This is a genomic window from Gluconobacter wancherniae NBRC 103581, assembly GCF_007988885.1.
GTDB classification, from domain to species: Bacteria; Pseudomonadota; Alphaproteobacteria; order Acetobacterales; family Acetobacteraceae; genus Gluconobacter; species Gluconobacter wancherniae.
In genome coordinates, this window is the sequence record NZ_BJUZ01000002.1 from 172,719 (window position 1) to 229,942 (window position 57,224).

53 protein-coding genes (1 of these 53 only partly in view) are annotated in these 57,224 nt (G+C 56.6%); 31 read left to right on the forward strand and 22 right to left on the reverse strand.

Going from position 1 to position 57,224, the window contains the following annotated elements:
- Together GWA01_RS07860 and GWA01_RS07865 are read left to right on the forward strand one after the other, a co-directional pair.
- On the forward strand, positions 1-80 hold the final stretch of the coding sequence (locus tag GWA01_RS07860; RefSeq protein ID WP_146795989.1) for an NADPH-dependent F420 reductase. 643 nt of this gene lie to the left of the window's left edge; 80 of the gene's 723 nt are visible here — the last part of the coding sequence; its start codon lies off the left edge, out of view; it ends in the stop codon at positions 78-80.
- A 42-nt stretch (positions 81-122) separates the two neighbouring features.
- Positions 123-2,339 carry a ComEC/Rec2 family competence protein gene (locus GWA01_RS07865; protein WP_306416069.1) on the forward strand — a complete coding sequence of 739 codons (2,217 nt, stop codon included), beginning with the start codon at positions 123-125 and terminating at the stop codon, positions 2,337-2,339.
- Between the two features lie 9 nt (positions 2,340-2,348).
- Here GWA01_RS07865 and nth read toward each other — a convergent pair whose 3' ends face one another.
- Positions 2,349-3,026 (reverse strand): endonuclease III, encoded by a 678-nt coding sequence (nth, locus tag GWA01_RS07870; RefSeq protein WP_186819511.1) that lies wholly within the window; start codon positions 3,024-3,026, stop codon positions 2,349-2,351.
- Between the two features lie 117 nt (positions 3,027-3,143).
- On the opposite strand from nth, the gene GWA01_RS07875 reads away from it, so the two are divergent.
- Both GWA01_RS07875 and GWA01_RS07880 read left to right on the forward strand, forming a co-directional pair.
- Complete coding sequence (locus tag GWA01_RS07875; RefSeq protein WP_146795992.1) at positions 3,144-4,982, forward strand: ABC transporter ATP-binding protein; 1,839 nt, start codon at positions 3,144-3,146, stop codon at positions 4,980-4,982.
- 69 nt (positions 4,983-5,051) lie between these two features.
- Positions 5,052-6,425, forward strand: a complete 1,374-nt coding sequence (locus tag GWA01_RS07880) for an amidohydrolase family protein (RefSeq protein ID WP_146797643.1) — start codon at positions 5,052-5,054, stop codon at positions 6,423-6,425.
- A 22-nt stretch (positions 6,426-6,447) separates the two neighbouring features.
- Here GWA01_RS07880 and GWA01_RS07885 read toward each other — a convergent pair whose 3' ends face one another.
- The 4 genes from GWA01_RS07885 to rph form a co-directional block, all read right to left on the reverse strand.
- On the reverse strand, positions 6,448-7,665 hold the full coding sequence (locus tag GWA01_RS07885) for a cation:proton antiporter (protein WP_146795995.1): 1,218 nt from the start codon (positions 7,663-7,665) through the stop codon (positions 6,448-6,450).
- Positions 7,666-7,824: 159 nt separating this feature from the next.
- On the reverse strand, positions 7,825-9,483 hold the full coding sequence (locus tag GWA01_RS07890) for an alginate export family protein (RefSeq protein WP_146795998.1): 1,659 nt from the start codon (positions 9,481-9,483) through the stop codon (positions 7,825-7,827).
- 121 nt (positions 9,484-9,604) lie between these two features.
- The gene (gene rdgB, locus GWA01_RS07895; RefSeq protein ID WP_146796001.1) at positions 9,605-10,204 is read right to left on the reverse strand and encodes an RdgB/HAM1 family non-canonical purine NTP pyrophosphatase; all 600 of its coding nucleotides are present in this window, start codon (positions 10,202-10,204) and stop codon (positions 9,605-9,607) included.
- The gene (gene rph / locus GWA01_RS07900; protein WP_146796004.1) at positions 10,204-10,914 is read right to left on the reverse strand and encodes a ribonuclease PH; all 711 of its coding nucleotides are present in this window, start codon (positions 10,912-10,914) and stop codon (positions 10,204-10,206) included. Before rph ends, rdgB begins: the two co-directional genes overlap by 1 nt.
- An 83-nt stretch (positions 10,915-10,997) precedes the next feature.
- Between rph and hrcA the strand changes: the two genes are divergently transcribed.
- From hrcA to GWA01_RS07945, 9 genes are all read left to right on the forward strand, one after another.
- Positions 10,998-12,068 (forward strand): heat-inducible transcriptional repressor HrcA, encoded by a 1,071-nt coding sequence (gene hrcA / locus GWA01_RS07905; protein WP_186819512.1) that lies wholly within the window; start codon positions 10,998-11,000, stop codon positions 12,066-12,068.
- Positions 12,069-12,131: 63 nt separating this feature from the next.
- Positions 12,132-13,016: an aldo/keto reductase gene (locus GWA01_RS07910; RefSeq protein ID WP_146796007.1), complete on the forward strand. Its 885-nt coding sequence runs from the start codon at positions 12,132-12,134 to the stop codon at positions 13,014-13,016.
- A 54-nt stretch (positions 13,017-13,070) separates the two neighbouring features.
- Positions 13,071-15,680, forward strand: a complete 2,610-nt coding sequence (locus tag GWA01_RS07915; RefSeq protein ID WP_146796010.1) for a penicillin-binding protein 1A — start codon at positions 13,071-13,073, stop codon at positions 15,678-15,680.
- A 35-nt stretch (positions 15,681-15,715) separates the two neighbouring features.
- Positions 15,716-16,847, forward strand: a protein-coding gene (gene prfB / locus GWA01_RS07920; RefSeq protein WP_146796013.1) for a peptide chain release factor 2 whose coding sequence is annotated in 2 segments (ribosomal slippage) — positions 15,716-15,784 and positions 15,786-16,847 — 1,131 coding nt in all. Because the reading frame shifts where the segments join, the coding sequence is not laid out codon by codon here.
- 400 nt (positions 16,848-17,247) lie between these two features.
- The gene (locus GWA01_RS07925; RefSeq protein ID WP_146796016.1) at positions 17,248-17,916 is read left to right on the forward strand and encodes an energy transducer TonB; all 669 of its coding nucleotides are present in this window, start codon (positions 17,248-17,250) and stop codon (positions 17,914-17,916) included.
- Between the two features lie 148 nt (positions 17,917-18,064).
- Positions 18,065-19,126 carry a MotA/TolQ/ExbB proton channel family protein gene (locus GWA01_RS07930; RefSeq protein ID WP_146796020.1) on the forward strand — a complete coding sequence of 354 codons (1,062 nt, stop codon included), beginning with the start codon at positions 18,065-18,067 and terminating at the stop codon, positions 19,124-19,126.
- A 4-nt stretch (positions 19,127-19,130) separates the two neighbouring features.
- Complete coding sequence (locus GWA01_RS07935) at positions 19,131-19,556, forward strand: ExbD/TolR family protein (protein WP_146796024.1); 426 nt, start codon at positions 19,131-19,133, stop codon at positions 19,554-19,556.
- 75 nt (positions 19,557-19,631) lie between these two features.
- Complete coding sequence (locus GWA01_RS07940; RefSeq protein WP_146796027.1) at positions 19,632-20,066, forward strand: ExbD/TolR family protein; 435 nt, start codon at positions 19,632-19,634, stop codon at positions 20,064-20,066.
- Between the two features lie 3 nt (positions 20,067-20,069).
- Positions 20,070-21,308 carry a hypothetical protein gene (locus GWA01_RS07945; protein ID WP_146796030.1) on the forward strand — a complete coding sequence of 413 codons (1,239 nt, stop codon included), beginning with the start codon at positions 20,070-20,072 and terminating at the stop codon, positions 21,306-21,308.
- 70 nt (positions 21,309-21,378) lie between these two features.
- Here the strand turns inward: GWA01_RS07945 and flgH are convergent, their stop codons facing one another.
- Positions 21,379-22,077, reverse strand: coding sequence for a flagellar basal body L-ring protein FlgH (gene flgH, locus GWA01_RS07950; protein WP_229316069.1), 699 nt, complete (start codon positions 22,075-22,077; stop codon positions 21,379-21,381).
- Positions 22,078-22,372: 295 nt separating this feature from the next.
- On the opposite strand from flgH, the gene GWA01_RS07955 reads away from it, so the two are divergent.
- From GWA01_RS07955 to GWA01_RS07960, 3 genes are all read left to right on the forward strand, one after another.
- A complete protein-coding gene (locus GWA01_RS07955; RefSeq protein WP_146796036.1) occupies positions 22,373-25,051 on the forward strand; it encodes a mechanosensitive ion channel family protein in 2,679 nt (892 codons plus the stop codon).
- 105 nt (positions 25,052-25,156) lie between these two features.
- Entirely contained in the window at positions 25,157-25,324 is a 168-nt protein-coding gene (locus GWA01_RS13035; protein ID WP_186819513.1) for a hypothetical protein, read from the forward strand.
- A gap of 178 nt (positions 25,325-25,502) precedes the next feature.
- The gene (locus GWA01_RS07960) at positions 25,503-26,441 is read left to right on the forward strand and encodes a GDP-mannose 4,6-dehydratase (RefSeq protein WP_228118517.1); all 939 of its coding nucleotides are present in this window, start codon (positions 25,503-25,505) and stop codon (positions 26,439-26,441) included.
- Positions 26,442-26,448: 7 nt separating this feature from the next.
- Here the strand turns inward: GWA01_RS07960 and GWA01_RS07965 are convergent, their stop codons facing one another.
- Entirely contained in the window at positions 26,449-27,093 is a 645-nt protein-coding gene (locus tag GWA01_RS07965; RefSeq protein ID WP_146796038.1) for a D-sedoheptulose 7-phosphate isomerase, read from the reverse strand.
- 217 nt (positions 27,094-27,310) lie between these two features.
- Here GWA01_RS07965 and GWA01_RS07970 point away from each other — a divergent pair, with 217 nt between their 5' ends.
- On the forward strand, positions 27,311-28,108 hold the full coding sequence (locus tag GWA01_RS07970) for an MOSC domain-containing protein (protein ID WP_229316058.1): 798 nt from the start codon (positions 27,311-27,313) through the stop codon (positions 28,106-28,108).
- A gap of 5 nt (positions 28,109-28,113) precedes the next feature.
- Here the strand turns inward: GWA01_RS07970 and nagB are convergent, their stop codons facing one another.
- Genes nagB through GWA01_RS07995 form a run of 5 tightly spaced genes read right to left on the reverse strand, consistent with a single transcriptional unit; the run spans position 28,114 to position 33,265 of the window.
- On the reverse strand, positions 28,114-28,875 hold the full coding sequence (gene nagB, locus GWA01_RS07975) for a glucosamine-6-phosphate deaminase (protein WP_146796041.1): 762 nt from the start codon (positions 28,873-28,875) through the stop codon (positions 28,114-28,116).
- A 32-nt stretch (positions 28,876-28,907) separates the two neighbouring features.
- Positions 28,908-30,014, reverse strand: coding sequence for an N-acetylglucosamine-6-phosphate deacetylase (gene nagA, locus GWA01_RS07980; protein ID WP_186819514.1), 1,107 nt, complete (start codon positions 30,012-30,014; stop codon positions 28,908-28,910).
- Positions 30,014-31,291, reverse strand: coding sequence for a glucose/galactose MFS transporter (gluP, locus tag GWA01_RS07985; RefSeq protein ID WP_146796047.1), 1,278 nt, complete (start codon positions 31,289-31,291; stop codon positions 30,014-30,016). Before gluP ends, nagA begins: the two co-directional genes overlap by 1 nt.
- 50 nt (positions 31,292-31,341) lie before the next feature.
- Positions 31,342-32,295 (reverse strand): SIS domain-containing protein, encoded by a 954-nt coding sequence (locus GWA01_RS07990; RefSeq protein ID WP_146796051.1) that lies wholly within the window; start codon positions 32,293-32,295, stop codon positions 31,342-31,344.
- Between the two features lie 13 nt (positions 32,296-32,308).
- Complete coding sequence (locus GWA01_RS07995) at positions 32,309-33,265, reverse strand: N-acetylglucosamine kinase (RefSeq protein ID WP_229316057.1); 957 nt, start codon at positions 33,263-33,265, stop codon at positions 32,309-32,311.
- A gap of 173 nt (positions 33,266-33,438) precedes the next feature.
- On the opposite strand from GWA01_RS07995, the gene GWA01_RS08000 reads away from it, so the two are divergent.
- The 7 genes from GWA01_RS08000 (at position 33,439) to GWA01_RS08030 (ending at position 38,430) form a co-directional block, all read left to right on the forward strand.
- Positions 33,439-34,200 carry a DeoR/GlpR family DNA-binding transcription regulator gene (locus tag GWA01_RS08000; protein WP_146796054.1) on the forward strand — a complete coding sequence of 254 codons (762 nt, stop codon included), beginning with the start codon at positions 33,439-33,441 and terminating at the stop codon, positions 34,198-34,200.
- Positions 34,201-34,216: 16 nt separating this feature from the next.
- Positions 34,217-34,597 (forward strand): oxalurate catabolism protein HpxZ, encoded by a 381-nt coding sequence (gene hpxZ, locus GWA01_RS08005; RefSeq protein WP_371858431.1) that lies wholly within the window; start codon positions 34,217-34,219, stop codon positions 34,595-34,597.
- Between the two features lie 45 nt (positions 34,598-34,642).
- Positions 34,643-34,819 carry a DUF4089 domain-containing protein gene (locus GWA01_RS08010; RefSeq protein WP_146796060.1) on the forward strand — a complete coding sequence of 59 codons (177 nt, stop codon included), beginning with the start codon at positions 34,643-34,645 and terminating at the stop codon, positions 34,817-34,819.
- Entirely contained in the window at positions 34,816-36,153 is a 1,338-nt protein-coding gene (locus GWA01_RS08015) for an AtzE family amidohydrolase (RefSeq protein WP_146796063.1), read from the forward strand. The genes GWA01_RS08010 and GWA01_RS08015 overlap by 4 nt, the downstream gene beginning before the upstream one ends.
- Before the next feature lie 188 nt (positions 36,154-36,341).
- The gene (locus tag GWA01_RS08020) at positions 36,342-36,608 is read left to right on the forward strand and encodes a hypothetical protein (protein ID WP_146796066.1); all 267 of its coding nucleotides are present in this window, start codon (positions 36,342-36,344) and stop codon (positions 36,606-36,608) included.
- Entirely contained in the window at positions 36,608-38,101 is a 1,494-nt protein-coding gene (locus tag GWA01_RS08025) for a PepSY-associated TM helix domain-containing protein (RefSeq protein WP_146796069.1), read from the forward strand. The genes GWA01_RS08020 and GWA01_RS08025 overlap by 1 nt, the downstream gene beginning before the upstream one ends.
- A complete protein-coding gene (locus GWA01_RS08030) occupies positions 38,101-38,430 on the forward strand; it encodes a hypothetical protein (RefSeq protein ID WP_146796072.1) in 330 nt (109 codons plus the stop codon). The genes GWA01_RS08025 and GWA01_RS08030 overlap by 1 nt, the downstream gene beginning before the upstream one ends.
- A gap of 6 nt (positions 38,431-38,436) precedes the next feature.
- On the opposite strand, the gene GWA01_RS08035 is transcribed toward GWA01_RS08030, so the two are convergent.
- Both GWA01_RS08035 and GWA01_RS08040 read right to left on the reverse strand, forming a co-directional pair.
- Entirely contained in the window at positions 38,437-40,035 is a 1,599-nt protein-coding gene (locus GWA01_RS08035) for a gamma-glutamyltransferase family protein (protein WP_228118516.1), read from the reverse strand.
- 11 nt (positions 40,036-40,046) lie between these two features.
- Positions 40,047-40,928, reverse strand: a complete 882-nt coding sequence (locus GWA01_RS08040) for a LysR family transcriptional regulator (protein ID WP_146796075.1) — start codon at positions 40,926-40,928, stop codon at positions 40,047-40,049.
- Positions 40,929-41,033: 105 nt separating this feature from the next.
- Between GWA01_RS08040 and GWA01_RS08045 the strand changes: the two genes are divergently transcribed.
- Both GWA01_RS08045 and GWA01_RS08050 read left to right on the forward strand, forming a co-directional pair.
- Entirely contained in the window at positions 41,034-42,272 is a 1,239-nt protein-coding gene (locus GWA01_RS08045; protein WP_146796078.1) for an allantoate amidohydrolase, read from the forward strand.
- Between the two features lie 41 nt (positions 42,273-42,313).
- Complete coding sequence (locus tag GWA01_RS08050; protein ID WP_228118570.1) at positions 42,314-43,489, forward strand: pyridoxal-phosphate-dependent aminotransferase family protein; 1,176 nt, start codon at positions 42,314-42,316, stop codon at positions 43,487-43,489.
- A 109-nt stretch (positions 43,490-43,598) separates the two neighbouring features.
- Here the strand turns inward: GWA01_RS08050 and GWA01_RS08055 are convergent, their stop codons facing one another.
- The gene (locus tag GWA01_RS08055) at positions 43,599-45,110 is read right to left on the reverse strand and encodes a replicative DNA helicase (RefSeq protein WP_146797661.1); all 1,512 of its coding nucleotides are present in this window, start codon (positions 45,108-45,110) and stop codon (positions 43,599-43,601) included.
- Positions 45,111-45,242: 132 nt separating this feature from the next.
- On the opposite strand from GWA01_RS08055, the gene GWA01_RS08060 reads away from it, so the two are divergent.
- Positions 45,243-45,536 (forward strand): hypothetical protein, encoded by a 294-nt coding sequence (locus tag GWA01_RS08060; RefSeq protein ID WP_146796084.1) that lies wholly within the window; start codon positions 45,243-45,245, stop codon positions 45,534-45,536.
- A gap of 68 nt (positions 45,537-45,604) precedes the next feature.
- Positions 45,605-46,453: a PhzF family phenazine biosynthesis protein gene (locus GWA01_RS08065; protein ID WP_146796087.1), complete on the forward strand. Its 849-nt coding sequence runs from the start codon at positions 45,605-45,607 to the stop codon at positions 46,451-46,453.
- A 57-nt stretch (positions 46,454-46,510) separates the two neighbouring features.
- Here GWA01_RS08065 and GWA01_RS08070 read toward each other — a convergent pair whose 3' ends face one another.
- Together GWA01_RS08070 and accD are read right to left on the reverse strand one after the other, a co-directional pair.
- Complete coding sequence (locus GWA01_RS08070) at positions 46,511-47,836, reverse strand: bifunctional folylpolyglutamate synthase/dihydrofolate synthase (protein ID WP_146796093.1); 1,326 nt, start codon at positions 47,834-47,836, stop codon at positions 46,511-46,513.
- A complete protein-coding gene (gene accD, locus GWA01_RS08075; RefSeq protein WP_146796096.1) occupies positions 47,836-48,702 on the reverse strand; it encodes an acetyl-CoA carboxylase, carboxyltransferase subunit beta in 867 nt (288 codons plus the stop codon). The genes GWA01_RS08070 and accD overlap by 1 nt, the downstream gene beginning before the upstream one ends.
- A gap of 246 nt (positions 48,703-48,948) precedes the next feature.
- On the opposite strand from accD, the gene GWA01_RS08080 reads away from it, so the two are divergent.
- Complete coding sequence (locus GWA01_RS08080; protein ID WP_146796099.1) at positions 48,949-49,515, forward strand: HdeD family acid-resistance protein; 567 nt, start codon at positions 48,949-48,951, stop codon at positions 49,513-49,515.
- Between the two features lie 17 nt (positions 49,516-49,532).
- Here the strand turns inward: GWA01_RS08080 and trpA are convergent, their stop codons facing one another.
- Both trpA and trpB read right to left on the reverse strand, forming a co-directional pair.
- Positions 49,533-50,345: a tryptophan synthase subunit alpha gene (gene trpA / locus GWA01_RS08085; protein ID WP_146796102.1), complete on the reverse strand. Its 813-nt coding sequence runs from the start codon at positions 50,343-50,345 to the stop codon at positions 49,533-49,535.
- Entirely contained in the window at positions 50,342-51,568 is a 1,227-nt protein-coding gene (gene trpB / locus GWA01_RS08090) for a tryptophan synthase subunit beta (RefSeq protein WP_146796107.1), read from the reverse strand. The genes trpA and trpB overlap by 4 nt, the downstream gene beginning before the upstream one ends.
- Before the next feature lie 171 nt (positions 51,569-51,739).
- Between trpB and GWA01_RS08095 the strand changes: the two genes are divergently transcribed.
- Complete coding sequence (locus GWA01_RS08095) at positions 51,740-52,717, forward strand: magnesium transporter CorA family protein (RefSeq protein ID WP_146796110.1); 978 nt, start codon at positions 51,740-51,742, stop codon at positions 52,715-52,717.
- A 12-nt stretch (positions 52,718-52,729) separates the two neighbouring features.
- Here GWA01_RS08095 and GWA01_RS08100 read toward each other — a convergent pair whose 3' ends face one another.
- From GWA01_RS08100 to GWA01_RS08110, 3 genes are all read right to left on the reverse strand, one after another.
- Complete coding sequence (locus GWA01_RS08100) at positions 52,730-52,984, reverse strand: TM2 domain-containing protein (RefSeq protein WP_146796113.1); 255 nt, start codon at positions 52,982-52,984, stop codon at positions 52,730-52,732.
- 38 nt (positions 52,985-53,022) lie between these two features.
- A complete protein-coding gene (locus tag GWA01_RS08105; RefSeq protein ID WP_146796116.1) occupies positions 53,023-55,668 on the reverse strand; it encodes a 2-oxoglutarate dehydrogenase E1 component in 2,646 nt (881 codons plus the stop codon).
- 80 nt (positions 55,669-55,748) lie between these two features.
- Complete coding sequence (locus GWA01_RS08110; protein WP_146796119.1) at positions 55,749-56,714, reverse strand: alpha/beta hydrolase; 966 nt, start codon at positions 56,712-56,714, stop codon at positions 55,749-55,751.
- A gap of 176 nt (positions 56,715-56,890) precedes the next feature.
- Between GWA01_RS08110 and GWA01_RS08115 the strand changes: the two genes are divergently transcribed.
- Entirely contained in the window at positions 56,891-57,205 is a 315-nt protein-coding gene (locus tag GWA01_RS08115) for a hypothetical protein (RefSeq protein ID WP_146796122.1), read from the forward strand.
- Positions 57,206-57,224 lie beyond the last annotated feature (19 nt).

Genomic DNA, 57,224 nt, shown 5'->3' on the forward strand with positions numbered 1-57,224 from the left:
TTTTCCAGCCCGGTAGTGACGGCTTTGAACTTGAACGTGATGCTGCAGGGCTAAAACAGGCCCTTCATCTTCCAAACTAAACCAAGGCGCGACACGGCGGGAAATAGGTTAATATCCTGCATGTGTCGCGCAGTCAGTCATTTCCCTTCCCACAGCTGAAGCAACTTCCGTCAGATGATCTGAACACGGAGGAGCTGGAGGACCCGCGCGTTCCGCCTGCGTCTCAGGTGCGTGCGTCCTGGATTGACCTGATTTTCCAGGAGCAGGGGCGGAGGCTGATCTGCTGGCTTCCGGTAGGATTCGCCCTCGGCGCAGTTCTTTTCTTCAGTCTGCGGGTTGAACTCTGTGCCGCATGGGGGGCGATGGTCGCGGCGTCGGGTGTCGTTCTGCTTTGGGCAGGTTGGTATCGTGGATGGTGCAGGCTTGTTGGGTTTGGATTGCTTGTTCTGGGGCTTGGTTTTGCGCTGGCGGCTCTGGAAACACGCAGGCAGCCACTCATGCCTGTCCTGCCAACGCGCGCAACCATTCTCACCGGCCGTGTCCTGGCGATAGAAAATCTTCCTCCCCGTCAGGATGATGATGAGCCAGCGCGCCGCCTCACCTTGGCCGACGTCACTTTTGACACGGCGCTGGACGCTGGAATGCGCCCATTGAAGCGTTTTTTGCATGTTCGCCTCAAAGCAGGAGATCCGTTGTCTCCCCTCCCGGGCAGCTATGTATCCGTCCGTGCGCTGTTAAAGCCCCCAGCCCCCCCGGCTTTGCCGGGGGGGCGTGATATGCAGCGTGAAAGCTGGTTTTCAGGAAATGCGGGAAACGGGTATGCTCTTGGCTATGTAACTCTTGAAGCTGATGCCGCCCACACGCCTTTTCTGGAGCAACTTCGCGAAGCTGTGGCCCGCAGGATTGAAAGGGTACTACCCGGCCAGACCGGAGCAATCGCCGCCACTTTGCTGGCGGGCGAGGGGAGCGGAATTAACCGCCAAACACGCGAGGCATTCTCCGCTTCGGGTCTGGCGCATCTGCTCGCGGTTGCGGGCCTTCATCTCGGGCTGATGATGGCTGCCGTGATCGTTTCTGTCAGGGCAATTCTCGTCCTGTCGGAAAAAGCTGCGCTCTACTGGCCTTGCCGTGAAATATCTGCGCTGGCGGGCCTCGTGGCGGGCGGAGGTTATGTGCTGCTGACGGGCGCACATCTGCCAAGCGTCCGCGCGTTTGGAATGGCCTGTATCGTGACGCTCGCTTTGCTGACCGGACGCAGGACACTCTCGATGCGGGCGCTGTCGATGGTGGCCCTGTTGCTTCTTGTGGTGTCGCCATCCTCGGTTGGTGATGTGTCTTTCCAGATGTCCTTTGCCGCCGTCATGGGTCTGATTGCAGGCTATGAGGTCCTACGCGAACCTCTTATTCGTCTTCGGGGCGAGGGAGGCTGGCAGCGCGCTACGTGTTCACATCTCGTGGCCCTGGCCTTGACCAGTTTGCTCGCAGGGCTTGCAACACTGCCAGTGAGCATGGCGCATTTTGGCGCCTTTCAACCCTGGTTCGTGCTTGCAAACCTGATTGCGGTCCCTCTGGCTGCAATATGGATCATGCCTGCGGGCCTCATCTCCATTCTGCTCATGCCGTTTCATGCAGAAGCATTCCCCCTACGTATCATGGGCAAAGGGGTTCAAATCGTTCAGATCCTCGCGGATAAAGTGGCGGCTTTCCCGATGGCACATCATGATGTGCCATCAATGCCGGGATGGGGATTACTGGCTTTTATGCTTGGCCTTGCCATTCTCTGCCTGTGGGTCGGGCGGGGAAGACTGGCCGGCTTGCCATTGATCGCTCTGGCTGTTGTTTCGATCTGGTTTCAGTCCCGGCCTGTTCTGCTGCTGTCGCCAGATGCTGGCTTGATAGCTGTTGTTGATCGGGGTGTACTGAAAATGGGTCCGCATAGTAGTCTTGAAAATATCGTTCTGGACGATTGGCAGAAGGATCTGGCTCTTCCTGTCGAGGCTCTCCCACCCGCCTGTAATGCAGGGCTTTGCCGGGTCAGGGTGCAGGGGCACACATTTCTCCTGCGCCCGCATGATCCCTCGGATGGAGAAAATCTGCCTACCCTGGAAGACTGCAAGGACATCGAACTGTTTGTCAGCGCTTCGCCTGCGCGCGGAGGATGCCCCGGTGTACCAACGCTGGACCGGTTTTCAGCATGGCGTGATGGAGCATGGGCTGTTTATCTGTCACGTGGAAAAATCTCTCTGGTGTCAGATAGAAGCTGGCGTGGAAGTCGCACATGGGTGCCCGCAATAGGATCTCACGGCATGCCGAACCTGCCATTGGCCAGATCAGAGTGAACGGTGTTCTCAGGCGGCTTTGGATTTCGGGTCCACAAGTCTTTTGTCTGGATACAGGCACCATTTAGTCGCCGGGCAACGCCAGCATTCAGGTGTCCGCGCCTTACAAACATAGCGCCCATGCAGGATCAGCCAGTGATGTGATGGGCGGAGCATATCTTTTGGAATGCGCGCAACGAGCCCATCTTCGACCTGACGCACGTTTTTGCCAGGAGCGAGCCCCGTCCTGTTACCAATACGGAAAATATGCGTATCCACGGCCATCGCATCGGACCCGAAGGCAACATTCATGACAACGCTGGCCGTTTTGCGTCCCACACCGGCAAGGGCTTCGAGGGATTTGCGGTCCGAAGGGACCTGTCCGTCATGCCGGGCCAAAAGCTGTTCGCACAGTAATGCCACATTATGAGCTTTGGCCCGCCACAGGCCTATGGTCTTGATATATTGAGCAATGCCGGCTTCACCGAGTTCGGCCATGGATTGCGGGTCTGGTGCCCGCTCGAACATGTCTTTTGTCGCTTTGTTGACGGATTTGTCCGTGGCTTGTGCAGAGAGCACAACACTCACCAGAAGTTCGAACGGATTCCTGAAAACCAGCTCGCTTTCCGCATTCGGATATTCATTGGCCAATGCCGTGATGAAGGCTTTTGCTGCTGCCTTGCTCATGGGTTTGGGGGCATCGGTCATGGCATAGGCTCCACAGGCTGTTGCGTCCGGTCGGGACAATCCGCAGAATAAGACAAAGATCGAAATTTTCCATGCCATTGCACCATCGGCCTTCGCGCCGCATGGCGGAGCGCCCCTGTGTCCGAGACTGTCCCCCTACAAACCTCCCAGCAGCAGGAAGGTCAGAAGATTAGTATTTCCTTCACGGAAGTCCTTGTCTTCGTGCTTCGCCGGTGGCTGGAGCATCCGTCTCTTCTGGCGCGCACGCTTGGGGGCGTGGGTCTCGCCACGCTGGCCGACATCTGTACTCCCCTGCTTGCTGGTCGCCTTGTGGATGACGTGTCCCGTCATGCGGCGGGGCCAAATGTTCCGCGTACACCCGATTTGATGCATTTGCGCGAAGATGCGTTTCTGATGGTGAGTGGGTTGATTGTGCTTGGTCTGGTGGGGCTTTATGGTCGCCGTGCGTCCTTTATCGGTATCACGCACCTGACTCTGGCGATCATGCGCCGCACAGTCACACAGGCCTTCGCTCGCGTTCAGCGCTTTTCCACAGACTGGCATGCCAATACCTTCGCAGGCTCGACGGTGCGTCGCCTGACGCGTGGCGTTTGGGCAATTGATTCTCTGGATGACACACTCCTGCTCATGATCGCGCCAGAGGTTCTCGTTCTCGGCGGAACGACCTTTGTTCTGATGATTCGCTCACCGCTGATGGGGCTGGTTCTGGCGGTTTCCGTCGTGTTGTTTGCTTGGCTCTCCATCGCGCTTACCCTGCGCTATGTGGCGCCAAGTGCGCGCACCTCCAATGAGTGGGACACCCGCATGGGTGCAGCCATGGCGGATTCCGTAACCTGCAACGCCGTGGTCAAGGCGTTTGGGGCGGAGGGACGCGAAGAGGCGCGGCTTGGTCGGGTGGTAAAAGGCTGGAGCGGTCGTACGGCGCGGACGTGGATCCGGGGAACCAATAGCGGCAATCTACAGGCACTCGCTTCCCTCGTTATGCGTATGCTGCTCATCGGCATGGCCGTCATGATGTGGTGGATGGGGCATGCAGGGCCAGGAGACGTGGCCTATGTCCTGACGATGATGTTTCTTGTGCAGGGCTATCTGCGAGATCTGGGGCAGCAGGTCAGCCAGGTTCAGCGCTCGGTCAATGAAATGGAAGAACTGGTTGCGATCTTTCGCCGTGAGCCAGCCATTCAGGACCATGAAGGCGCTCAGGAAGCAGCCTTCACAAAAGGCGAAATTCATTTCGAACACGTGGACTTCCAGTACCCGGGGCAAAGTAGAGCACTTTATAATGATCTGGACCTCACTATTGCGCCGGGCTCTCGGGTGGCGCTTGTCGGTCCCAGTGGTTCGGGAAAAACAACCCTGACGAAGCTTCTTCAACGGCTTTATGATGTCAGTGGTGGAAGAATCGTCGTGGATGGTCAGGACATCGCGCATGTCACGCAGGATTCTCTGCGCGCCCATATCGCGATTGTCCCGCAGGAGCCGATCCTGTTTCATCGGACGCTGGCCGAAAATATTGCCTATGCCCGTCCGGGTGCCAGCCTTGCGGAAGTTCAGGAGGCTGCAAGATTGGCCAATGCTGCCACTTTCATTGAGCGCCTTCCGGAAGGCTACGATACAATGGTGGGCGAGCGCGGTGTGAAACTGTCTGGTGGAGAGCGCCAGCGTGTGGCCATTGCACGTGCATTCCTTGCGGATGCCCCGATTCTGATTTTCGATGAAGCGACCTCCAGCCTTGATTCCGAGTCAGAAGCCTTGGTGCAGGAGGCTATGCGTCGCCTGATGCAGAACCGCACAGTGATCGTTGTCGCGCATCGTCTGTCCACCGTGATGGAGTTGGACCGTATCCTTGTTTTCCGCCGTGGCGAACTTATCGAAGACGGAACTCACCTTGAACTTGTGGGGCAGGAGGGGGGCATTTACCGTCGTCTGTTCGAACTCCAGTCTCTGGAGGGCTGATCAGCCTCGCATCCATGATCTTCCTGTGGCGTTGAGGTTTAGAGATGTCATGTGATGAGGGTCTGTCCGATGGGTGTGCGTCGTGTTTTCGCCAGTTTTCTACTTGCTTCCGTAGCGACTGTATTTTCGTGGCCAGCGCTGGCTGTACCTGTGGCTTTCGACCATGCGAGGCTGATCGATGGTACGGGCGGTATAGTAAAGGAAAACATAACTGTTGTGATCGACAACGGTCTGATCCGTTCTGTCGGTAGTACCGCACCTTCTGATGCACAGCACATTGATCTGCGTGGCAAGACTCTTTTACCAGCTCTCATCAGCGATCACAGTCATGTCGGGCTGGTGCAGGGAACGCAGGGTTCCAGCGACAATTACACACGCGCCAACATCCTTGCGGCCCTTCAGCAATATACCCGATATGGCGTCCTGACAGTTACGGCGCTTGGGCTTAACAAATCACCGCTCTTCGACGACCTTCGCCGTGAACAGCACGCGGGTAAAAATCCGGGTGCGGATCTTTTTGGTGTGGATCAGGGGATCAGTGCGCCAAATGGCGTCCCGCCTGACAGCCTTGTCAAAGGGCTTGGGCCAGATCAGGTTTATCGTCCGGCTAGCCCCGAAGAGGCCCGTCAGGATGTAGACAAAATGGTGTCGGAAGGGACGGATCTCGTGAAGGTCTGGGTCGATGATTTCCGTAACGACGTTCCCAATGGAAAGACCTACCCAAAGCTCTCCCCGACGATCTACGCAGCGGCGATTGATGAAGCCCACAAGCATGGCACGCGCGTGGCCGTGCACATCCATGATCTGGATGTTGCGAAATCGGTTGTGGCCGCAAAAGCTGATATTATTGCGCATGGCGTGCGTGACAGGCCCGTTGATGCCGCTCTTGTTAGCGCAATGAAAAGGCAGGGCACCTGGTACATCGCGACGCTGGATCTGGATGAGGCAAACTATATTTTTGCCGAGCATCCGGAATGGCTGAACGATCCTTTTCTGAGTGCGGGGCTGGATCCCGCGCTACGGGCTCAGTTTTCAGATCCTACCTGGCGAATGCAGACATTGTCCAAGCCACTGACCCCAGCCTCACGATACGCTTTAGAGATCAACCAGCGTAATTTGATGACACTTTATCGCGCTGGAGTGCATATCGGCTTTGGAACAGATTCCGGGGCCGCAGCCACGCGTATTCCGGGCTTTGCCGAGCATCGTGAACTTGCCCTGACTGTGGGTGCGGGGCTCACCCCGGTTGAAGCCATCACGCTTGCAACGGGCAATGCGGCCGCGCTCCTGCACCTGACGGACAGGGGTGTGATTGCGGCGGGTAAAAGGGCGGACATCCTGATCGTGGATGGTGCGCCGGATATGAATATCGCGGCGCTCGATCATATCGATCAGGTCTGGCAGCGGGGTGTTCTGATCAATCATGGGCTGACTGCAAAATGAGCCAGCCTTGATTGAGAGATTATCAGGCGGTCTGTTTGCGCCGCCAGGTGATCATGCGGAACATTGGGCCGGTGAGCGTGGTTGAAATGACCGCCAGCACCATGAGCGATGCAAATGCGAATTCCGAGATCATGCCTTGCGCATGGAGGATCGTTGCCGCAACAATTTCCATCAAGCCCTTGCACTGAAGCAGCGACCCGATGCTGAGTGCCTGTCGATGTGTCAGGCCCGGCGCCGGTGGGTAGGCCCATACAGCCAGCAATTTGGTTGCGATGGAAATAACGACCAAAAGGATGGAGGCGAAAACGGAAGGCCAGGTCAGCGCGTCGCCATTGATATGCAGGCCGCTATGCCCGAAGAACATGGGTGCAAGCCAGATCAGGGAAAATGTTCCTACTTTCTCTATTGGTAGACGGCGGACCCAGCGTGGCGGCATCAAGGCGCCTGCAAAATATGCACCGATTAGTTCATGAAGCCCAAGTTGCTTGCTTGCCCACGAGCCTGCGGCCAAAAACACCGGGACTGCGATCCAGATGACCCACAGGGGTGGGTTGCGAAGATTGCGGGTTGCCCAACTGCTGCTCAACGCGAGGCCTACGAGTAGTGCGACGGCCAGAAATTCAAGCCCGCTCCATCCATGAAGGGCGTCTGATCCACGCGCGGCGAACTGCAGAATGGCCAAGCCAATCCACAATGCTGCATCATCCACAACAGCAAGCTTGAGAGCAATCTGGCCGACTGGTTTATGTGCGGGTTCCAGCTCCCGAACCAGGCCAATCAGGACCGGCAACGCGCTAACGGCGATACAAAGCCCAACAGACATTGCGCCGATCCATCCATTCCCATGTGGCGCATGCCATCCATGCAGCGGCAGGAAAAACTGTTTGACCAGCATTGTGCCAACGATGAACGGGAGCCCAAGTGCTATGAGAGCAGCGCCCAGCACGCGGCTGATCGAAGAAGGGGGGAGCGGTTCCGCTCCTGCCGTATTCTCGGGGTGTTGCCACATTTCCAGGCCAGCCGTGAAAGCAAGGACGAGGACGGCAAGCCATCCGATATAGTCACCATAGAGCGAAGGTATGCCCAAACGGGCGACGGGAAAATGCGTAACAGCAAGTACAATTCCGACGAGAATTGGAAGAATGGCAACCGGAATTGAACGCCTGAGGACCCGCCATAAAATCCATGGAATAAATACAAATACGAAAACGTCGGATATCAGTGCTGTCATATTTCCCATAGATAATACCTCACATAGTTTATCTTATATAAGCATAAATGTTTGTTATGTGGAATTTTTTATTGTTTCGACAATTTTTATTGTGTTTTTTTGGTCGTTTTGAATGTCGATTTCTACCAAATTTTCTCGTTCTGAAGAACAGAATTTTCGTTTATGAAATTAGAACCGGAAAACTAGATTGGACTGAGCATAGCTTCCACTTTTTGCGCCTGCTTCACGAAGATTATGTGAAACAATGAAACGCGCACCATACATCTGCCAGCTCAGATGCTGGTTGAGCTGGATGAGAAGAGAAGCTTGCGGAACAATTCCCACATATCGTCCATTCAAGCCCGTCGAAAAGGCGTAGCGTGCAGATGAACTATACACCGCGTCCGAGGTGTTTTCGCGCCATAAAACCGGGGCCTTCAGGCGTAAGGAAATATAATGACGCGGGGTAATGCTCAGGATCGGAGACATGCTGATGAGGTTCGCAGGAGCAATGTATGTTGTCGTGTCGAGATAATTCGTCTGCGGGCTGAAGGGCGTGGCGAATGTTCCTACGCTGCCGGTGGTTTTGTGGCTGTTTCCACCAGAATAAATATCTGTCTGGATACCAATAAAGGGGTGGAGAAAAGAGGCGGGCTTACGATATCCAAACGTGGCGTTGATGGCGTAAGCATCAACTGAACGTTTCTGGTCCGTTTTTGCGTAGTTGAATGTTCCGCCCTGATAATCTGCGCCAATCGAATATTCGAAAGATGGTGCGGAACCATACCACCGGAAACCGAAATTATTTCTGGTCTGGAAGCCGGATTTGGTTCCGGTCGCGGTAGAAATGGCTGCTGCTGAGCCAGCATATTTGTAGCCGATATAAAACAGATCCAGAAATGAATGGACCTGCTGTTTCCCGATATGAAAAGCTGGAACGGCAACCGTTGTGTTGAAGCCGTATAGTCGTGTTCCATAGTCTTCAGTGTCATGGAACATTTTCGTTTGGTTTATATTGGTCTGGACGAAGTCATAAGCATCAATACGGATGTTGTCCCAGATGGCGTAATATCGAAAACCATTCCATGAAATGGGGACGTTGGGCGTTTCCCGATTATACAGCAGATATGATGGTGCATCGAGAAACTGCTGTCTGCCGAAAAGAAAGCCTGTCTTGGCTCCGAACATGTTTTCGGTAATTTCGATAAAGGCCTGTTGTGCGTCCAGCTTCTTACGATAGGTCGTGCCGTAGCCATATCCGTTCCAGCCTGCCGCATCGCCGTTGATGAGTTGTCCGAACAGCCGGATATGCGATCCAAGATGTAGGTCGGCGCCGTAGAGATTCCTTGCAGTGAAACGCCCGGAACCCGGATGTCCACTCGCGCCCAGACCCGGATGTTCCTCGTACCAGTTGCGCAGGCGCGTTTCTCCCGAGAAAGAGAGCCAGATTGTTTTTTGGTCGTTGAGTGGAATGAATTTGAGGATATCGAGGGGGTCGTTGCGAAGCTTTGGATCGCGCAGATAGCTCCAGTCTTCGGCCCAGGGGGCAACGCCGTAGCGGCCGACAGGGCCAAATCCTGCAGATTCTCCGTTACCGCGTGTAAAGTTTCCCCATCTGCCCTGATGACCGTTTGGAGCTACGTTCTGAAGAGGATAGACCCGTCTCGGCTGACCCACGACGCCTGCATGTGGATAATTCTGTATCGAGGGGCGGGGCTCGTCATGAACCTTGATTGTTTCTGGTGCAGTAACTGGCTGGACAATGGTGCTCTGGGCGTGCGCCGCGCTGTATATTATCAGCGCGGACATCGCGGTTGTCATGGAAAATACAGGCAATCGGATCGTCATTTGCAGCGCTCGCCGGGAGTTCTGAAAATGACGATATCCAAAAAGTTTTTTATTAAAATAACTAAAAATATTCGTTATTAATTTTTCCTGTTTCCGATCGTTTAAAAGTTAGGCAGAATTCTCAATTTTCCACACATTCAGAAAGAAACAGCGCCAGAGCGCGTCCGCGATGGCTGACAGAATTTTTTTCTGCATCCGTCATTTCTGCAAAAGTGCGGTTTTCGCCTTCAGGGATGAACATCGGATCATAACCATGCCCTAGCTCCCCGCGTGGCGGCCAGACGGTATGACCATGGCATTGTCCCTCGACGGCGCGTGTTTCCCCGTCCGGCCATGCAAGGCAGAGGGCTGCGACAAATGACGCCCTGCGATCCGGATTATCTCCGGTTTCAGCATGTACGCGCTCCATTGCGATCGTCATGTCCTTGGTCGGTCCGCCCCATCGCGCAGAATAAACGCCGGGCTGACCATTTAGGGCAGCAACGCAAAAGCCGGAATCATCAGCTAGAGCTGGGAGGCCCGAAGCTCTGGCAGCGGCAAGCGCCTTGATGGCGGCATTTCCCGCAAACGTTTCTTCAGTTTCTTCCGGTTCTGGAAGATCAAGCTCTCCCGCGGAAATGACCGTAATGCCGCTGGTGGCGAGAAGGGCCGAGAATTCACGAAGCTTTCCAGCATTGTGGCTGGCCAGAACTATTTTTGATCCGCGAGGAAGGCGACGCATTACAGGCTCTCCAGAATTCTGTTTTGAGCTTCGAATAGGTTTGCTGTTCCGAGTTTGGCTAAGCGTAGGAGTTCAAGAAACTCGCTTTCTTCGAAAGGAGCTTCCTCTGCCGTACCCTGAATTTCGACGATGCCACCAGTGGATGTCAGAACAAAGTTACTGTCCGCCTGGGCGTTGCTGTCTTCGATATAGTCGAGATCCAGAACGGCGCCTGCTTTTGTAAGGCCACACGAGACAGCGGCAATCTGGGAGGTCAGGGCTGAGCCCGCATTGATTTTTCTCAGTGCGATGGCAAGGGCAACCCAGGCCCCTGTAATGGACGCGCAACGCGTGCCGCCATCCGCGTTCAATACGTCACAATCCAGCGTGATGGTTTTTTCGCCAAGTTTACGAAGGTTCACGCATGCGCGCAGCGATCTGCCAATCAGTCTTTGGATTTCCTGCGTTCGGCCAGACTGCTTACCCTTGGTGGCTTCCCGGTTGCCCCGAATATGCGTGGCACGAGGAAGCATTCCATATTCTGCGGTAATCCAGCCCTGCCCTTTGTTGCGCAGGAAAGGCGGTACGCGGTTTTCGATGGATGCCGTGCACAGCACTTCCGTTCCACCAACGCGGATCAGGGCAGAGCCTTCTGCGTGACGGGCCGTCCCGAGTTCGATCGAAACGGGGCGTCCTTCATCTGCGGCACGGCCTGATGGGCGCTGAGACATGCAAGAAAATCCTTCATTCAAGATGCGACAAGCGTTTAACGCGTTTGACGAGAATGCATCCAGCCCCGACATAGGGTTTTGATATGATGAGACCTGACCCGCACACGTTTCGCACCACAACGTCTTTCCCTCACGGTCTTGGGGACAGGGAAGCGGCGATCCTGCGCGAAATCGTCGAGGAATATGTTGAAACCGGGGAGCCGATTGGCAGCCGGACACTCTCGCAACGGCTTCAGCCTTCGCTGTCTCCTGCCACGATCCGCAACGTGATGGCAGATCTGGCGCAGGCGGGGCTGCTTTTTAGTCCCCATACGTCAGCCGGGCGGCTTCCAACGGAAAAAGGTGTTCGTCTGTTCGTTGACGGGTTGGTCCAGTTTGGTGCGCTGGGAGACGAAGAGCGGGCGAATATAGACAGCCGACTGGAAATACGTGGGCGTTCATATCAGGAGACACTGGCAGAAGCGTCTTTGCTGCTGTCGGGGCTATCCTCTGCGGCGGGGCTGGTACTGGCACCAAAATCAGATGCGGCCCTGAAGCATATTGAATTTGTGGCACTCGGGCCGGGGCGTGTGCTGGTCATTCTGGTGGGGGCGGATGGGCAGGTTGAGAACCGGGTGATCGAGACACCACCGGGCCTGCCGGTTTCGGCGCTGGTCGAGGCTGGGAATTATCTTAATGCCCGTCTGGGTGACCTGACACTGACGAACCTTCGGCAGCGTGTGCTGTCGGAAATGGATGCAAGCAGACATGAACTGGACGCCTTGACTGCTGCCGTAATCGAAAGTGGTCTTGCCACGTGGGGCGCTGATGGCGGAACACTTTTTGTCCGTGGGCAGGGCAAGCTTTTGGCAGACATTACTGAAATCGAGCGCCTTACTACGATCCGAATGCTGTTTGATCGTCTGGAAACACAGGAGACGATGTTGCAGCTTCTTCAACTGGCTGATGCGTCTGAGGGGGTGCGGATCTATATCGGCAGCGATAGTGGCATGTTCGGAATGTCTGGAGTGTCCATGATCGTTGCGCCTGCCCGTAACGAAGTGCAGAAGATTGTGGGAGCTATTGGTGTCATTGGTCCTACACGGCTGAATTACGGAAGGATTGTGCCGGTCGTTGACTATACGGCGCGTATGATCGGGCGTTTGCTGGGTTAACGAACGCAACCCTGTGCCGGGTCGGGCTGTTGAGAGTGTATCGCTCTCAGGGAGATCGCGAAAATGAGTAAACCTGACGCTAGCAAATCCGGCACATTCAGCATCGGCGGGGACCTGAAAATCCATCGTCTGGGTTTTGGTGCGATGCGCATTACGGGCAAGGGCATCTGGGGCGAACCACCAGATCATGAGCAGGCGGTCAGAACGCTGGAAAGTCTGCATGAATATGGTGTGGACTTCATCGATACCGCAGATTCATACGGGCCATTTGTTTCCGAAGACCTGATCCGCGAGGTTCTTCATCCATACACCAAGATGGTAGTCGCCACGAAGGGTGGCCTGACCCGGCACGGCCCGGATATCTGGCGGCCCGTCGGAAATCCGGACTATCTGCGCCAGTGTGTGCTTATGTCATTGCGCAGATTGGGTGTGGAGCGGATTGACCTGTGGCAGCTCCATCGCGTGGCGCCCGATTGTGCGCCTGAAAAACAGTTCGAGGCGATCGCGAAGTTCCGTGAGGAAGGGCTGATCCGTCATGTTGGCCTTTCTGAAGTGACGGTTGATCAGATCAGGCTCGCGCAGAAATTCTTTCCGGTTTCGACCGTGCAGAATCGGTTCAATCTCGTTGACCGCCATTCCGAGGATGTTCTGGATTATTGCACGAAGGAGAATATCGGATTTATCCCGTGGGCCCCTCTTGCTGCTGGTGATCTGGCAAAACCGGGTACGGATCTGGATAAAATTGCGCATCGGCATCGTGCCTCTGGAGGGCAGATCGCTTTAGCATGGCTGCTCCGTCGATCGCCGGTCATCCTGCCGATTCCGGGCACGGGAAGCCCTGAACATCTGGCTTCAAATGTCCACAGTGCTTCTTTTCATCTTAATGATGAGGAGTTTGAGCTTCTGGATCGCCAGGGGCGGGAAAACTGGGAAAAATCGCGGGCTTGACCTACCTGCTCGTCAGGGGCGACGAATGACGCGTTTCGATGCTATGCAGGCCGTATGACGCGACCCAATTTTCGCCCCCGTAATCCGCAGGATCCCAAGGCCGGGCCTCTGCGTGGTCCCCGTTACCGGCGTTTCCGCCAGTCCCTCGCCATTATTCTGGGCGTGGGCGTGGTGGGTCTCACCGGTGCCGGTGTGATTGGCTGGACCACCTATGCCAAGCTCGTTGCTGATTTGCCGAGTGTAGACAGCCTGCGTGCCTACAAGCCGCCGACGGTCAGCCGCATTTATGCGTCCGATGATCGTTTGATGGCGGAATTGGTTAATGAACGGCGCATCTTTGTGCCGATCAGTGCGGTTCCAGATCGGGTAAAAAACGCATTCATCGCAGTTGAGGATCAGAATTTTTACACGCATGGCGGTGTGGATTTTCTGGCGATCGCGCGGGCTGGCGTAACGGATCTGGTGGCCCGTCATGGACGTCGCCCTCTCGGGGCTTCGACGATCACCCAGCAGGTCGCCAAGGTGATGCTGCTCAATAGCAATGTCCTAACCCTTGATCGCAAGATCAAGGAAGCGATGCTCGCGATGAAAATCGAGCAGACGCTGCCTAAAGACAAGATTCTGGAGATCTATCTCAACGGAATCTATCTTGGGAACGGTGCTTACGGTGTGGCCGCTGCGTCCCAAACCTATTTCAACAAGCCTCTTGATCAGTTGAACGATGCCGAGGCCGCGTCTCTTGCGGCGCTTCCGAAATCACCGACAAACTACAATCCGTTCCTGCACCCTCAGGCTGCCCTTGAACGTCGCAACTTTGTGCTCTCGCGTATGGAGGCAGTCGGTTTCATTTCCGCCGATCTGGAACAGCAGGAAAAGCAGGAGCCTCTGGTTCCGCAAAAGAAAGAGCGCTTTGGTCCGCTGCCGGAATCCGAGTGGTTCGGGTCTGAGGTCCGTCGGCAGCTTATTGCACAATATGGCAATGACCGGGCATTGCAGGGTGGTCTTGAGGTTCATACGAGCCTTGATCAGAACCTTCAGCTCGCGTCCACCCGGATTCTGCGTGAAGGCCTCATGGCCTATGATCGCGCACATGGTGGCTGGCGTGGCCCGGTTACGCACCTGAACGATATCCAGAATGACGGTTGGGAAGCTGCGCTTCAGGGTACCAAGGCACCGGGTGGTATGCTGCGGAGCTGGCGTCTAGCAGTGGTTCTCCCCGGGGCAACTCATGTCGGCTGGATGGAAGAGGATAGCACTCACACCTCCGCGCTCATTGGTGCGGATCTGGCCTGGGCCAGACGCATGCACCCGCTGCGAGCCGGAGATGTTGTGATGATCGAACCACAGGAAGGTGGTTCGGCTGCATTGCGTCAGGTGCCGCGTGTTGAAGGTGCTGCAGTAACGATGGATGTGCGAACCGGGCGTGTTCTTTCGCTCGTCGGTGGCTGGTCTTTCCATGACAGCCAGTTCAACCGTGCCACACAGGCTCTGCGTCAGCCGGGCTCATCGTTCAAGCCGTTCGTTTATCTGGCGGCCATGGAAGCGGGCATTTCCCCTTCCGAAAAGTTTGACGATTCGCCTGTCTCATACGGGGACTGGCATCCGCGTAATTATGAACACGACAACTGGGGCCCTACCACGCTGCATGATGCGCTGCGTGAAAGTCGCAATCTCGTGACAATTCGCGTTGCTGCCCATCTGGGTATGAAGGCCGTTGCTGACACCGCAATCAGGGCTGGGCTTGTGGATCAGATGCCACATGTTCTGCCTGCGGCTCTGGGTGCCGTTGAAACCACGGTTCTCAGGGAAGCGGGTGCCTATGCAGCAATTGCAAATGGGGGGCACATCGTCACACCAAGTCTGGTTGACGATGTTCAGGATCCCGATGGCACGGTGATTTGGCAATCCAAAAACTACACACTGGGCACGGTCATGCAGGCTCCGCCTGCCAGTTCTTCTGCTGTGCCATCACCTACGATAGCGCCTGCTTCAGGTGCACCCGCAGTTCCGCCGGTGACTGCGTTGCCTGTTCCGGGAAGCGTGCAGGTGCCCTTGCTGACCGATGGACGTCCAACTCTGGCGAGCGAAGACAGTGCGTTTCAGATCGTCACCATGATGCGTGATGTGATTGCGAATGGAACTGGCCGTATGGCTGGCAGCGGGATTGATAGCCCCATTGCTGGAAAGACGGGCACCAGTCAGGATTTTCATGATGCGTGGTTTGCAGGCTTTTCCCCCGATATCGTGACGGTGGTCTGGGTTGGCTTCGACACCCCCGAGACATTGGGAAAAAACGAAGATGGTGGGCGTATTGCTGGCCCGATCTGGAACAGGATCATGAAGGTGGCTCTCGCAGATCGCCCGAAGCTGGATTTCAGAGTGCCCGCAGACATCACTCTTGCTCGTTATGACACGGGGCGTATCTCTGCCGTGGACGGGTTCAAGCCAGACCAGATTCCAGGTGCCTCTGTTGCTCTTCATGGTTTTGGCGCGGGTACAGAAGCCCTTACAGCAGCAGACACTGGTGCTGATACGATTTCAGATTCTGAAGCTGATATGGCGCAGGCTGCCCCTTCCGCGAGTGGTGTGGCGCCGACAAACGGGCAATCTGCGCAGAAACCTGCTGTTTCGGATGGTGACATCGGTGTGGGTGGGCTGTACTGAGATCGGCCCAACCCACCCTCTAGTGGAGAAAGACCATGTCGGCTGAGACCGAATCCCTCTCCGAGCAGATTAAGCAGTCGATCGCGCTGCTGAGGAGGCATCTTTGACTGGGATGTCGCCAAAACACGCCTCGCGGAACTGAATCACCGCGTAGAAGATCCAGAACTCTGGAACGACGCTGAAGCCGCACAGAAGCTGATGCGCGAGCGTACGACGCTTGCCAATCAGATTGAAGGCGTCGAACAGCTCGAAGTTGACGTGCAGAACACGCTCGAACTCGTTGAGCTTGCCGAAATGGAGCAGGATCAGGGCATGGTGGAAGACGCCATAGCCACCCTGCGTGAGTTCGCGCAGCAGGTTCACAAGCGCGAAATCGAGAGCCTCCTCTCGGGTGAAGCTGACGCCAACGACTGCTACATCGAAGTTAACGCCGGTGCGGGCGGCACGGAGGCTCAGGACTGGGCCGAAATGCTGCTTCGCATGTACACCCGTTGGGCCGAGCAGCATGGCTATAAGGTCACGCTGATGGAAAGCAGTGAGGGTGAGCAGGCTGGCATCAAGTCTGCCACCATGCAGATCACAGGCCCCAACGCCTATGGCTGGCTGAAGACCGAGGCTGGTGTTCATCGTCTGGTGCGTATTTCGCCGTTCGATGCCGCCGCCCGCCGCCAGACATCGTTCGCGTCGGTCTGGGTTTATCCCGTGGTTGATGACTCGATCGAAATCGAGGTTCTCGATTCAGATCTGCGCGTGGATACTTTTCGTGCATCGGGTGCTGGTGGACAGCACGTCAACAAGACGGATTCTGCCATCCGCATCACACATATCCCCACGGGTATCGTGGTGGCCTGTCAGACTGATCGTTCCCAGCACCGCAACCGTGCTACGGCCATGGAAATGCTTAAGGCTCGCATGTACGAAGCGGAGCTGCAGCGTCGTGAAGCCGCTGCTGCGCAGACTGAGGCTGCCAAGACGGACATTGGATGGGGGCATCAGATTCGCTCCTATGTTCTGGCGCCTTACCAGTTGGTCAAAGATCTGCGCACGGGCGTCGAGAAGGGCAATCCGGATGCTGTTCTGGACGGTGCACTGGATGATTTCATGTCGGCATCGCTTGCACAGCGTGTGGGAGCCACGCGCTCCGAGGCGAGTGCTTCGGCGCAGTAAGGAACTTTTCCTGTAGAGGGAAACATTCTTTTTTCATAAGGGGTGCGCAACAAAGCGTGCCCCTTTTTTATTTAAGACATAATTTTATTACATTTAGGTCTCAACTTAGTCACAAACGATCAAAATTGCCGGATAAATGCGTTTTTCTGAGCATTAAAAGCCGAGAAACGGTATAAAATGATGGAAAGAAGAAAGATTTTCGTTTCGATCCAGCCAATAACAAGCTTGACACCATGGCTTCTAGCCTGCCCAATCAGCATATCGGGTATGTCCTAACGTCATGCAACGAATCACGCTTGCGTGACTGCAGTGTGCCTAGATGAGGGGACAACGATCGGACCATACCATTCGGCAGGTGTGGACCGTTGCAGGTGTCAGTGAGGGGTAAGAAGGTTACGACATGAAGAGCTACGCCGCACAGCAGCGCAAGCCGACGGACTACATTGTCGCGATTGTCGTGGCCGTCCTGGCTATGGGCGCGGTGATCTACGGGCTCATGAGTGGTGCGGTGGGCAAGCTGGTCCACGAAAAGCCACCCATCAAGACGGAAGTGATCAAGGAGACGCCCAAGCCGCCTCCGCCGCCACCTCCGCCGCCGCCACCAGTGATGGAGCAGCCGCCGCCGCCTTATATTCCGCCGCCAAAGATCAGCGTGCCGCCTCCGCCGCACCCGATCCAGCGCGTCACCCATGTGAAGCCGCCGCATCCGCAGCCGCCGACGCCGACTCCGTCTCCGGAGCCGTCTCCGACACCGGCACCTCCGGGTCCGCCAGTGCCAGCAGTTCCTGACCACACGGCAGGTGCGTCGCCGATCAATGGTGCCAAGCCGGAGTATCCGGAAGAAGCCCAGGAAGAAAACCGTGAAGGCAAAGTTACCGCCTCATGCGATATTCTCCCGACAGGCAGAACCGCAAACTGCACGATCGTCAGCTCAAGCGGTGGTCATGAGTTTGTGGAAAGTGCCATGGACTTCCTCGGCCGTGCCCGTTACCAGCCCGCCGTCGTAAACGGACAGGCTGTCACCGAGCACCACCACATCCTGCATGTGGACTTCACAATGGGCGACTAGTGTTGCCATTGGCACACTAATCAAGATTTTCCTGCCCTGTCCTCCGGGATAAGGCAGGTTTCACAATTAAGGGCTGGTCCTCCTCCTTGGGACCGGCACTCAAGACAGCTCCGGAAACGGGCATCTCTATGACGAGGATATGGAGTTCATGACCAGACTGTTCCGCCTTCCTGCTCTCGCCGTTCCGACGAAGGCGCGCGCCGTTCGGGCCAGCGCCATGGCCCTGACGCTGGCCCTGGCTTCTGGTGCGGTTCTGCCGGCCGTTGCATTCGCTCAGCCGGCCCCGAGCGATCAGACTGCTCCTGCAGCAGCTCCCACCGATCCGTCTGCTGCTCCGGCTGCACCGGCTCCGACCGACTCTTCTGCTGCCCCGGCTCCTGCAACAACTGACCCGGCAGCAGCTCCTTCTGCGCCGTCAGCTGATGCAACGGCCCCTGCTGCTGCTCCTTCAGACGCAGTAACGGCAACTCCGGAAGCACCTGCTCCCCAGGGTAACCCATATGGTCTGGGTGCTCTTTGGGCCAATGGCGATATCATCGCTCGTGGCGTGCTGATCATCATGGTCATCATGTCTGCCGGTACCTGGATCATCATGGTCATGAAATTCCTTGAGCAGGGCCGCGTTTTCTCTGCTGCCAAGGAAGCTTCCAACCAGTTCTGGACCAAGACCTCCGTGCATGACGGCGCAGCATCCCTTAAGGCTGCTTCTCCGTTCCGCTACATCGCTGAGACCGGCATTGTTGCTGCAGAGCACCATGAAGGCTCAATGCGCGACGCCATTGATCTGCATTCCTGGACTGAAATGTCCATTGGTCGTGCAGTTGATACCATCAACACCCGTCTTCAGGGCGGCCTTGCATTCCTTGGTACGGTTGGTTCTACCTCGCCGTTCGTTGGTCTGTTCGGTACCGTTTGGGGTATCTATCACGCTCTGACGGCCATCGGCATTGCAGGTCAGGCTTCTATCGACAAGGTTGCTGGTCCGGTTGGTGAGTCCCTCATCATGACGGCTATCGGTCTTGCAACTGCTGTTCCGGCTGTTCTCGGCTATAACCTGCTGGTTCGTCGTAACAAGGGTGCCATGGACCGCGTTCGCAACTTTGCTGCTGACGTCCAGTCCGTGCTGATCGGTGGCTTCCGCCATGGTGTCTCTCCGGAGGCAGCGCGCATGGAAACGCCGACAACCATCACCACCAGCCAGCGGGTCTAATACCATGGGAATGAACGTCGGAGGAGGCGGCGGTGACGACGAGGTGGTGTCGGCAATCAACACCACCCCCCTCGTCGACGTCATGCTGGTTCTGCTCATCATCTTTCTGATCACGATCCCCGTTGCGACACATACGGTGAAGGTCAAGCTGCCGGTTGATGCAAATCAGCCGACGCAGACCAAGCCCAACAATGTTGTCCTGGCTGTCACGGCCAATGGCCAGACTTTCTGGAACGAGGTTCTTGTGAAGAACCATGATGAGCTTCTGAATCGCCTCGAAAAAGTGGCTGTACAGAAGCCTCAGCCTCAGGTGCAGATCCGAGGTGACGGTGCTGCAAAGTACCTGGCGATCGGACAGGTTGTTGCAACCTGTCAGGAAGCTGGCATCGCTCATGTGGATTTCATCACAGAGCAGCCGCACTCGAACTGAGTGCTTGATACCGGGTCGTTTGTATGAGCGACCCGGTCCCTTGACCTATCTGGACCCTTTTGGAGAACCGCCGTCATGGGCATGAGCGTCGGATCGGACAGCACGCACGAAGACGAAGGCATTGTCGATATCAACACCACGCCGTTGATCGACGTGATGCTGGTGCTGCTGATTATGCTGATCATCACCATCCCGCTACAGACACATTCAGTGGCTATTGATCTCCCACAGGGAAATCCGCCGCCATCTACCGAACAGCCCAAACTTGTCACCGTCAGTATTGGCTATGACAACGGTATCAGCTGGAACGGTGAGCCGATTACGTCTGAAGCTTCTCTTCAAGCCCATTTCCGTGATGCTGCTGCCCAAGCAGATCAGCCGGAAATGCACATTCATCCTGACCGCCTTTCAGACTACAAGACGGTTGCCCATGTTATGGCAGACGCACAGCGTCTCGGCGTAACCAAGTTGGGTATCGTTGGTCTGGATCAGTTCATGGAAGGACAGTAACCCGTGTTTTTGACCCGTCACCGCTTTCTGAGCCCCCGTAATCTTCTTCTGGCTGGAGCTTTGGGCATTACCCTAGCCGGAAACGCTTCTGCTGACGATGTTCTCGGACAGGCAGTTGGCAAGGATCTTCAGCAGGCCCAGAGTGCGCTCGTCTCCAAAAACTACGCCAAGGCAATGTCTGGCGTGGATGCAGCTGACGCGGTCAAAGGTAAAACGGATTACGAAGCATACACCATTGCCCAGATGCGTGCGGCTATCGCTGCGCAGTCGGGCAATGTTGCTGCTGCGACCAAAGCTTATGACGTTCTGATCAATAGCCCGCGGACACCGAAGGCTGCTAAAGGTCAGATGTTGATGGCACAGGCCAGCATGGCTTATGGCGCCAAGGACTATGCGCACGCGGTTCCTCCCGCTCAGCGTTATCTCAACGAGATCGGCCCGGATCCCCGTGTCCAGACGATGCTAATCCAGAGCTTCTACCTCCAGCAGGACTGGAAGGGCACCTCGAAGGTCGCTCAGGATCAGGTGGATGCTACAATAAAGGCAGGCAAGATTCCTACGGAAAACCAGCTCCAGATGCTGGCGACTGCCTATACGAATCTGCACGATTCCACGAACCAGACACATACATATGTGCTGCTCGCAAAGTACTATTCCAAGCCTGACTACTGGGCGATGCTGATCCATAATCTGGTTGCAGATCCGAACATGTCTCCGCCGCTGGTTTTTGCGGTAGAGCGTCTGCGTCTTGCTACTGGTGTGCTGAAGGATCCGTCCGATTATCAGGATATGGCTGAGCGCGCTGTCCAGATGGGGCTTTCCCAGCTTGCTCTGAATCTACTGAACCAGGGTTATGCCAATCATTCACTGGGTAACGGTGCTCAGGCGCCTGCTCAGGCAAAGTTTCATGCCTTCGTAGCGCAGCATGCCGCTACGGAACGTGCTCAGCTTCCTGCCGCTGCTGCTCAGGCTGAAACGGCTTCGACGGCTGGTCCTGCTCTGACGGCAGGCTACAATCAGGTTCTCAGCGGCCAGGCAGATCAGGGCCTTGCGCTGATGCAGAAGGGTCTTGCCAAGAATCCGCGTTTCCCGGATCTGGCTCAACTCCAGTTTGGTATGGCTCAGATGGATGCTGGTCGTAAGGCTGATGCCATTAAGACTCTGAGTGCTGTTTCTGGTACCGGTTCTGCTCATGATATTGCACAGCTATGGGCGCTTCTTCTTGCGAAGCCTTCTCCTTGAGCTGATCAGTTTTAATAAATTTGGAAGCCGTCAGAACCTGTTTCTGGCGGCTTTTTTTTGTTTATCTCGATTAGAATGGAAGGATGGAATCCAGAACCTGTTGACCGTAGCGTGGCGTCTGGATCTGGGTGATTGTCCCGCGACCACCATAGGATATGCGTGCTTCGGCCATTCGGTCATGGGTGACGGTATTGTCTGCAGTGATGTCCTGAGGGCGCACGATCCCGCTGACACCGAGTTCACGCAGTTCACTGTTCACACGCACTTCCTGCTTGGCCATCACAACGAAGTTGCCATTCGGCAGAACCTGCGTGATTGTTCCCGCCAAACGAAGCGTAACGGCTTCATTTCTGGTTATTTTACCTGTTGCAGAGCTGTCGTCACTGCTTGAGGTTTTAAGGGTGTTGGAGCCTGTTACGGCGTCTATGATCTTGCCTTTGGCTCCAAAGAAATTTGGTATCCCAAAATTCTGATCCGCGGCGCGCGTGGCGGTCGTGCCGTTATTGAATGCGGCATTATCGGTAATGTCGACGATGATGGTGACCAGATCTCCAACCTGAGACGCGCGCTGATCCTTGAAAAAGGCCCTGCTGCCAGGGCGCCAAAGGCTGGCGAGCTCTTCAGGGGGAGCCTGGAGGGGAGGCATCGGCATTGTTATGGGTCGATAGCTTGCAGCCAGCGTTGGATCGCTGATTGATGTCATGCGCGGTGGCCGCCCCACTTCTGAAAGCTGGGCAAGTGAACTGCAGCCTGTAAGCAGCAAAGGCATCCCGAAAAAGGCTGCAAAACTAACATTGCGGAATATGGGGTTCGCGCGCATGGGGTGTTGGAAATTCCCGTGTGTTGATAGGTCTGATAAAGCCGTTTTTGTGTAAATACTCAGTTAAGAGTGCCCGCTTTTCTTAACGTCTCTCAGGAGACGTATCGTTTTTAGGGATAATTTTTCCTTGGAACATCAGGGAGTTTCGTGCGTAGAAACGTTGAGGGTGCGTTTCTTTTTGCCTGGCAGGAAGTCTGTATATCGCGCCGTGATTCTACGCCCCGATTCTTGAGGAGCAGACCGAATGCAGGCGCGTGCCGGCTTTTGTCTTTCGACCTATTCATTATTAAACTCCAGCCAGGGCCATAAATCCTTGTCAGGCCGCATGCGTATTGCGCTCGCCGTCATGATGCTGTGTCTGGGGCTGATGCCGGGTTTTCAGGCCCGCGCCGAGACAGCGCCCGCAACTGCTCAGCCTGCCTCTGGAAGCAAGATAGACGCTTCTACGCCTCATCTGACGGCAGCACAGGCACAACAGCTTCTGGGCGTTCTGGATAATGATTCCAAACGTGAGCAGTTTGTAACTACTCTCCGCAACCTTTCTGCAGCCCAAGGAGCGGCGCCGACGGCTACTGCCAGTGGGCAGACCACACAGCCTATCCGCGCAAACAGTCTGGGTGGTCAATTACTGGGCAGCTTCTCGAATCTTGGAAACACATCCCTGCGTGAGGTTCACGTTCTGACGCGGACTGTAGGTAATTTCCGTTCTCTGGGGCCCTGGATCCGGCATGTTTCGAACACGCCGGAACTTCGCAATGAAATGCTAAAGGTTCTGCTGCGTGTAGCGGTGATGATCGCCGTAGCCTCGGCTCTTGCGTTTCTTGTGCGCCTCCTTCTACGCAAGCCCAGAGCCCGTCTTGAGGGGTATGCACGGCAGCGCAATCTGCGTGAGCAGATACTGGAGCAGGAAGATGCGAAAGACGCCAAGGAGGCTGCGGAGCGCGCTACTGGACAGGAAGCTTCTACCGACTCAGGCGCAACTGTATCCGAGCAGGTCGAGATGCAGCAGCGTGCTTTGGCAACGCCCATTACCGACCCTTATCAGGGCGAGGAGGGTGCAGAGCGACTTGTCAAAGCTGAGACTGAGCAGAATGAGCGGCTGAAGCATCAGGGGGCATTAGCCAAGCTTCTGATGGCACTCCGTCGCCTGCCGTTTTCGATTGGCTGCTTTTTGCTCGATCTTCTGCCAGTTGCAATGTTCCCGCTTGTGGCGTTCATCATGCAGAGCTTTGACCCTGATGGTGACGCTCAGACCGCAGATGCACTGCAGAACGTGGCATGGATTGCCAATGTGACAATCGGGGTCTGGGTTGCGTTTCTTTATGCGACGCTGGCACCCGGAAAGCCCTGGTTGCGGCTTACGACGTTCAGCAATGATGTTTCCCGCTTTCTCTTCGGCTGGCTCCGTCGGATCGGGTTTGTGCTGAGCTGGGGGATCGCGACACTCGCTGTCCTGGACGATTGCTCCATGCCAGACAACATCACAACGGCATTGGGAAAGATTCTGGCGCTGGTCGGGCATGTCATGCTCGCGATCATGATCATCCGTTCGCGCGGGTATGTTTCTCGTGCTTTTGAGCCCCTTATGAAGCAGGGGCGCCTTGCAGTTGTTGTGAAGCTGTTCGTTGGGATCTGGTGGATCGTTGCGCTGTTCTTTGATTTGAGTCTGTGGTTGGTCTGGGCCGCCGAAATTCATGGTGGTTATGCTCGGATTACGTATATTTTCGTACGATCCTGCATCGCATTGATCATTATGCGGATTATCAGCATTGCGGCCTATGGTGCGTTGGAGCGCTTTTTCCGGTTGGTCGCGGAATGGAAGTTTCTTGCTAATGATTCACAGGATCGGATTGCGCGATACTATCCCTCTGCCCGTCGTGTGCTGGGTGTTCTTGTTGCGCTGCTGACACTTGGGGCTTTGTGTGTTGCCTGGGGTGTGCCGCTGGAGAGCATTTTCGGTAAGGGAGCACTTGGCTCGCGGCTGCTGTCTTCTGTCAGCACAATCGTCATAGCGCTGTTGATTGGCGTGCTGATCTGGGAAGGTGTGAATATCGCCATTGAGCGCCATATCCGGAACCTTGGTAACTACGATGATTCCAAGGCGCGGATGGCCCGCTTCCGCACTCTGCAGCCGATGCTTCGAATCATTCTGATGGTTGTGCTGGTGGGCGTTGTGGGGCTCACGGTGTTGTCCCAGATCGGGGTGAACACTACGCCGCTTCTTGCCAGTGCTTCGATTTTTGGTGTGGCTTTGGGTTTCGGTTCCCAGAAGCTCGTTCAGGATTTTATCAGCGGTATTTTCCTGTTGATGGAAAATGCACTTACGGTTGGCGATGCGGTAACTCTGAGCGGCACTTATGGCGTGGTGGAGAAGCTTTCCCTCCGGACGGTTCATGTGCGTGCAAATGATGGCTCCATGAACATTTTCCCGTTCAGTTCCCTCAATCAGATCACGAACTACAACCGTGATTTTGCTCGTGCGATTATTGTGGCTGAAGTGGGTTATTCTGTTGATACGGACGACGTGGTGAAGGCTCTGAACGACATCACTGCCGAAATGCGCGCGGACGAGAAATTCCGCGATCTTATCATCGACAATTTCCAGATGTGGGGTGTTGATTCCCTGAACGATTCTTCCGTGACTGTTCGTGGAACGCTCCCCACGACGACGGCCGGTCGCTGGCCCGTACAGCGTGAATTCTATCGCCGGATGAAAAAGTGCTTCCAGGCACGTGATATCGACATTCCGTTTCCTACACGTACTCTGGAAATTTCCGGGATTGAACGTCTGATGGATTATCAGGCACCGAAAACAAGAGCGGAATGGATTGGGAAAGAGCCAGAGGATGCGGTTGAAAGTGGTGATCCGAAAGCACAGGGCGAGAGCGGGGATGGCAGCATAGCAGCGCCTTCCGATCAATAAATGGCGATATGCATGGCTTTGAGTTGAATCTGGCCATGCAAATAACCTGCAACCATTGGTCAGGCGAACCGTTCTGATTTTTCCTGTTATGTGAAGGAAAATACTGTGCGTAAAACCGTTCTTCTACTTCTGGCACTTTCCTTTACGACGGTTACGCTGAGTGCGTGCGAGCAGCACCGTACCTTTGGGCAGAAGGTTCGTGACACCGTCGATCCTCCTCAGGGACCGATCGAAAAGGCAGGTCGTTCGATTGATCGCGCTACTGGAAACTGATTGCCTGAACTCAGGTTTCTGTTGTCCGGTCTAGAAAAGCCAGTGCATCTCCTTTGTGGAGATCACTGGCTTTTCTGATTCTGGGGGGTAGCTTCACCTCTTGCAGGTGCTAGTTTGCAGTTCCATTGCCATTCCCGCGGGCATGGCGCGTGAGCTGCTCCTCACAGGGTCCTCCTGCATGATCGGTGCGAGCTCGGAGGAGATCGCAATGCGTGTGCTGGTAACGGGTTTTCGTGGCTTTGTCGGCCATCATCTCCGCCTTCGTCTGGCGGCGCGTGCTCCGCAATCTGCGTTTATTGAAGCGCCGTTCGATGTGACGGACAGGGACGCAGTCGATACGGTTATTGGCAATGTTCGGCCGGATGCCTGCATTCATCTGGCGGGCATATCTGACCCGGAAAAAATAGCCGCAGATACGCGCCGTAACTGGTCTGTCAATCTCGATGGTGCACTGAATATTGGTGAGAGTCTTCTGAAGCATGTGCCGCATGCACGAATGGTGTTTGCATCAACGTCTGAAGTGTACGGGGCAAGTTTTCATGCAGAAAGTCCTTTGACTGAACATGCATCTCTTGCCCCACTGAACCCGTATGCCGCGTCCAAGGCTGCGGCCGATATGGCATTGGGTGTTCTGGCGCGTGACGGATTGCAGGTAGTGCGTTTTCGCCCATTCAATCATACTGGCACGGGACAGGAGCCGTTTCGTGTTGTTGCAGCTTTTGCGAGACAGGTGGCTCGGGTCGAGGCCGGGTTACAGCGGCCTGTCATTGAGGTGGGTAATCTGGAGGGGCAGCGGGACTTCATGGACGTTCAGGACGTCTGCGATGCGTATATTGATGCGATTGCGCCCCAGATCGGCCTTCAGCCTGGAACGATACTGAACCTCTGTTCCGGCTCGCTTCGTTCCGTCCGCTCAGTGCTGACGGATTTTCTGGAAATTTCCGGTGTGAGCGCTGCGGTTCACGAAGATCCGGCGCGTGTGCGGCTTCTGGATGTTGCTGTAACGCGAGGAGACGCTTCACAGGCGCATCGTCTCCTTGGATGGGAGCCACGGGTGCCGTGGTCCCGTACCCTGCATGATGTGCTTAATGACTGGCGTAACAGGGTTCGGGCATAAAAAGCTTTCAGATCGAGGCGGTGTGACCTGATTGCGGGCAGAGTTCTCGTTCCACCAGCGCGCAGACGACATGTGATGCGGTGATGTGAATCTGCTGGATCAGAGGAGTCCAGTCTGATGGTGCACGGAATGCGATGTCACAGTCGTCGACCACAACGCCGTTGTCTCCCATGAACACGACTGTTGTGAGGCCGTGAGCGCGTGCTTCAGCCAGAGCGCGAACGATGTTGGGCGAGCGGCCGGAGGTCGTAATGCCAATGAACACGTCTCCAGGGCGCCCAAGAGCTGCGACCTGACGTGAGAACACGTGGTCATAGCCGTAATCATTGCTGATGGCTGTCATGGCGGAACTGTCAGTGGTGAGTGCTATGGCAGCGAGGGGACGCCGATCATACATCAGGCGTGCTGTGAATTCGCCCGCAATGTGCTGTGCGTCGGCGGCACTTCCACCATTCCCTGCGACGAGCAGCTTGCCCCCGCGATGCAGGGAGGCTGAGATTGTCTGGGCTATTTCAGCCAGACAGTTCTTGCAGGTACTGCTGTCAGCAAAGTCGCGCATCGTGTCTGCGGAGCGATTGAGAAAATCGTCCAGATAGCTGGCTTCGCTATCGGAGAGGACGTTCGTCAGCGCTTCTGTCGTGGACTGAGACATCGATGGAAAAACTCCGGGCAGGGCGTCTGGAATGTATGGGCGGCGCGCTGCTGCCACATGGGCGTATGGGTGGTGAGACAGTCGTTTTTCTGCACTTCTGTCAAGGGGATATGGGGTTTGGGGCGCTGGATGCAAATCGCGTTTCGGGAATGGTCAGTTGCGTGTTCGCATGCACATGTCCGACAAGGGGAGGTTACTTCATGAAGGATTTGCTCGCGTGCTGAGTATCGCCTCCCTGCATCTTTATCCTGTCAAAAGCCTGCGCAGCCTCGAGCCAGAAGTGATGGATCTTGAAGCATGGGGCGCGCGCGGAGACAGGCGTTGGGTCGTGGTAGACGCTGACGGGATATTCCTGACACAGCGCAAAGACCCGATCATGGCAACGGTTCGCGTTCTTCAGTATCCCAATGGGATTGTTCTGCAACACGCTACACGGCCTGATCTGAGAGTTCCGTTTCCTGATGGTGGACCAATCGCAGATGTAGCTGTTTGGAAGGACATGATTTCAGCGCGTGATGCTGGTGATGAGGCTTCCTTATGGTTGAGTGCGATTATCGGAAAGTCGTGTCGCCTGACTTACATGGATGCTCCGGCTTCTGCCCGTCCGGGGCATCACGCAGGGCACGATTTTCAGGTGTCTTTTGCAGATGGCTTTCCGTTGCTTGTCTGCACGACAGCCTCTTTGCAGGACCTGAATACGAGATTGAAAGTTCCCGTTCCCATGGAGCGGTTCCGGCCCAATATCGTGATTGCCGGGGCAGCGCCATGGGAGGAGGATAGCTGGGTAACATTGCGGATCGGTGACGTGGAACTCAGAAACGTCAAGCCATGCAGCCGCTGCGTGATGACGACTATTGATCAGGCAACGGGCACCATCCTGCACAAGGGTGAACCCCTGCGCAGTCTTGGGGCGTTTCGTCGCCAGGAGGGCGGGATCATGTTTGGCCAGAACGCCCTTGTAGTGCGGGGAGGGCGCATAAAGCTGGGTGATCCCGTCCAGCTTTCAAAAAACTGAGCCTTTTAGAGGTTTGACGCCGATTTCTGCTGCTTCCAGATCGCGGCAGCTTCATGGTCCAGAATAACCGTGCAGTTTGCGTGAAGCCTGATTGCGGAAGCGCTGATGTCTGGCGTCAGTGGGCCCAGAAGTGCTTCTGCAACGATGCGGGCTTTGCTTGAACCCGTGGCCACGAGCAGCAGTTCCCGTGCCTCTAGAATGGTGCCGACGCCCATGGTCAGGGCAGTGTGTGGGACGGCATCGGGCTGTCCACCAAACATTGCAGCGTTCTGTCGGCGTGTGACGTCATCAAGGGTGACGGGTCGTGTGCGCGTATCGAATGCGGAGGGCGGTTCGTTGAAGCCGATATGGCCCGTTTCACCAATGCCCAGGAGTTGTAGTCCTAAACCGCCTTCATTTTGAATTGCAGCCTCATATGCCGCGCATTCAGCAACAAGGTCCGAAGCTGTGCCATCAGGTACATGGACATGTTCCGGGCGCATGTTCACATGCCCGAAAAGGTGCTCCTGCATGTAGTGTCTGTAAGAGCGTGGATCTGTGGGGGACAGGCCGACATACTCATCGAGATTGAAGGAAGTGAGCTGTGAAAAATCGAGCTTTCCAGCCTGATGATCGGAAACCAGAAGCGCATAGATGCTTTCCATCGTGCGGCCGGTTGCCAGTCCAAGAACCGGGTGTGCGGCACCGCGAATGTGGTCTGCCAGAAAGGTGGCTGCCCGCTGGAAAGCGCTTGCTGTATCGGGCGCAATGATGACGTTGAGTGGCATGGGTTTTCTCCCCGTTCTTGCGTATGAGACGGTTACAGACGCCGCTCGCCGCCGACCCACACTTCCAAGATGTTCAGCGTGGCATCAAGAATGGTGAAGTCCGCCAGAAAGTCAGGCGCGAGAACACCGCGGTCATGCAGGCCCAGATATTGTGCGGCATTGGAACTCACCAGACCTGCGGCCTTGGGAAGTGACATGCCTGATGCAACAGCATTGCGGAGTGCCTGATCGAGCGTAAGAATGCTTCCTGCCAATGAGCCGTTTGGCAGTCGGACAACGCCATCCTGGATTGTGACATCCTGCCCGCCGAGCTGACTGGTGCCATCTGGTCCGCCGGTTCCGCGCATTGCGTCCGTTACGAACAGCAGGCGCTTGCCCATGACGCGTTCGACCAGACGGAAGCTGGCTGGATGCACATGGTGTGTATCGAAGATCATCTCGCCATAGGCGCTGTCACTGCACATGAGTGCGGTAACCGGGCCGGGCCTGCGTCCTTCAATGGGAGACATGGCGTTGAAAAGATGGGTGGCACCAATCGTGCCTCCCGCTGCGCAGACAGTGCAGATCGCGCGTTCCGCACCTTCGAAATCCGTTGTGGTGTGCCCGAGACTGACCCTGACACCCGCCCGTGAGAAACGGCGCATGGCATCATCCGCATGCTCCAGCTCGGGTGCTAGCGTAACCACCCGCACGCATCCTGTCGCAAGCGCTTCTTCCACTTTTTCGGGTGAAGGCGTGATGGCAAACGGGGGCTGCGCTCCGAGTTTGTGGGGGCTGACAAATGGTCCTTCCAGATGTGCACCATGCACGCGCGGACCGTTTGCCACCCCGTTCCGGCAGACTTCAGCCACGGCACGGAGCGCGCACATGACATCATCCCAGGGGCGGGTGATTGTGGTGGGAAGGATGGTGGTCGTGCCGTGGCCCATATGGAAGTGCGAAAGCGTTTCGATGGCGCTGACGCCGTCCATCGTATCTGCCCCACCACCGCCATGGACGTGGCCGTCGATAAAGCCCGGCAGGATATAGCGCTCGCTGCTGGTCCTGAGGGGATCAAGCGCGCGGATATGGGTGTCGAACGTGATGCGGCCGGGAAGGATGCGATCCGCAAGGACGAGCTGGCCGTCTAGGTAGGGCATCAGGAGTGATCCAGTGGTAGAAGGCCCGTCTTTCCGAAGCGGCGGGCATAGAAGAGGATTGCAACGTAGGACGGGAGGACGAGTAGGGCGAACATGGCCTGAAAGCCGACGAAGGGTTTGAGGGCGACATAAATCTGAGGGACGACCGCGCCGCCACTATATGCCATGACCAGAAATGCTGATGCGAGTGGCGTCCATGCTCCCGCGCCACGGATGGCGATTGGGAAGAGGGTTGGCATCATCATGGCGTTTGTGGCCCCTAGCAGCGCCACGCACATGACAGACGGATAGCCATGCGTGAGAAAGGCGGCCACGGTCAGGCAGAAGCCACCTATGCACGCAAACTCCAGAAAGCGCTCCTGCGAGATCAGGCGGGGGATGACCACGATCCCCGTCATGTAACCTGCCAGCATTCCTGCCAGTGTGAGGGACGTAAAGAATTTGGTTTGGCTGAGCGGCAGGCCAAAGCCCTGCCCGTAAGTGCCAATGGCGTCTCCTGCCATGACTTCGACGCCAACATAGAGAAAAATTGCAATGATGCCGAATACTAGATGTGGCCGAAAAACGCGGTTTTTCTGATCTGGAAGGCCTGGCAGAGAAGGGGCTTCAAGTTCGGGTAAGGGAAAAAATATGATCGCGCATGCAGCGATCAGCAGAACGACAGCCATGCCCATGTAGGGCGCATAAATTGCCTGCACAAAGTGTGCGAGAATGGTATCGCGCGTGGCTGCGTCCGGGGCCTGCTCCGCTTTTTCAGCAACGCTGCCGATATCGCCCATGACTACGGTGGCAAGAACGATCGGAGCCAGGATACCGGCAAATTTGTTGCATACGCCCATGATTGCAATGCGCTGTGCCGCGCGGTTCTGCGGGCCGAGAAGGCTCACCAGCGGATTGATGACGACCTGCATCAGTGAAAGACCGGCGCCTAGAACAAGCAGGCCAGTTAGAGCACCTCCATAGGAACGCATGGTGACGAACTGCCCGAACAGTGCAACGCCCACAGCGCATAGGGCCAGCGATCCGGAAAGCCCCTTACGCAGACCCAATTTGCGGGCCAGCACGGAGGCAGGTAGCGAGAAAAAGAAATAGGAAAGATAAAAGACCATCGGCACAAGAAAAGCGCTGACGTCCCCAAGCGAAAATGCAACGCGGACGAACGTGATGAGCGGCCCGTTGATCCAGGTTACGAACCCGATCATGAAGAAAATACAGGCTGCCAGCCCCAGAGGGGCCAGCCCGTAGCGGCCAGTCAAACTGTCGGGAGAGTGCATCATGGTCTTGAAACTCCACGGACCCCACAGGGATCCGGTGTCGACAGGGGCGTTCAGGAAATCGTCACGACTTTCGTCAGGTGTCTGGGTGCCAGTGTGTCCAGGCCTTTGGCGCGCGCCACGTACTCGCCCAGCATCTGAAGGGCAGGCAGAACCACAAGCGGTCGCGTTTCTGCATCGCTTTTAACGGTCATTGAAATCGTGCCCGGTCCTCCAATTCCGATAACCCGCGCGCCTTTTGCCATCAGCTCAGTGGCGAGCAGGCTTTCCTCCTCCAATGTCTCAGGGTGATAGAGGAAAATGACGAGTGAGTTTTCGTCGATCAGACTTATGGGCCCATGGCGGTATTCTAGTGGGTGATGCGCTTCGGTCTGGCTCAGACTCATTTCCTGAAGCTTAAGTGAGCCTTCCCGGGCCACGCCGTACAGGGCACCGCCACCGAGAAAAACAAAATGCGTGCGCCCTGCTATTATTTCGGCGAGACGTGGTTCGATGTCATTCAGGAGGTTTTCGGCAGTCGAAGTCGTGCTGGGTGTTACGGAAATTCCAGCATAGCGCAGACCCATCAGTAGCATCAGGCTGGCTGATGCGGTCATGACGATGCCTTCCTCGGGGTGTGTCTCGGCCATCACGACAGTGTCTGCGTTTTCAGCAAGGCTGGTGCTTTCGGCGCATGTAAATGCGGTAACGTGCAGGCCGTGTGCTCGGCTGGCCGCTGCGGCTGCGACTGTTTCGGTAGATTCACCGCTGCGTGAAAGTGCCAGAATTCTGGGGTTCAGCGCTGTGGGTACGTAATCGCCCGGGCGTCTGGTCCATTCGTTTCCCGCCACGGCGCGGGCGAAAAAGCCCTTTCGGTTGAGTGTGTCTGCAATCGAATCAGCTATGTGGACAGATGTGCCACACCCCACCACGACATGGACTGTGCCTGCCTCAGGGCGGCCTACATTCTGACTGACCTTGTTCCATAGGGGAAACTGTTCGCGGATCCCGCGTTCCGTGGCGTTCATGATGATATGCCTCTCAGGAGCTTAGGCCAGATTCATGCAGATTGTGCGCAAGTCTGTCGATCCATTCCGGTTCACAGTTCCATCCGGCCAGTCGTGCGGCGGAAAGAAGTCCTCCACCCGCGGGGGGGAGGATGGGTTTGATCGGTGCCCCACACTGTCTGGCGATTGCGTTGCGGAGGAAGGGGCTCTGCAAGGTGCCACCTGCGTAGCTCCAAGGCATTGTGATACCTGCGAAGCGGGTGCGGATGGCTTTAATATGGGCCGCGAGTTCGTCCGCTGCGTCTGTCATCAAGTGTTGGGCAGTCAGGTTTCCGCTTTCGGCCATTCCGGACACGATGCGTGCCAGGGCTGCCACGGAGGAGCGTTCATGTGTCAGGGACGCATACCATTCCAGAAGTGCTGAGCCACAGAGCTCAGGATTTTTGGGTAGACCAGCACCCTCGCAGAATGGCGCCAGAAAATTTGCGTCTGCTGTATTTCTGCCATCAAGAATTTCCGTGAGAAGGGAGAGCGCTTTTCGCCCGATCCAGAACGCGCTTCCCTCATCCCCGAAGAGGGCACCCCAGCCACCGACCCTGCACTGTCTCTTGTGGCCGTCCGTTCCCCATGCCATCGAACCTGTGCCGGAGAGCAGCAGAATGCCACTTTTGCCGGCAAAAGCTCCCGTGCAGGCCATATCCACATCGTTTTTGATAAAAAACGGTACGGATATGAGCGAATTTACAGCTTCATCCTGTCGTGATCGGAGCGTTTCGCTTTCTCCATACCCCGCAAGGCCAAACGAAACAGCTTCAAGAGACGAGGGTAGATTACCGAGAAGGTTTTCGAGAACAGAGCGCCACAACGGCTGGTCAAAAGGGTTTGAGCCAGCACCGCGCCTGATTTCGACAATTGTGGAATCCTGCCGTGCGATGACCAGAAGCGTTTTTGTGCCTCCACCGTCCATTGCTGCAATACAGGGTTCGCTCACGGTAATCTTTCTCGTGCAAATGGTGTTGATATCGATATGATCGTTCGGGAAGCGCTCATGTCAAGCCACCTTACTGATCGTTAGGTATAACTTTCTGGCATGATTATGCGCGTTTTGGTGAAGGTGCTGCAAGGCAGGTTTCGAGAGCGTATGCCCGTAAAGGAGAAACTGTTTTGGTCGCCGACCGTCTGACGCAGATCCGCCGTTATCTCTACCTGAACGGCATGACCGGCGTGCATGAACTTGCCGAAAAAATAGACGCATCATTGGCGACTGTAAGGCGTGATCTCCAGAGACTGGAAGATGAAGGTATTATCGTCCGAACGCATGGCGGTGCGGCGATTGCGGAATCGAAGGACCGGGAAATCGCTTTTGAGACCCGCGAGAAACTCAATATCGAAAACAAGCGTGCAATAGCGCAGGCTGCATTTCCGCACCTGAAAAAGGGGTCTGCGGTGTTTTTTGATTCCGGGACGTCTGTTCTTCAGTTTGCGCGCCTCCTCCGGCTCGACCCCATGCCCCTGAAAGTATTTTCCAACAATATTCTGATTGCAGAAATGCTCAGCGGAGTTTCCGGAATTGATATGACCCTGCTCGGCGGAAAGGTGCGGCATACCCAGCGCAGTATTGTGGGTTGGCTGGCGGAGCAGGTGATTGGCGGATTGTGGTTCGATCAGGCCTATCTCGGAGCCCACGCTGTTCAGTCCGATGATTCCATTGCAACGCCGGATGGGGAAGAAGCCAGCCTCAACGCGGCGATTATGCGGCGGACTGATGAGTGTCATCTTCTTGCTGATCATACAAAATTCGATCGTCATTCGACATACAGAGTGGGTGGCCTCAATCAGCTTTCGCATATATTTACGGATACGAAACTTGATCCTGCGCGGCTGCGCGCGCTCAGGGAACGGGGGCACAAGATTATCGTGGCCTAGACCGACAAGGATGACGATGCTCAACGATCCTGAAACTCTGGCAGAAATCACGTCACTCGCGGACCTTTATGAAAAAGCTTTGGGAGACAATGATCTGGGCACGCTTGATGCGCTCTTTCATGATGGCCCGGAGACGGTTCGTTATGGTGTGGGAGAGAATCTTTACGGTTTCGAGGAAATTCACGATTTTCGGAAGCGTCGGCCTGGTGGCTCTCCTCCGCGCAAAGTTCTGCGGCGTGTGATTACGGCCATCGGACGAGATGTTGCTGTTGTCGATCTTGAGTTTCAGCGTCTTGGTGGGACGAAAATTGGGCGGCAGAGCCAGACCTGGTTTCGCACTGGGCAGGGTTGGAAGATTCTGGCGGCACATGTTTCTCTGATGGCTGACGTCTCCTGATCAGCGCTAAAAAACTCTCTGTTGGATAAGGAAGTAGGGCACGCGATGAAAGACGACATGGAAATCCGAATTCTGGCTGCGGCGAGTGGTCTGACGGAACTGCCTGCTGAATTTTATCCCGGCATACGGTTGAATCTGGATCTGTTGCGGAGCTATGGAGCGCTTGTGGAAGGGTTGGAACTCTCAGACCGTCTAGAGCCTGCGTTCGAGTACGAGCCATGAGCACCGGACTGGAACTGAAGACGTGTGATATCGCGGCACTTGTCCGGAGTGGAAAGCGCTCTGCGGTTGATGTGACGCAGGCTGTTCTCGCAGATATTGAGGCTCGGGATAGTACACTCAACTGCGTCACACGTCTGCTGCATGAGCGTGCGCTGCAAGCTGCGGCAGAAGTGGATCGCAAGGTTGCAGCGGGCGAAGACCCAGGTGCGCTGGCGGGTGTACCGTTTGGCATCAAGGACCTCTTTGATGTGCAAGGACAGATAACGACTGCTGGTTCAGTTGTTTTACGGAATGATCCGCCTTCGGATGAAGATGCGGTTCTGGTTGCTCGCCTTTTGGAGGCAGGTGCAATTCCGGTAGCGCTGACGAACATGGACGAGTTTGCATACGGCTTTGCGACGGATAACGCCCATAATGGCGTGACCCGCAATCCGCATGCCCCTGACCGGCTTGCGGGTGGGTCTTCAGGCGGTTCAGCTGCTGGTGTTGCTGCGAGTATGTTTTCGCTTGGTCTGGGGTCCGATACGAACGGCTCCATTCGTGTTCCCGCTTCATTGTGTGGGGTATGGGGGTTACGTGCCACGCAGGGCCGTCTTTCCGTAGAGGGCAGTTATCCGTTTGTGGCGAGTCTCGACACCGTTGGCCCATTTGCGGACAGTGCATCTGGTTTACAGGCGTGCTTTGAAGCTCTTACCAAAGAGACGATGGTGCCCGTCGATACGACAAATCTGCGGATAGCGCGGCTGGGTGGATGGTTTGCCGATAATATGTCTGCACCTATGCAGGCAGCGGTTGACGGTTTGGCGGAGTTTCTGGGAGCAGGCACAGTTGTGGAGTTGCCGGAGGTGGCTCGGGCGCGTGCTGCGGCCTTTATTATCAGTGCATCCGAAGGGGCGGCTTTGCATCTGGACCGCTTGAAAGAACGTGCTGCGGATTATGATCCTGCCGTTCGGGATCGTCTGCTGGCGGGTGCATTGCTGCCCGCTACGTTGATTTTCAAGGCACATCGCCTCCGCAACTGGTTCAGGGCGGAAATGCACAAGGCATTTACCGATGTCGATGTTCTGATTGCTCCGGCTGTGGTTGGGGAAAGCCCGCGTTTCGACGAACCGTTGATTGAGGTTGGTGGGGAAATGGTGTCGGCGCGCGCCAATCTGGGTCTGTATACGCAGCCTCTGACGCTTGCAGGTTTTCCGGTTCTGACGGTGCCTTTGGTTGTACCAGGGTTGCCATTAGGGGCTCAGCTTGTTGCCAGGCCGGGGCGGGAGGATATTCTTCTAGCCCTCGGGCGTCGGCTCGAAGAAAGCGGTATCGCGTTGGCGCGGCGCGTTTGATTTAGCACCATGGGAGAGTGTGCCTCCCGTGGTGAAACATTATCCCATAGAGCGTTATTGATAATCGTTTGCATTTACGTCCTCCGCACATTAGGTTCCGCTTTCGCGTTTCCGGGGCTTGATGCGTGCAGATGTCGATTGTTCGAATTATTAATCTGAGTCTTGTTTGTGACGGGTGGAACGCCTGAATGGCGCAGGACCGGTCTGAATATTTCGGACGTAGGGTAGCGCTGGCCTGTGCGCTGTATGCGTCAATGTTGCTGCTGTTTTCGAGCCTTTGTGGGTTCTGGGGCGCAGAGGGGCAACAGGCGTTCAGTATCGCGGGTGTATTGTTTGTCCCGTGTCTGATGAGTTGGGCGTTTATTGCAACTGGTTTGCGTATCCCTGCATGGACCTGCGGCCTCATGCTCTTCGTAGCGGCTTCTCTTTTGGGTATTAGGCTCTGGGTAGGCTGATGGATATTTCTCTCCGTCGGCGCATGGGTTGGCTGCATGAATGGGGTGGTCTGCTGTTTGGCTGGCTGCTGTTTCCGGTCTTCGTGACGGGTACGCTGGCAATGTTTGATACCGAAATCACGCGCTGGATGCAGCCTGAAGTCCATCTTGTTCGTGGCGTTGCTCCCACGGATGAAGCTCTGGACCGTGTGGCTGAACGACTGCGGGCGGCGGCCGCGCGTGGAGAGAGCGGATCATTTATCCTGCTGCCACAACCTCGCGATCCATCTTTACGAGTCCTGAAATATAACGGCCGGGCGTTCATGGGGGATCTTGTGGACCCTCGCGACGGACGTGTGCTGTCAGTACGCCAAACGATAGGTGGGCAGTTCTTCTTTGGGTTTCATTTCACGTTGTGGCTTGGTCCTTTTTGGGGGGCGGAGCTCGTTTGTTATGCAGCTCTTGGCATGTGCATTACCTTGATTTCAGGCATCATGTTGCATCTGAGGCAGATCCTGCCGGATTTCTTTACGTTCAGGCCTGCTTCGACGCCGACGCGATGGTGGCTGGACATGCATGTCCTTATGGGCATCGCCGTATTGCCATTTCATATCATGATTGCCTGTACTGGCCTGACTGTTGCAGCGAACGCATTTCCTGTGCGGGATCTGGTGGATTTTGTTTCAGCCAAGCCGTCTCCTGCGCCCGTGGCCGCTTCTGCTCCCATATCTGAGGAGAGCTGGGCTCCCACAGCTCCGCTTGGTCCGTTGATCCGGCAGGCGGAGGCGCTTTCAGGTGCTCCTGTCCGATATGTTCTGTTTTCGCCGGGTATGGCCACGGCTTACATGGAAAACACCGGCCATCTTTCCCTGTCTAATGCGTGGGTGACGTTCGATGCCCATGACGGACATCTGGTGTCGAAAAGCCCACCGGATGGTTGGGTGGCGAAGACAAACAAGTTACTGAACGGTCTGCATCTGGCGACGAATGTCACGCTTGGGCTGCGCTGGCTGTATTTCTTCGGCGGGATATGTTCGACGCTGATGATGGGAAGCGGGTTGGTTTTTTATACCGCCAAACGCCGGGCAAAACTGGAGCGTGGAAAGTCGGGTCCCAGCGCTTTTCTTTCGATTGTTGAAGCCATCAATGTTGGTGTTGTTGGTGGGGTGCCTTTAGCCTGTGTGGTCTATCTCTGGGCCAACCGCCTGCTTCCGGTAGCTTTGGAGCATCGGTCCAGAGACGAGGTTGCTGCGTTTTTCTTGGTCTGGGGCATAAGCTTTGCGCTGGGAGTATTGATGGTCCGGTCGCAGGCTCGTCATCTCGTATGGATTTGCGTCTTGTCGCTATGGGCGTTTCTGGGGCTGGGTCTACCGTTTTTGGATGCTGCGACTGCATCAGTGCTCCGTGTGGGAGGCATTGACCGCGTGCTTTATGCCACCGTGGATTTAACAGCTTTTGCGTTTGGGTTCTGCGCATTGATTGGGGCTCTGCGGCTTGGGCGTAGAGCGGCGTAATGCATGTATTCTTTGTAGCATCCGGGCTGATTGTTGGAGCGTGTTTCTGTCATGCCGGGAGCCTGACACACCCGCGCCGTAGCGCTGGATTTACGTCTCGGTGGGGGAAGCCCATGAAATTGCGTGGGTATTGTCTTGAAGCAGCGCTCCTCGCGGTTGCACTCGTATTGTGTCTTGTCACTTCGCCGGTGTTCGGTTTTTTGGACTGGATGATGCTGTTGTCCGTGGGATGTGTGGGCAGTGCATTCTGGATCGGGTTTGCTGCCCGGAATTATTTCCGAACAGCGCCCGTACTGGGTGTGATGCTTGTGCTTCTGGGTTGTGTGTAGGTGGTATTACCAGCCTGCTACGGCGCCATCACTTCTGGGATCTGTGGCGCCTTCCAGTCGGCCATTCTCGTGCCGTATGATTGCACCGGCGTGCCCCATCAGCATTGAGAGGGCCGGAAGCTCTTCAATTTCATGTCCGGCAGTGCGTAATGCGGAAATGACGGCCGGATCAAATCCCGGTTCTATTTTTAGGGACGTGCTGCCATGACCCCATATGCGTCCTAGCAGCCAACGCGGGCGGGAAATGGCTTCCTGTAGGGGCGTGCCGTAATGGATATGGCGGCTGAAAATTGTCGCCTGCGTCTGTGGTTGGCCTTCGCCGCCCATCGTTCCGTAGACCATTAATCGTCCATCGTTGAGGCGGGCTGCTGCCGGGTTCAGTGTGTGGAAGGGTTTTGCGCCCGGTGTAAGGGCGTTCCAGCCTCCTGATGTCAGACGGAAGGAGCTGCCGCGATTTTGCCAGAGCAGCCCGCTTTCTGGCAGCATCACGCCAGAGCCGAACTCGAAATACAGACTTTGGATCATGCTTACGGATAGGCCCGAGCTGTCGATCGCTCCCATCCATGTCGTATCGCCCCATTGGGTTTTTTCGTTCCACGGATAGGCGTGATTCATGGAAATACGATCGGCCATATCCGTGAGGCTGGTGGGGTCACTCAGGAGTGCGCGGGCATTTGCTTCTGATGTGGGGCGACCATCGACCTCTGTGTTGCGGTAGCGAAAGGCCTGTTTTGTGGCTTCGACTATGCCGTGAATATGTTCGTAGCTGTCTACATTTTCACGGTTCAGGCCAAGGCGGTCAAAGAGTGACAGAATGAGCAGGGAAGCGACGCCCTGAGTTGGTGGTGCGGTGTTGTAGAGGCGACCCCAGGAAGTTTCTGTCTCAAGGGGGAGGCCGGTTGTTGCTTGATGGTTCAGGAGATCTGACAGGCGGACGGGGCTTCCCGCAGCTGCCAGATCGGCAGCGATCATGCGCGCTAGCGGGCCTTCATAAAAGCTCCGCAGGCCATGTGTGGCGAGGTGCCTGAGGGTTTGTGCAAGGGCTGGGTTTTTGCGGATGTCGCCCTCGACCAGAGGAATGGTGTCTGACAATAATGCCTGACGAAAGGCATTGTTGTCAGAAAGTTCGTGTTTTTTTTCTCGCAACAGGCCAGCTTCGCTGGACGTCACCACGCGGCCGTTTTCGGCGTAGTGAGTGGCATCTCGCAACAACCGCTCCAGCGGGAGGGGTGTTTGTATTTTGGAGCTCTCACGAAGAGCGGCTTCCCAGCTCGATACAGCTCCCGCCACGGTGTTTGCTGCGAACCCGCCCCGCCAAGGGATCGTTTTGTGTCCGGCTTGCTCGTAAAAATCGTTGGTAGCGGCTTGTGCGAGCTTTCCGCAGGCATCAATGGCAAGTGTGCGTCCGTCTGGAAACGCAATGAGCCAGAAAGCATCTCCACCGAGGCCCGTCATGTGTGGATAGACGGCTGAGAGTGTTGAAGCTGTGGCGATAATAGCCTCGATGGCGGTGCCGCCATCCTTCAGAACGTCCAGACCGGCCTGACTGGCCAGATGGTGTGGGGATGTGACCATCCCGCGTAATGAGTTTGAAGTATGCACCATGTCGTCGGCTTTCAGGTCTGGGATGTCATGACGGCGGGAGCGATATGGTCCTGCAGGACCTGTGTCAGAAGTTCCTCGGGACCCTGGGCTGTCTGGTGGCGTGTTGAGGCAATGAATTCCACGTCTGGAAGGGCTGGCAGTATGCCCGACGCGCAGGGGGTTATGAGTTTGTTGCCCGTGAGGAAGGCGGGTTGAGCGGTGATGCCATAACCTGCGCGCACGGCTGCCAGAATAGCGCTGAGGCTGTCACTCGTGAACGCCAGATGCCAAGGACGGCCTGCGCGATTCAAGGCTTCTATGGCCAGACGTCTGGTGACGCTTCCATCAGGGAACGTGACGAGAGGCAGGGAGTCCTCTGAGGATGGAAGCATGCCGTCGGGTGAGTACCAGCGCAGGCGTTCCGTCCAGAGTTTGCGGCCATGTGTGTCTGTGGAGCGGCGCATCCCGCACAGCAGGTCGATGGAGGATTCTTCTAGGAGCTTTGCGAGGTTTGCACTGAGGCCCACTGTCAGAGTGACTTTAAGCAAGGGGTGTGCAGCGCGAAACATCCCCAGAATTTCGGGGAAACGAGTCAGCAGAAGATCTTCTGTAACGCCCAGGCGGATTGTGCCTCGTGGTGTGTCTTTGCTGAAGCGTGAGAGGATTTCGTCCTCGCACTGGAGCAGTTTTCGCGCGAGAAGAATCAGTTGCTGCCCGCTTTCCGTCAGGCGCACGCTTTTCGTGCTGCGGGCCAGAAGGCGTGTACCTAATACATCTTCCAGCTTGCTGATATGCTGGCTGATCGTGGACTGGCTGACACCCTGCATCTGCGCGGCAGATGTGAAATGCAGCGTCTCCGCAACGGCGAGAAACGATCTCAGATGAAACGGATCAAGATGCGACTGATCATTCATATAAATATGTGAAGGCAAATTCATTGGCCGGTCAACTTGATCTGATGCCGGTATGAGCGCAAACTTCCACCGAAAATGACACTTGGCGCACAGACGGGAGAGAGCATGACCAGTCATGGGGGAAGGGCGGTCGAAAGATGCAGGATTCTGGCGAGCGCACCCTTCAGCGAAATGGAAGGCGGCCTGTTTCGTTTCTGGCTTGGAGATGCATACCGCAAAGCCCTCGAGCAGGTGCGGATATGGATGGAAGAAGCGGGGATGTCTGTGCGCATCGATGCTGCCGGCTCTATCATCGGTCGCTATGAGGCGCTGACACCTGATGCGCCTGCCCTGATGACGGGCTCCCACCTTGATACTGTGCGCAATGGTGGCGCCTATGACGGTATTTTGGGCGTAATGCTCGGGATCGAGATGGTTGCAGCCTTGAATTCAGACGGAATTCGGATGCCTTTCGCGATAGAAGTGGTGGGTTTTGGAGATGAGGAAGGGTCGCGTTTCCCGGCGCCAATGCTGTGTTCGCGCACAATGGCCGGGCAGGTGGATACCGTTCCATCCGCTATCGTAGACGCTCAAGGCAAGAGTATTGCTCAGGCCATGGAAGATTACGGGCTGGACCCGGCGCTTCTTAAAAATGCGGTGCGTCAGAAGGGCGAGATTCTGGCATTTATTGAAGCGCATATTGAGCAGGGCCCCTGCCTGGAAGCAGAAGACGGGTCTTTGGGTGTGGTCAGTGCAATTGCTGCTCAGACCCGTCAGCGTGTGCGGATTTATGGGCAGGCAGATCATGCGGGAACCACCCCCATGACATTACGGCGTGATGCGCTGGCCGCCGCGGCAGAGGTGGTTTCCGCAGTTGAGCGGATTGGTGTTGCTTCGGGGGAGAACCATGTTGCTACCGTAGGCTTTCTGGAGGTGCATCCGAATGTCTCGAACGTCATTCCGGGGGAAGTACGTTTTTCTCTGGACATGAGAGCTGAAACGGAAGCCCAGCGTGACCGGATGGTACTGCAAATTCAGGAAGAAATACGGAATATCGTAGCACGCCGTGGGCTGAAAGCGTCATTTGAGCAGAGCCATTTTCTGCCGAGTGCTGCGTGTACGCCTGAGATGGTGAGTCAGCTTGAAAAGGCGGTTTCCAGTGTTACAGGGCGTCCTGCTTCCCGCCTTCTGAGCGGTGCCGGACATGATGCGATGGCGATGGTCCATCTGTGTCCGATGGCCATGCTGTTTATTCGCAGTCCTGGCGGTCTGAGCCATCATCCGGATGAAGATGTCCGGGTTGAAGATGTTGAGCTGGCCCATCGTGCCCTGCTTGCTTTTGTCAAGGAGTTCCACTTGTCGTGACCCTGTCTTTCAGCCAGATTGATCCTCCTTCCCGTCTGTTAATGGGGGCGGGTCCTGCCAACGTGCATCCCCGTATCCTGCGCGCCATGGCAGCGGACGTGATTGGGCAGATGGACCCGGAAATGACGGCCTACATGGATGAGACAATGGCGCTCTACCGTGAGGTTTTCCGGACGAAGAACAAGCAGACGCTGTTGGTCAACGGATCTGCGCGTTCGGCGATTGAGGCAGCGCTTGTCTCGCTCGTCACTCCGGGCATGAAGGTTGTTATTCCGCGTATTGGCCGATTTGGTCTGCTGCTGACAGAAATTGTATCCCGATGTGGGGGTGTGCCTTGCACGATTGATGTTGAGTGGGGGCAGGTCGTGCGCCCTGAACAAGTTGAAGCGGCGATCATTGAGCATAGGCCGGGGCTGGTTGCGGCTGTTCATGGGGATACATCCACCACGACCGCGCAGCCTCTCGCCGACATCGGGGCGATCTGTCGTCGTCATGATGTGCTGTTCTATGTTGATGCAACGGCTACGCTGGGTGGTATGGAGTTTGAAACTGATGCCTGGGGCATCGACGTTGCGACGGCAGGGCTTCAGAAATGTCTGGGTGGGCCGCCGGGCTCTGCGCCTATCACGCTATCGGATCGCGCAGTGGCGGCTGTTCTTGCGCGACGCCATGATGAGGCTGGAATTGCGACTGGCCAGCCGCAGGGTGAGGGGCCGGTCATCCATTCGAATTATTTCGATCTGGCGATGCTGATGAATTACTGGTCCCCTGCCAGAATGAATCACCATACCGAGGCAACCTCCATGCTCTATGCCTCACGCGAAGCTGCGCGGATTGTGGTAGAGGAAGGTGTCGCTGCGCGTGTTGAGCGCCATACGCGTGCGGGGCGCGCAATGGTGGCGGGGCTGCGGGCGATGGGTCTGCAGATCTATGGGGACGATGCGACCCGAATGTCCAACGTAACGGGGGTCTGGGTTCCTGAGGGTGTGGACAACGCCCGGGTGCGGGAGCAGATGCGGCAGGATTTTGAGATCGAAATCGTCTCGTCTTTCGGGCCATTGACCGGCAAGATCTGGCGGATTGGTGCGATGGGTGTGAACGCTCAGAAACACAAGGTCCTGCTGACCCTTGGAGCATTTGAGGCTGTGTTGGCCGGAGAAGGTTTCAAGCTGCCACGTGGTGCGGGTGTGGACGCTGCAAGGGAAGCCTGGGGCTAGACCTGTTTTGTAAGTATGTTGTCTTTGCTCTGACGTGAATTCCCGTCGGCACACCGGTTGTGCCGACGGAGGGTGGTCTGCCTATACTCGGATTTGTGCAGCTGAATGCCTATTCGTGGATCATGTCGAGGTCGTTGAAGCGGGTGAATTCGCCTTCGAAGTAGAGATGGATCGTTCCCGTCGGCCCGTGACGCTGCTTTTCGAGGATCAGTTCTGCTTTGTTATGGACGAGTGCCATTTTTCGTTGCCACTCTTCGGTGGCGATCTGGAATTTGTCCGTGCTGTCGTAAGCACTTTCCTTCGGCATGCGCTGCTGCAGGTAATATTCATCGCGGTAGACGAACATCACGGCGTCAGCATCCTGCTCGATGGAGCCGGATTCACGAAGATCAGAGAGCATGGGGCGCTTGTCTTCGCGTGACTCGACCTGACGGGAGAGCTGGGACAGTGCGATGACGGGAACCGAGAGTTCCTTGGCGATTGCCTTGAGACCCTGTGTAATCATGGAAATTTCGAGCACACGGTTATCCGGTTTCGTGCCGATGGCCGGACGCATGAGCTGAAGATAGTCGACGACGACGAGGCTCAGGCCTTTTGTTCGTGCGAGGCGTCGGCAGCGGGTTCGCATTGCTGACAGGGAGATGGCCGGAGTGTCATCGATATGAAGGGGCAGGCGCTGGAGTTCGCGGGAGACGCGTACGAAGCGATCAAACTCTTTCTGGCCGATGTCGCCACGACGGATACGCTCACCTGAGACTTCGGCCTGTTCAGACAGAATACGGGTTGCCAGCTGCTCGGACGACATTTCTAGTGAGAAGATTGCAACAGCACCCTTGGGGGGAACGCCTTCGTCTTCGGCATCACGCAGTAGGGCGCGTGCCGCTGAGAAAGCGACTTTGGTTGCAAGTGCGGTTTTGCCCATTGCAGGACGACCGGCAAGAATGATGAGATCGGAAGGGTGAAGGCCGCCTGTGCGCTTGTCAAAATCGCGTAGGCCGGAGGTGAGCCCCACGACATCGCCGGAGCGGTGGAATGCTTTTTCAGCAACGTCGATCGCACCCGTTAGGGCTTTGCCGAAAGAGACGAACCCACCTTCCTGACCTTTATCGGTGGCGAGCTTGAAAAGTGCCTCTTCGGAGGCTGCGATCTGGTCCACGCCGTCCAGATCGGGGCGCGCACCGAAGGCGTTGTTGACGACGTTTTCGCCAATGTCGATCAGTTGTCGTCGCACCCATGCATCGTGAATGACGCGGCCATAATCGCCAGCATTGACGATGCCTACCATGGCAGTCAGCAGGCGTGCGAGATATGCGGGTCCACCGGCCGCATTGAGCAGTCCGGTATGTTCGAATTCGGCACGCATTGTGACAGGGTCTGCAAGCTGGCCGCGTTCGATCCGGCGGGCAACGGCTTCGTAAATCCGGCCGTTGACCTCGTCCGAGAAATGCGAAGGTTCCAGAAAGTCTGAAACGCGCTCGTAGGCTTTGTTGTTGGTTAGGATGGCGCCAAGAAGGGCCTGTTCTGCTGCCTGACTCGCAGGAGGAGAACGGCGCAGAAGGGCACCCAGGCCATCCTTGGGGCTGGTTTCCGACACGGGGGAGGATGTTGGCGATTCGATCATATTCACTGGGTGATCTTAGCACTGGGGGCCACCGTAAGCAGCGTATGAAATGGCATCCTGTTAGTGAGCTGATGCGTTGGGATATGTGAAACCCCCGGGAAATGGCGCTTCAGCCAGCAGAAAGGAAAAACCATGGTTGATTCCAAGGATTTCCACGCGAGTCTCAAGGCTGCAAAACCGCCTGAGCGTCTGAATCGTGTTCAGCAGGCATTGTGGTGGGCCGGACGGCGGGACTGGGCACGTGCACATGAGATAGTTCAGAAGGCCGAAGGCACGAGGGACTGTGACCGTGTCCACGCTTTCCTGCATCGACAGGAAGGGGATCTGTCCAATGCGCGTTACTGGTATCGTCAGGCTGACGCACGAATGCCGGATGTGAGTATTCAGGAGGAATGGACTGAACTGGTTCGTCTTTACGTACGGTGACAGTCTGAGAGAATGCCTTCAGTGGAATCATGCTTCTGATTTAAGCGGAATTCCGGAAGGGTGAATGTATGACGATTGAATTGGCTTTTCATCAGGTTGATGTGTTTGCGGCAAGCCCGTTCAAAGGTAATCCGCTGGCTGTCGTTGTTGGTGCAGACGGTCTGACGGACGTTCAGATGACCGTAATCGCCAATTGGACCAATCTCAGCGAGACGACTTTCCTGCTGAAGCCGACGCATCCTGATGCTGATTATCGGGTCCGCATTTTTACGCCTCAGAGTGAACTTCCTTTTGCGGGGCACCCGACGCTGGGTACTGCTCATGTCTGGCTGACCTGCGGTGGTGTGCCTAGAGGCAGTGTTGTAGTTCAGGAATGCCCTGCTGGTTTGGTGCGGGTTCGGACTGACGGAGGCAGGGTGGCGTTTGCAGCCCCTCCGCTTGTGCGATCCGGGTCGGTTGAGCCTGCTGATTTGCTGAAGGCGATGGCGGCACTGCGGCTTGCGCCGGAGGCGGTTGTTGCGGCGCAGTGGTGTGACAATAGCCCTGGGTGGCTTGGGGTGCAGTTACGATCACGCGCCGAAGTGTTGTCTATTCGACCGAATTATCAGGCTTTGGTCGGGCAAAATTTGGGGGTTGTCGGGGCTTGGGATCCGGCGTTTGACGGTAGCGAGGCGCAATTTGAATTGAGGGCGTTTGTGGGCGCCGAGAACGGATTTGAAGACCCCGTGACAGGAAGCCTGAACGCGTCGATTGCCCAATGGCTGATCGGGGCGGGAATTGCACCCGCGCAGTATGTTGCCAGTCAGGGGACCACTATGGGACGTGAGGGGCGCGTCATTCTGGAGCAGAGCGGTTCGGACATCTGGGTGGGTGGTCGTGTTGTGACACGGATTTCAGGAATTATCCGGACCGAATAATATTCGACGACGCGGAGTTGTTGAGATCCCTGCCTCGTAGATCGAGGCAGGGAGATTTTAGTCTGCCTGCCAGCCATCCTGTGCGAGTGCGACGCCTGCCAGATATAGGCTTCCACAAATTAGCACCCGTGCTTTTGGAGCGTGGGGCAAGGCATTAAGGCGTGCGAGAGCTTCCTGGATCGTCGGGCCCGGCGTTGCGACATTGCCAGATGCGGCGATGATATCTTCAACTGGCATGGCAAGATGCTGTCCCGGCTCGGCAACGGCCTGGACGGATGTGGCACGGGAGACGATTGGGGCAAGAAAGCCTGAGGCGTCTTTGCTCTGCTTGACGCCAGCAATGATATGGATGGGAAGGTCTTTCCACCCGTCCATGACTTTTCCCAGAACCTCACCTGCACCGGGGTTGTGGCCACCGTCCAGATAAAGCTCCCAGCCTTCCGGGAGCATCTGTGTCAGATTGCCGTGGAGCCTTTGAAGGCGGGCTGCCCAGCGTGTGTTGGCGATTCCGGCATAGGCGGCGTCTGGAATTTTGACGTGGCACAGGCGCAGGGCTGCAACGGCCAGTGCTGAATTTTCGATCTGATGCGGGCCCGAGAGGCCGGGTAGAGGAAGCTCGAGTGCTCCGTCAGCATCTGCATAATGCAGGTGTACGCCGTCTGTGGTGATCGTCACGTCTGTGCCAACAACGCGCAGGGGGGCATTGAGGGATGCAGCTCTTGCGTGGATTGTGGCGAGGGCTTCGGGCTTTTGTGCTGCGCAGACCACAGGCACGCCCTGTTTGATGATGCCCGCTTTTTCCCCTGCAATGGCTGAGAGCGTTTCACCGAGAAATGCCTGATGGTCGAGACTGACGGGTGTGATGACGCAGACGGCCGGGTTAGGAACGACGTTTGTTGCGTCCAGTCTGCCACCAAGCCCGACTTCGAGAATGACGAGATCTGCCGGAATACGTGAGAACAGGAGCAGGCCTGCAGCGGTCAGGACTTCGAAGACCGTAATTGGGGCGCTGTCGTTTGCGCGCGCGACTTCCTCGAACGCTTCGACGAGCAGGTTTTCATCTACCAGCTTGCCTGCCAGACGAAAGCGCTCGCGAATGCTGACAAGATGCGGGCTTGTCATGACGTGGACGCGCAGGCCTGCTTCTTCCGCGATGGCGCGGAGATTTGCGCAGGTGCTGCCTTTGCCATTGGTACCCGCCACGTGAATGACGGGGGGTAGTGCGCGCTCGGGGTGACCAAGCTTTGCCAGAAGGACTTCCAGACGGTCGAGCGAAAGATCGATCAGCTTTGGATAAAGGTCCTGAAGACGAGCGAGGACCGCACCCGGGCGGCCCTCATACTCACTGGCCAGCTTTACTGGCTCGCCCTTCTGGGTGGCCATCAGGCTGCTTCTGAAGCTGCAGGCTGCTTGGTCAGCAGGCCGATGATGCGGCCAAGAGTTTCCGGCAGTTCGCTGCGCTTGGCGACGATATCCACCATGCCGTGTTCGCGCAGGTATTCGGAGCGCTGGAAACCCTCTGGAAGAGTTTCTCGCACGGTGTCCTGAATGACGCGGGGGCCAGCAAAGGCGATCAGTGCGTTGGGCTCGGCGATGTGGATATCACCGAGCATGGCGAAGGATGCGGAAACGCCGCCCGTCGTCGGGTTTGTGAAGACGACGATATAGGGCAGTCCGGCTTCACGCAGCATCTGAACACCGATGGTGGTGCGGGGCATCTGCATGAGGCTGACGGCGCCTTCCTGCATGCGTGCGCCACCTGACGCCGTGAAGACCACGAGCGGTGCTTTCTGCAGAACGGCCAGACGGCAGGCTGCGATGAAGGCTTCGCCCAGTCCTGCGCCCATGGTGCCCAGAAGATATTCGGGAGCCATGACAGCCACGACAGCTTTCTGCTGCTTGATCAGGCCGTGGGCCACGAGCAGGCCCTCGTCCAGATGGGATTTGCTGCGTGCTTCTTTCAGGCGATCCGTGTAACGCTTGGAGTCACGGAACGAGAGCGGGTCAACCGGCATCTTGGGGAGTTCGATTGTGGTGTATTCACCATTATCGAATGTCCATGCCATGCGCTCGCGGGCTTTGGCGCGCATGTGGTGGCCACAATGCGGGCAGACCTTTTCGTTGCGCTCAAGGTCCTTGATGAGGACCATCTGGCTGCAGGATTCGCAGTTGGTCCACAGGTTGTCCGGCACGTCGCGCTGAAGCAGGCCACGCAGCTTGGGTCGGACGTATTCGGTCAGCCAGCTCATGTTTCTCGTTACTCTCCGTCTGCCGTCGTTGAGGAAGGCAGCAATATGGGGGCCCGGCTGGGGCTGGGTATTGGGGCGCGTTTTTAACGCTGGTCGCCTGAATTTGCCAGCCTTCTCCTTAAACGCGCTTTTTACTGCGCTTCTGCCATGCGGGAAAGGGCAACCCAGACCCGCCAAATGCTGTTAGAACGATGACTTTCCGGAACGCATATTCCAGACGTATCCGGCCTGAAGAAGGACGCAATCATGTCGGACCGTTTTGTCAGTTTTCGTAATCCGTCAGGGCAGGGGCTCAAGCCGGGCTGGTTTATTGGCGTTGGTATATTTTTTGTTCTTCTGGGCATGCTTGCCTGGACCGACGTTGTAACCACCACGCTTGCGAGTGTGGTGATTCTGGGTGTGCTCCTGATCATGGCGGGCATGGCTCAGGTCCTTCAGAGCTTCATGCATCGCGGATTATCCGTGTCGGGGCAGTGGCTCTCAGGGATTATGGGTATTTTCTACATCATCGCAGGCTTGCTGATGATCGAGGAGCCAGCGACAGGCTCTGTATTCCTGACGGCTGTGCTCGCAGGGTGCCTGATTTTTGCCGGGTTAAGTCGGACATTCTGGGCGGCGGGCCATCGAGGACTGAGCACCTGGTGGACGGCGGCAGCAAGCGGGCTTGTGACGCTGCTGGTTGGTATTCTGTTGTACGCCACGTTGCCGTGGTCCGGGCTTTCCCTGTTTGGGACGCTTATTGCGGTAGAGCTGATTTTCGCAGGGATCGCTGCCATTTTATTTGGCATGTCCCTGCGTAAGAATGCTCTCTGAGAAACCAGTCCGGAGCCTCAGCTCCGGACTGCTGTTGCCAGTTCACGAAGCTGGCTGAGGACGCTTGGCACAGTCTGCTGTGTGGCTTTGCCATCGTGCAGTGTGGCTGCCAGCGTTTTGATCAGGGCTGAGGCCACGACTGCTGCGTCACCGATGCGCGAAGCGGTTCTTGCCTGCTCAGGTGTGCTGATACCAAAGCCTATGGCGACGGGCAGATCCGTGGCTTCGCGGATGCGCGGCAGGGCCTTTGAGAGATCTTCGGCGCTGGCGCTGTTTGTACCTGTTATGCCTGTTATGCTGACGTAATAGACGAAGCCTGAGGCCGCTTTCAGCACGTGAAAGAGGCGTGAGCGGGACGTGTTCGGCGCAACGAGGCTGATGATGTCCAGTCCGGCTTCGCGGGCGTGGTTGTCCAGAAGGTCGGCTTCTTCGGTGGGCATATCCACCACGATGATGCCGTCCACACCCGCTGCAGCAGCGTCAAAGCAGAATTTGGCAGGCCCATAGCTATCGATTGGGTTGAGATAGCCCATCAAGACGATAGGGGTGTCGTTGTCGTCCTTGCGGAACGTGCGCACCATATCGAGCACGCGCGCCATGGTCGCGCCTGCCTTCAAGCCGCGGATGGCGGCATTCTGGATCGTGATGCCATCGGCGGCCGGATCGGAGAACGGAACGCCGATCTCGATGAGGTCTGCGCCTGCGCCCGGCATTGCACGGAGCAGTTCGAGCGAAGTGTCGAAGTCGGGGTCGCACGCCTGAAGATAAGGGATCAGGGCGCCGCGGCCCTCGGCCTTGAGGGCGGCAAAACGGGCCTGGATACGGCTCACAGCTTTACTCCGAGATGGCTGGCGACGGTGAAGATGTCCTTGTCTCCGCGACCGGAGAGGTTCAGGACAATGATCTGATCAGGAGACATGGTTGGCGCGATCTTGGCGACATGCGCCAGCCCATGGGCGCATTCGAGCGCAGGAATGATGCCTTCCGTACGTGTGCAGAGCTGGAAGGCGTCCAGTGCTTCCTGATCGGTGACGCCAACATATTCCGCACGTCCGATATCGTTGAGCCAGGAATGCTCCGGGCCGATACCGGGATAATCTAGGCCCGCGCTGATCGAATGTGCTTCCTCGATCTGGCCGTTGATGTCTTGCAGCAGATAAGTACGGTTTCCGTGCAGTACGCCGGGGCGTCCGCGCGAAATGGATGCTGCTGTTTTGCCGGAATCCAGGCCGTGCCCTGCTGCTTCTACGCCGACCAGCCGGACAGAAGTATCATCGAGGAACGGGTGGAAAATACCCATGGCATTGGATCCGCCGCCGATTGCTGCCACGATGACATCTGGCAGGCGGCCCTCCGCGCGGATGATTTGTTCTTTGGTCTCGATGCCGATGATGGACTGAAAGTCGCGCACCATCTCCGGATAGGGATGTGGACCTGCGACTGTTCCCACGAGGAAATACGTATCTGCCACGTTCGCGACCCAGTCGCGCATGGCCTCGTTCATGGCGTCCTTGAGGGTGCCTGCACCCGCAGTGACGGGTTTTACCTCGGCACCAAGCAGGTGCATGCGAAAGACGTTGGGCTTTTGCCGCTCGACGTCTGTTGCGCCCATGTAGATGGTGCATTTCAGGCCGAACAGGGCGCAGACGGTTGCTGTTGCAACGCCGTGCTGGCCCGCGCCTGTTTCTGCAACGATGCGCTTTTTGCCCATGCGGCGTGCCAGAAGGATCTGGCCCATCACGTTGTTGAGTTTGTGAGACCCGGTGTGGTTCAGTTCTTCACGCTTGAGATAGATTTTTGCCCCCCCAAGCTCTTCGCTCAGGCGTCGTGCATGCCATAGCGGGCTGGGGCGGCCGACATAGTCCCGGTAGTAGTAATCCAGTTCCTCGCGGAAGCTGGGGTCAGCCTGGGCCGCACGATAAGCTTCCTCAAGTTCCAGAATCAGCGGCATGAGCGTTTCGGCGACGAAGCGTCCCCCGAAGATTCCGTAGCGGCCGCGGTCATCCGGGCCGGAACGCAAGGAATTGGGCAGGGAGGGAGTTGAAGTGGTCATGCTGCGCTCTGTTCCGCGTGAAGGGCGTGTCTGCGATACCAAGGTGAAGCCCTTGCGTCTATGCGCGAGAAGGCCGTGACTGTCTGGCGGATGCTGCTACAAAGGATTGCTCTCTCTGACTGGTGACGACAAGAGTGGGTTTCTTCTTTCCTGCCGTGAGGTGATTTTTTCATGTTTCTCGCCCGCCTTGCCGGCGTGCCGGCCCGCGAGATTGAACCGGATGACGATCTGTCTGGTATTGTCTGGATCGATTTGATTAACCCGTCTACCGAAGAGATCGACCGGGCTGAGAAAGCCCTGGGTATTCATGTGCCGCGTCGCGAGGAGCTCGAAGAAATCGAGAGTTCTTCACGCCATTATGAACGCAGCAATGTTCTTTACCTGTCATCTCCGCTTGTTCGGCGTGTGGATGAAAGTGCGTTTTCGTATCCTGTAGGTTTTGTGCTGACGGCGCAGAAACTCGTGACTGTCCGCTATTCAGACTATTACGCATTTGATGTTGTTGGCCGCGATATTGCCGAGACCGCGAATGACGGCACGCTGACTCCTGATCAGGTCATGACCCAGCTTCTGGAAGAGATGATCAATCGTCTTGCGGATATTCTGGAAGGTTTGGGCCGCACTCTGGATGATGTTTCGCGCAAGGTTTTTAATGCGGATCGTCCACGCAAGAGAGCGAACGCAGGAGAGATGCTCCGCGAAACCCTGCGTCGTCTGGGGCGGGCAGGGGATCTTGCATCCATGATCCGGGACAGTCTTCTGGGGATCGACAGGATGCTGATCTATGTTGGCGAATTGCCCGGCCATGTGCTGGTGGATGGGCTCAAGCAGCGCCTGAAGGTCGCGGGACGGGATGTGGCATCTCTGAACGACTTCGTGGCGCAGACGATGAACAAGGTGCAGTTCTTGCTGGATGCTACTTTGGGCTTCATCAATATAGAGCAGAATGACGGCATGAAGGTACTGACGGTTGTCAGTTCTGTTGGTATTGCGCCCACGCTCATTGCAGGCATTTACGGCATGAATTTCAAGATCATGCCCGAATTGTCCTGGCATTATGGCTATCAGTACAGCCTGATGATGATGACGCTTTCGATTGTTTTGCCGCTTTTGTGGTTTTGGCGCCGCGGGTGGTTTGGCGCCAGATAGCGGTTCTTCTGTTTACCAGCCTGCTTCTTTCATGCGTTCGAACGACTGTTTCTGAAGCATGAATTCCGTGTTGTATTTGATGTCGAATTCCTCGTCTGTCATGCAGATGAGGATAATCATTTCAATGAACGAGACGATTGTTGGAATGCCGGTCCAGCAGAAAAGGATGTAGAGCAGCCCGAGGATTGGGGAGCCGAGATAGAATCGGTGCCCTCCGAATGTTCCAAGGAACATTGCAAGGAGGGTTGCGATGGATTTTTTCTTCATCAGGCAGTGCTCTTGTTTCGATCGTAACGAAGGGTAACTTACCCGAGCGCGCTTTGCACCAGCTTTTCCTGTTGAGCGGTATGAACGCTTGAAAGGCCGGTTGCAGGCGATGCTGCGCTGTCACGCCCGACATATTCTGGGCGCGAGACACGATGATTGCATTCGCGCAGGGCACGTTCGATCCTGCGATCTACGAAATTCCATGCGCCGTTATTCTGGGGTTCTTCCTGACACCAGATGACCTGATCGGCGTCCGGGTGTCTGGCAAGCTGTTCGACTAACGGGTGATGCGGAAATGGGTAGAGCTGCTCCAGGCGTATGATTGCTACGTCTGCCCGGTTCTGGCGTGAGCGTTCCGCGAGTAGGTCGTAGAAGATTTTTCCAGAGCACAGGATGATTCTCTTCGCACCTTCCGGGAACTGCGGATCGGGCAGGACTGTCTGGAAGCGTGTGCGTGGACCCATTTCTTCCAGTGTCGACACTGCGTCCCGGTGGCGTAGCAGTGATTTGGGCGTGAAGACGACCAGAGGCTTGTGGCACCGGCGGCCTGTCTGGCGGCGCAGTGCGTGGAAATAGTTTGCAGGTGTCGTGATGTTGCAGACACGCATGTTGTTTTCAGCACAGAGCTGGAGGATGCGCTCTGGTCGGGCGGAGGAATGCTCAGGGCCGCCACCTTCGTGGCCATGTGGTAGCAGGAGCGTCAGGCTGGATGTACGGAGCCACTTCGTCTCACCTGAGGCAACAAACTGATCGAGAATGATCTGGGCGCCGTTGGAGAAATCTCCGAACTGCGCTTCCCACAGGACAAGCGCGTTCGTGTCCCCGAGGGAGTAGCCATACTCGAAGCCCAGAACCGCATACTCGGAGAGGGGCGAGTTCCAGATTTTTAGTGGGGCTTGATGAGGGGCAATGTGAGTGAGGGGTGTTTCTTCCGCTCCGGTGTCCTGATCCACCAGAACGGCGTGTCGCTGGCTGAAGGTGCCTCGGCGGCTATCCTGTCCTGACAGACGGACCGGGTGGCCGTCCATGGACAGTGTTCCGAAAGCGAGGGCTTCTGCTGTGGCCCAGTCCAGCGGGCCTCCTGCCTCAACGGCATTTCCGCGGACAATGATCTGGCGCGCAAGGCGTGGATGAACACTGATGTTGGCCGGGATCGTGCCGATAGCCTCGCCAACGGCGCGAAGGCGTTCAAGCGGGACGCCTGTCATGGGCTGGATGCGGTCTGGTTCATCCTGAAGGCGTGTGGGGTCCTGGGGGCCATCCAGCCAGTCTGTGGCATCGGGCTTGTACTCGGCGGCAGCGGTGTATTCCTGTTCCAGGTCAGCCTGGAAGCTGTCCCACATGCTGCTGACGTCGTCTGAGCTGAGGGCGCCTGAACGGATTAGCTGGTCAGCGTAGAGGCGACGTGTTGTCGGGCGGGCCTGAATGGCGCGTACCATTGCTGGCTGGGTGAAAGAGGGCTCATCGGTTTCGTTATGGCCGTGGCGGCGATAGCACACGACATCCAGCACGATATCGGAGTGGAATTCAGCCCGCCATTGATGGGCAAGTCCTGCGCAGCGGGCAACGGCTTCAGGGTCGTCTGCGTTGACATGGAGTACGGGCGCCTGAATGGCTTTTGCAATGTCGGTTCCGCAGACACCTGAATGCGCATCTTCGGGGATGGTTGTGAAGCCGATTTGGTTGTTGATGATGACGTGTACGGTGCCACCAGTCCTGTAGCCTGTCAGGCGGGACAGGCCGAGTGTTTCATACACCACACCCTGCCCGGCAAAGGCGGCATCGCCATGCACGAGAATCCCAAGGTGATGATTGCGCTGTGTATCACGGCTGCTGTCCTGATCCGCACGGACGCGACCCAGCACGACGGGATCAACGGCTTCAAGGTGGGATGGGTTTGGCAGGAGTGAGATACGCATTGTGCGCCCGGCATGTTCGAGCGTGGTTGCCGTGCCGAGGTGGTATTTGACATCGCCTGAGCCCTGAACATCGTCCGGCTTGAAGGATGCGCCTGCAAATTCGCTGAAAATTGCCGCGAAGGGTTTGCGCAGGATATTGGCCATGACGTTCAGGCGCCCGCGATGGGGCATGCCGAGCGATACGGATTTTACGCCGTCCCTTGCGGCTTCGTCGATCAATGTGCGCAGGGCGACGATGACGCTCTCTCCGCCCTCAAGGCCGAAACGGCGCATTCCTGTGAAGCGCTTCTGGCAAAAGTTCTCGAATCCTTCAGCGCGTGTGAGGGCGAGAAGGATGCGTGTTGGAGACAGGGGACTTTCGGGTGTGCTGTTTTCGAGCTTGTCGATCCACCATTGCCGCTGGTCTGGGTCTTGCAGATGCATGAACTCCGCGCCGATGGAGCCGCAGTAGATTTTGCGCAGACGTGCCAGCAGGTCCCTGTCTGCGCCGGGCGGATTCAGTTCACGCAATTCCGGGAGCGGGCGGATTCCGAGTGGGTCCAGTCTGGCAGCGCTGTGGCCGCGCAGACGGAAGGCATTACGCAAAGTCTCCGAACCTGTCTCGGGGGCATCTGCCGGAGCTTTTTCCGTGGCGAGGGCGTCGAACAGGGCTGCAAAAGTGGGGTCAACAGATGTCGGGTCAGCCTGCCAGCGCGCATGAAGCTCCGCCAGATAGACGGTATTTGCGCCGTTGATTGCGTCCCGATCGTCGCGATGATCGCCCATGAAACTCGTCTCCTGCCAGCGAGGGGGCGGACCTTAGCGGATTGGAATAGTCCGGCCAACGAAAGAAGGATGACGATGCATTAAGGTATGCTGAAGGCGCGTTTCAGGACATCCAGCCTGCGCTGGCGTGCACGTTGCGCCACGGGTGCATCCGGCTGGACGTCAAAGGCGTGATAAGTGCCGGGGAAGAGGTCCAGCTCGACCGAAATCCCGCTGTGAATGAGGCGCTGTGCATAGATCAGGTTTTCATCAAGGAAGAGATCCAGCGCGCCGGTGCTGATATAGGCGGGGGGCAGATTCGTGAGGTCTGTTGCGCGTGCCGGAGCAGCGTAGGGGGAGATGTCCGGGCTACCGGGAAGTTCCGGGCTGAGAAGGACTTCCCATGCATAGGTATTGCTGGCACGGGTCCAGACGAACTCGCCACCAACGGGCGATGCGTCTGCCTGCCCGTTGACGGTGCGGTCGTCCAGCATCGGGTATACCAGATCCTGAAAGATGGGACGCGGACCTTTGAGGTCGCGGGTCATCAGGGCCAGAGCCGCTGCGAGACCGCCACCAGCGCTCTCGCCTGTCAGTGCGATCCTGCTTGGATCAATACCGAGGCTGCCTGCATTTTCTGCCATCCACAGAAGTGTGGCGTAGCAGTCTTCGACGGGTCCGGGAAAAGGTGTTTCTGGGGTCAGACGGTAGTCGGGGGAGACGACGACACAGTCCAGTTCATGAGCGAATCGGCGCAATGTGCAGAGGCTCTGTTCCGGAAGCCCGGCGAGGTAGCCGCCGCCGTGGAGATGCAGCAGGGCGGGGCGGTCCTGCTTCGTGTGCTTTGGGTGGACGATGAGGAGCCTGATGTCCGGGGCGCTCTTAAGGCCCGGGATAAGGCTTTCCCTAACGGTGAGGGAGTAGTTATCGGCTATATTGCTGGCAGTGTTTGCGCGCTCCTGCATCAGGGTGCGCACGGCAGAAAGTGTTAGTGGGGATACGTCTTCTCTCGGGTTATCGAGCAGGAACTGACGAAGTTCAGGCAGGACGAGAGGAAGAGTGTTCATGGAAGCGCTTTCTGTAGGGTCCGGGATGATATTAAGACGCTTAACGTGCGGACGATCCTAGGGTTGGAATACGGGATTTTGCATGTCTGCCACAGAATTGCCGCAACTTTTGTAGTTCGAGAGTCGTCATACCCCTGCCGATATATGGAAAACGGCATTGGTCGGGGGTCAGGCGAATGCGTGCTCTTCTGCTGCTTTTTGTAGGTTTAACAGGTGTTGTTGCGCCCGCTGTACAGGCGCAGGACGAGGCGCATATGGATGGCAGGATCATGCTGCATGCCGATGCTGCTGGCCTGTCGGGTGTGGACAGGCGTCTGATCGTGTGCAGGAAAAATGCTGGTGTCCTGCGGACGACGTGGGTCGTCCCAGCTGAACCTGTAGTGAATCATCCTCAGGTCTGTAATGGGGGCGCCAACCGACTTGGTGCCGGATATGTGCGTTATCTTTCCACGAACCGTGTGACGAAAGGTCATCCGCGTCTTAGGGGGTGAACAGGTCACCGCTCCTGAT

Excerpts from the sequence above, each read along its gene's own strand:
- nth (WP_186819511.1), bottom strand. The coding sequence starts at position 3,026 with ATGACCGATGCCCCCAAACCCATGAGCAAGGCAGCAGCAAAAGCCTTC.
- GWA01_RS07880 (WP_146797643.1), top strand. The coding sequence starts at position 5,052 with ATGGGTGTGCGTCGTGTTTTCGCCAGTTTTCTACTTGCTTCCGTAGCG.
- GWA01_RS07885 (WP_146795995.1), bottom strand. The coding sequence starts at position 7,665 with ATGGGAAATATGACAGCACTGATATCCGACGTTTTCGTATTTGTATTT.
- GWA01_RS07890 (WP_146795998.1), bottom strand. The coding sequence starts at position 9,483 with ATGACGATCCGATTGCCTGTATTTTCCATGACAACCGCGATGTCCGCG.
- rdgB (WP_146796001.1), bottom strand. The coding sequence starts at position 10,204 with ATGCGTCGCCTTCCTCGCGGATCAAAAATAGTTCTGGCCAGCCACAAT.
- rph (WP_146796004.1), bottom strand. The coding sequence starts at position 10,914 with ATGTCTCAGCGCCCATCAGGCCGTGCCGCAGATGAAGGACGCCCCGTT.
- hrcA (WP_186819512.1), top strand. The coding sequence starts at position 10,998 with ATGATGAGACCTGACCCGCACACGTTTCGCACCACAACGTCTTTCCCT.
- GWA01_RS07910 (WP_146796007.1), top strand. The coding sequence starts at position 12,132 with ATGAGTAAACCTGACGCTAGCAAATCCGGCACATTCAGCATCGGCGGG.
- GWA01_RS07915 (WP_146796010.1), top strand. The coding sequence starts at position 13,071 with ATGACGCGACCCAATTTTCGCCCCCGTAATCCGCAGGATCCCAAGGCC.
- GWA01_RS07925 (WP_146796016.1), top strand. The coding sequence starts at position 17,248 with ATGAAGAGCTACGCCGCACAGCAGCGCAAGCCGACGGACTACATTGTC.
- GWA01_RS07930 (WP_146796020.1), top strand. The coding sequence starts at position 18,065 with ATGACCAGACTGTTCCGCCTTCCTGCTCTCGCCGTTCCGACGAAGGCG.
- GWA01_RS07935 (WP_146796024.1), top strand. The coding sequence starts at position 19,131 with ATGGGAATGAACGTCGGAGGAGGCGGCGGTGACGACGAGGTGGTGTCG.
- GWA01_RS07940 (WP_146796027.1), top strand. The coding sequence starts at position 19,632 with ATGGGCATGAGCGTCGGATCGGACAGCACGCACGAAGACGAAGGCATT.
- flgH (WP_229316069.1), bottom strand. The coding sequence starts at position 22,077 with ATGCCTTTGCTGCTTACAGGCTGCAGTTCACTTGCCCAGCTTTCAGAA.
- GWA01_RS07955 (WP_146796036.1), top strand. The coding sequence starts at position 22,373 with ATGCAGGCGCGTGCCGGCTTTTGTCTTTCGACCTATTCATTATTAAAC.
- GWA01_RS07960 (WP_228118517.1), top strand. The coding sequence starts at position 25,503 with ATGATCGGTGCGAGCTCGGAGGAGATCGCAATGCGTGTGCTGGTAACG.
- GWA01_RS07965 (WP_146796038.1), bottom strand. The coding sequence starts at position 27,093 with ATGTCTCAGTCCACGACAGAAGCGCTGACGAACGTCCTCTCCGATAGC.
- nagB (WP_146796041.1), bottom strand. The coding sequence starts at position 28,875 with ATGCCACTCAACGTCATCATTGCGCCCGATACAGCAAGCGCTTTCCAG.
- nagA (WP_186819514.1), bottom strand. The coding sequence starts at position 30,014 with ATGCCCTACCTAGACGGCCAGCTCGTCCTTGCGGATCGCATCCTTCCC.
- gluP (WP_146796047.1), bottom strand. The coding sequence starts at position 31,291 with ATGATGCACTCTCCCGACAGTTTGACTGGCCGCTACGGGCTGGCCCCT.
- GWA01_RS07990 (WP_146796051.1), bottom strand. The coding sequence starts at position 32,295 with ATGAACGCCACGGAACGCGGGATCCGCGAACAGTTTCCCCTATGGAAC.
- hpxZ (WP_371858431.1), top strand. The coding sequence starts at position 34,217 with ATGCTCAACGATCCTGAAACTCTGGCAGAAATCACGTCACTCGCGGAC.
- GWA01_RS08010 (WP_146796060.1), top strand. The coding sequence starts at position 34,643 with ATGAAAGACGACATGGAAATCCGAATTCTGGCTGCGGCGAGTGGTCTG.
- GWA01_RS08015 (WP_146796063.1), top strand. The coding sequence starts at position 34,816 with ATGAGCACCGGACTGGAACTGAAGACGTGTGATATCGCGGCACTTGTC.
- GWA01_RS08020 (WP_146796066.1), top strand. The coding sequence starts at position 36,342 with ATGGCGCAGGACCGGTCTGAATATTTCGGACGTAGGGTAGCGCTGGCC.
- GWA01_RS08025 (WP_146796069.1), top strand. The coding sequence starts at position 36,608 with ATGGATATTTCTCTCCGTCGGCGCATGGGTTGGCTGCATGAATGGGGT.
- GWA01_RS08030 (WP_146796072.1), top strand. The coding sequence starts at position 38,101 with ATGCATGTATTCTTTGTAGCATCCGGGCTGATTGTTGGAGCGTGTTTC.
- GWA01_RS08035 (WP_228118516.1), bottom strand. The coding sequence starts at position 40,035 with ATGGTGCATACTTCAAACTCATTACGCGGGATGGTCACATCCCCACAC.
- GWA01_RS08040 (WP_146796075.1), bottom strand. The coding sequence starts at position 40,928 with ATGAATGATCAGTCGCATCTTGATCCGTTTCATCTGAGATCGTTTCTC.
- GWA01_RS08045 (WP_146796078.1), top strand. The coding sequence starts at position 41,034 with ATGACCAGTCATGGGGGAAGGGCGGTCGAAAGATGCAGGATTCTGGCG.
- GWA01_RS08050 (WP_228118570.1), top strand. The coding sequence starts at position 42,314 with ATGGGGGCGGGTCCTGCCAACGTGCATCCCCGTATCCTGCGCGCCATG.
- GWA01_RS08055 (WP_146797661.1), bottom strand. The coding sequence starts at position 45,110 with ATGATCGAATCGCCAACATCCTCCCCCGTGTCGGAAACCAGCCCCAAG.
- GWA01_RS08060 (WP_146796084.1), top strand. The coding sequence starts at position 45,243 with ATGGTTGATTCCAAGGATTTCCACGCGAGTCTCAAGGCTGCAAAACCG.
- GWA01_RS08065 (WP_146796087.1), top strand. The coding sequence starts at position 45,605 with ATGACGATTGAATTGGCTTTTCATCAGGTTGATGTGTTTGCGGCAAGC.
- GWA01_RS08070 (WP_146796093.1), bottom strand. The coding sequence starts at position 47,836 with ATGGCCACCCAGAAGGGCGAGCCAGTAAAGCTGGCCAGTGAGTATGAG.
- accD (WP_146796096.1), bottom strand. The coding sequence starts at position 48,702 with ATGAGCTGGCTGACCGAATACGTCCGACCCAAGCTGCGTGGCCTGCTT.
- GWA01_RS08080 (WP_146796099.1), top strand. The coding sequence starts at position 48,949 with ATGTCGGACCGTTTTGTCAGTTTTCGTAATCCGTCAGGGCAGGGGCTC.
- trpB (WP_146796107.1), bottom strand. The coding sequence starts at position 51,568 with ATGACCACTTCAACTCCCTCCCTGCCCAATTCCTTGCGTTCCGGCCCG.
- GWA01_RS08095 (WP_146796110.1), top strand. The coding sequence starts at position 51,740 with ATGTTTCTCGCCCGCCTTGCCGGCGTGCCGGCCCGCGAGATTGAACCG.
- GWA01_RS08100 (WP_146796113.1), bottom strand. The coding sequence starts at position 52,984 with ATGAAGAAAAAATCCATCGCAACCCTCCTTGCAATGTTCCTTGGAACA.
- GWA01_RS08105 (WP_146796116.1), bottom strand. The coding sequence starts at position 55,668 with ATGGGCGATCATCGCGACGATCGGGACGCAATCAACGGCGCAAATACC.
- GWA01_RS08110 (WP_146796119.1), bottom strand. The coding sequence starts at position 56,714 with ATGAACACTCTTCCTCTCGTCCTGCCTGAACTTCGTCAGTTCCTGCTC.
- GWA01_RS08115 (WP_146796122.1), top strand. The coding sequence starts at position 56,891 with ATGCGTGCTCTTCTGCTGCTTTTTGTAGGTTTAACAGGTGTTGTTGCG.